The following is a 49,081-nucleotide window of genomic DNA, read 5'->3' on the forward strand; positions in this document are numbered from 1 at the left end:
CCGGGGCCGAAGGTCAAGGAAAACTTCGAAAAGGAATGCGACTGCGAAGTCGACTGGATTGCGTCCGCCGACGGCGTTGCCCTGCTCAACCGCCTCAAGCTCGAGGGCAGCAATACCAAAGCCGATATCGTCCTTGGTCTTGACACCAATCTGACGACCGAAGCGCGCGCCACCGGCTTTTTTGCTCCAAGCGGCATCGACCAGAGCAATGTGAACGTTCCGGGGGGCTTCAAGGACGATATCTTCGTGCCTTACGACTATGGCTACTTCGCCGTGGTCTATGATTCGGAAAAACTGCCCAACCCGCCCAAAAGCCTGAAGGAACTGGTGGAAGGCGACCCTTCCCAGAAGATCGTGCTGCAGGACCCGCGCACGTCAACGCCGGGGCTCGGCATGCTGCTCTGGATGAAATCGGTCTATGGCGATGAAGCGGAAGCCGCATGGCAGAAGCTGCAAAAGCGCATCCTTACCGTCACACCCGGCTGGTCGGAAGCCTATGGTCTTTTCACCAAGGGCGAGGCACCGATGGTGCTGTCCTACACGACCTCTCCCGCCTATCACATGATCGCGGAAAAGACGGAGCGCTATAAGGCTCTGGCCTATCCGGAAGGCAATTATCTCCAGATCGAGCTGGCGGCACAGACCACCACCGGCGCCAAAAATCCTCTGGCGCAAAAGTTTCTGGCTTTCATGACTGGTCCCGGCTTTCAGGATGCCATACCCGAAACCAACTGGATGTACCCGGCAGGTAAGACGTCCGGCCCGCTGCCAGCCGCTTTCGACGCGATGCCCAAACCCGAAAAGACGCTTCTCTTCCCCTCCGACGAAGTGGCGAAGAATCGTAAGACATGGGTCGATGAATGGCTGGCCGCTACCAGCAAATGACGGCTTTTCCGGCACAGCATCGCTCGAAAGGCATATCCACCGCCAGACCCGCCGCGGGCATGATGGCGCTTGTCTTTCTGGTGGTGCTCGCTGGCGGTGCGCTTGCCGCGCTCGCATTTGAAGCAGGCAGCGGCGGTTTCGATGCCGCTGCCAATTTCGACGCCTATCTGTGGCGCGTTGCACGCTTCACGATCCTGCAGGCAATCGCTTCGAGCCTGCTTTCCGTGCTGTTTGCAGTTCCGGTCGCCCGCGCGCTCTATGCCGAGGCCGATTTTCCGGGGCGCGGGCTGATCCTGCGCCTGTTTGCCCTGCCGCTTGCTCTGCCAGCCCTCGTTGCGGTGCTGGGCGTTACCAGTATCTATGGCCGCAACGGCCTCATTGCCTATCTGTCAGAAGCCGCGGGCCATCCGTTCCAGCCGGATATCTATGGCATTACGGGCATATTGATCGCCCATGTCTTTTTCAACATGCCGCTGGCGGTCCGTCTCATTCTGGCCGGTTACGAGTCGATACCGACCGATTACTGGAAGCTTGCAGCCCAGCTCGGCATGGGCAACGGGGCGCGGTTCCGCCTCATCGAATGGCCCGTGATCCGCCGCAATCTGCCAGGGATGATCAGCCTCATCTTCATGCTCTGCGTGACGAGTTTCACGACCGTGCTGACGCTTGGCGGCGGGCCGCGTGCTACCACGCTGGAAGTCGCAATTTATCAAAGCCTGCATTTCGATTTCGATCCGGGCCGCGCCGTCGCCCTCACCTTTACGCAGCTTGCCTTGACATTACTCGTCCTTCTGACCCTTCGTCTCACCGGAAGCCCCTCCGAAGAGGGCGCTACCCATTCCGCAACGCTGCGCCGCTATCGCAAAATAGCTCCGGCAGAACGCAGCATAAACATCATCCTCATCGGGATAGGCTTTCTCTATGTCGCACTGCCGATTGCAGGCGTCGTCATCTCCGGTCTCGCCGCCGATCTCGTGCGGCTACTGACCGAAAGAACAGTTTGGCGCGCCATCGGCACCAGCCTCGCACTCGGTTTCTCCGCGGCCCTGCTCGCAGTCATTCTGTCGCTTGCGCTCATATCTGCGCGTGAAGCAGTGAAAAGGCACAAACTGGCCAACATCTTTGATACGGGCGCCAGCCTGATCCTCGTCATGCCGCCCATCGTGATCGGCGCTGGCTGGTTCATCCTGCTTCGCCATTTCACCGATCCGTTTGCCATGGCGCCTTTCATGGTCGTCACTGTCAATGCGGCCATGGCCATGCCCTTCGCCGTGCGTCTTCTGCGACCTGCATGGGACACCGCGGCCAGTCGCCACAACCGGCTGTGCGCACAGTTGGGCATTCGCGGCCTTAACCGCCTCCGCCTCATTGACTGGCCGTCGATCCGCAAGCCCTCCGGCATGGCCTTTGCCTTTGCCATGGCGCTTTCCCTTGGCGATCTCGGCACGATTGCCCTTTTCGGCAGCGACGCGCTTTTGACCTTGCCCTATCTCCTCTTGCAGCGCATGGGCAGCTATCGCACATTCGATGCCGCCGGACTGGCGCTCATTCTCGGGCTGCTATGCCTCGCACTGATGATGATCGCGGATCGCGCATCCCGAAAGGAAACGCCTTCTCCATGAATGCCCCGATGAGCACTCTGGCCGAAATCCGCCTCGATGACGTCCGTTTCAGTTATGGTGAAACTGCCATGCACTTCGATGCGACGATAACAGGCGGTGTCATTGCCGCGATTGTCGGGCCAAGCGGTTCCGGCAAGTCGACGCTTCTCAACCTGATCGCCGGTTTTGAATTTCCCGGATCCGGCCGCATCCTGATCGGCGGCAACGACGTCAGCGCGTTTTCACCGGCGGACCGGCCTGTTTCGATGGTGTTTCAGGAAAACAATCTTTTTGCCCACCTGACTGTCGAGCAGAATGTCGGTCTCGGGCGTTCAACGAACCTCAAACTCTCCGCACAGGATCGCGCCGACATCGCGGAAGCCTTGTCGCGCGTCGGGCTTGCAGGCAAGGAACAGCGCAAGCCCGAAGCTCTGTCAGGAGGCGAACGCCAGCGTGTGGCGATTGCCCGAGCCCTCATACGCCAGCGCCCCGTTCTGCTTCTTGACGAAGCCTTTGCTTCGCTTGGGCCAGCGCTGCGGCATCAGATGCTGGATCTGGTCAGGGAGCTTCAGATCGAAACTGGCATGACGGTGCTGATGGTGACCCACACGCCCGAAGATGCGATCTACCTTGATGCAGTGTTGCTTTTTCTCGACAGTGGCCGGATTTCCGCCATGGGGCCCGCTGGTGAACTGCTCTCACCGGCTGGACCGGAAGCACTGCGGCACTATATCGGCGAAAAGCGCAATTCGGGGCTGGGCCTCAAATAGAGTTACGGTTGCGGACATATTTTGTTCGCAATCTGCCGGAAGAACCGGCTACAGATTCTTGTAGGCTTTCAGCTCTGTGGCTAGATTTGTCCCGGATCATACAATCTGATTCAGAAGCGAGGATAAAATACTGTTCCGTCAATCGACCCGTCTCCGGGCCTTCCTGTGTCTGCCGATCTCCCTGCCAGATTGGACGCAGCAAAATTGGCGGAAACCAGCCATCGGTTTTGGCTTGTTCGCGGTTGCCCTGATTTCAGGCTGCCAGTCGATCAATTCCAGCAAGGATCTGGGGTTACAGCCATCCGACAACCCCGTGACGGTCGACAACGTGACGCGTAATGACCGGCTGGCACAGCTTGGCGCCCAGCAACACCCGCGCATCCTCGCCACTTATGGCGGCGAATACAAGGACCAGAAGCTTGAGCGCATGGTGGCGAAGATCGTCGGCAAGCTGACGACTGTCACCGACAAGCCGGACCAGACCTACCGCATTACTATTCTCGACAGTCCGAATATCAATGCCTTCGCATTGCCGGGCGGCTATCTCTATGTGACGCGCGGCCTGCTTGCGCTCGCCAATGACTCCTCCGAAGTCGCAGCCGTGATCGCCCATGAAATGGGTCACGTTATCGCCAATCACGGCATTCTGCGGCAGGAAAAGGAAGCCGAGACCGCGATTGCCGGGCGCGTCGCCAGCGAAGTTCTGCATAACGAATCCGCCAGCCGAGAGGAAGCGCTGCGCGGCAAGCTGCGGCTTGCCCAGTTCTCGCGTAATCAGGAATTGCAGGCGGATGCCATCGGCATCAAGATGATCGGCGAAGCCGGATACGATCCGTTCGCTTCGGCGCGTTTTCTGCAATCGATGGAAGCCTATCAGAGCTTTCGTTCGGTTTCGGGTGCGACCGATGCCAGCCTCGACTTTCTTGCAAGCCACCCGGCAACGCCGCAGCGCATCCAGCTTGCGCTTGGCCATGCGCGCCGCATCGGCGCGCCAGGCGTCGGCACGACCGACCGCGGTTCCTTCCTCGACGGTATAGACGGCATCCTTTACGGCGATTCGCCCAGCGAAGGTTATGTCCGCGAGCAGACCTTCATTCATCCGAAGCTCGGCGTGACTTTCCGCGCACCAGATGGATTCAGCATCGATAATTCGGCCAATGCGGTGATGGCCAGCGGCCCCGGCGAAGTGGCCATCCGTTTCGATGGCGCGTCTCTTCCGGCAGGGTCGAACCTTGCCGATTATATTCGTTCCGGTTGGGTCACCGGCCTCGATGACAGTTCGATCCAGACCACCACCATCAACGGTCTGCCCGCCGCGACCGCCCGCGCCAGTGCCGACCGGTGGCAGTTCGACATCGTGGTCATCGGCGCCAACAACAAGGTCTATCGCTTCCTAACGGCAGCTCCGAAAGGCAGCAACGCTCTTCTGCCCGCCTCACAAACTGTCACGCAGTCGTTCCGCCTGCTATCCCCGGCCGAGCAAAACGCCATCAAGCCGCTTCGCATCCGCGTTGTAACAGTGAAGCCGGGCGACACGCTGGCCAGCCTGTCGGCACGCATGCAGGGCACGACACGCAAGCTGGAATTGTTCCGCCTTCTCAACGCCATGTCTGCGGGGGCAACAGTTTCGGTTGGCGACCGCGTGAAGCTGATCAGCGAGTAAGACAGAATGACGGAAACGATCATCCACTCGGTCCTGGCCGGAAAAGTCGCACCTCTTGGAGACCGCCGCGTCCCAAGCGGCATCGACAAGCAGCCCGTGTCGGGCAAGGTCCGTGTGACCTTCGAGGGGCTGGATTGCGATGCACAGGGTGACCGAAAGGTGCATGGCGGACCGGAAAAGGCGCTCCATCATTACCCGCATGACCATTACGCGCTCTGGCGCGAAGAAATCGGCGACAACCCGCGTCTGAGCGCGCGTGGTGCGTTCGGCGAAAACATTTCCACCTCTGGTCTCGACGAACGCAATGTCGCCGTGGGTGACCGGTTCCGCCTTGGCAGTGCGCTTGTGGAAGTATCGCAGGGACGCCAGCCCTGCTGGAAACTGAACGAGCGTTTTGCAACAGCCGACATGGCTGTGCGCGTCCAGAAGACAGGACGGACGGGCTGGTACTATCGCGTTCTGGAAGAAGGCCATGTGGAAGCCGGAGATGCGATGACGCTCATCGATCGGCTTTCACCGGAATGGACGCTGCATCGCGTCTGGCATCTGCTTTATGTCGATACGCTGAATTACGACGAACTGGCATCAATGGCCGAGCTTTCGCACCTCGCCGACAGTTGGAGGCGCTATGCCGTGCGCCGTCTAGAAAATCGCAAGGTCGAGGACTGGTCCTCCCGGCTTGAAGGCAAGGCGGTGGAACCACAAAAGTAAGGAGCCACCTGGCCCCTCTACTTGTGTTGCCCTGATTGTTGCGGCTTATGCCTGATAAGCCGCCAGTTCGTGCTGGCTCAACAGGGCTATCTTCAGTTTCTCCATTGCACGGCTTTCGATCTGCCGCACCCGTTCCTTGGAGATGCCGAGCTTTTCACCCAGCGCTTCCAGCGTCACGCCATCATCATCGAGACGGCGCTCGCGGATAATATGCAATTCACGCTCGTTCAGCGTGTCGAGCGCCACGTTGAGCCACTGGTTACGGCGTTCCATATCGATGGAGCTTTCCGCGATTTCATCCTGCAAGGGATGATCGTCGACCAGAAAATCCATGCGGCGCGACGCACCCGACTCCTCGTTGTTTACGGGGGCGGAAAGCGAACTGTCCGGCCCCGACAACCGACTGTCCATGATCTCGACATCGCTCGCTGACACGCCAAGCTGATCGGAAATTTCCCGATAAATCTCCGCCTTGCTCATGGTGTCGTCCGATTGGGCGAGTTTTGAACGAAGACGCCGCAGGTTGAAGAACAGTGCCTTCTGCGCCGAACTTGTGCCGCCCCGCACAATCGACCAGTTGCGCAGGATATAATCCTGCATGGATGCGCGAATCCACCAGGATGCATAGGTGGAGAAACGCACTTCCCGTTCGGGGTCGAAACGCGCTGCAGCCTCCAGAAGGCCGACATAGCCCTCCTGAATGAGATCGCTCATCGGCAGTTTGAACTTGCGGAAGCGTCCCGCCATCGAGATAACCAGCCGCATATGCGCGGAAGTGATGCGATGGAGGGCTTCCTGATCCTTCAGCTCCCTCCAGCGAATGGCGAGATCGCGTTCCTCTTCGCGCTCCAGATAAGGAGCTGACATCGCGCTGCGGATCATGGATTGGGAAGAGGCTGCTGTCGCCGGGAGGCTGCGCGCAACCATAGGCATACGATTGGCTGGAACTGCGGAAGAACTGCTCATGGATGACTGCTTCATCTGGTTCTCCTGTTCTGAACTCACGCCCCGTCGGGCGTTCAGTGGAAGGATATGCCAGTCCCTCAAAGACTCCTTGGACGGCTAGCAAAACCGCCCAAAACTCCCCGCCAGGCCCATTCTTTGGCCAACATGATTACGCCGCAAAACAAACCCGTTTACGAACTGGTGTCTGGGAGAACGCACCAGCTGCGTTCAGGTTCCCTCCCGATCAGGATAAATCTTTGAGAATGCAGGACGATGACTGAAAGGGTTAACGACCGATTGCAAAACTCAATAAAACTTTAACCAAAGAATACCGCCGTTTCCTGCACGAAGGACGGCGCAGATCCGGCCTTTGCCGATGAACGGCAAATAAAAAGCCCGGCTGGAGCCGGGCCTTTTAGAAAGAAAAAGAAAGCGAAGCTTACGCGGCTTCAACTTCATCGTCGTCGAGATCGGCCTCAGCATCGGCCTTGCCGCGCTTCGGACCCTTGGCGAGATTGGCTTCGATCAAACGAACCGCTTCGGTTTCCGAGAGCTTGTTCACGGCTGCGATTTCGCGCGCCATGCGATCAAGCGCGGCTTCGTAAAGCTGGCGTTCCGAATAGGACTGTTCCGGCTGGTTTTCAGCGCGGAAAAGATCGCGAACGACTTCCGAGATCGAGATCAGATCGCCGGAATTGATCTTTGCATCATATTCCTGCGCGCGGCGCGACCACATTGTGCGCTTCACACGTGCGCGGCCCTGAACAACCTTCAATGCACGTTCAACATAATCGGTCTCCGACAGCTTGCGCATACCGATGGAAGCGGCTTTGGCAACCGGCACCTTCAGGCGCATCTTGTCTTTTTCGAAATCGATCACGAAGAGCTCGAGCTTGTGACCTGCCACTTCCTGCTCTTCGATCGTCACGATCTGGCCAACGCCATGAGCCGGATATACGATGGCCTCACCGGCCTTGAAACCGCCACGCGCTACTGGAGACTTTTTCTGCTGGGATGACATACGCTTCATTACTCCCTGTTGTGCCCGGCGCGCCCCGCCGGTTGACACATGATGTTCGACCGCGCTCCGGAGAAATGAAGCACGGACGTTGCTTGTCGGTTTGCAACTGAAAACGTGTCTGACGACAAATCTAACCGACCGGGTGTACGGTGAGGAGGACGACGCCATCGCAATCATCTTCCCCGGTGCCATTCAGCCCGGTACTAAAGATCAGCCCTTTCAGAGATTAACGCATAGCGCCACGACTTGACGTCCAGTCACCGAAATTATCGTGACAAGCTAACACAATTTCGCGCAAGAATCAACAAATTGCCAGATATGCTGTATCCGGCAACGCAACACACCTAAAAGATGGGCGTTTTCCCGTGATTTCATTCGTCTTTTGCCGGTGCGTCACAGAAAATGCAAGTGATAAATCCTGCTTTTCCGTAATGCCGTTCATCCTGTCAGTGTTGACAGGATGAACCGTGGTGTTCCGCAGGTGCGAAACCTTCTAAAACAACGAGATACTTATAAAGTACCATACTGCTCGCAGGAGCCTGAAAGCACGGACCTGCTATACCGTGCCGGTATTAGTCGCCGCTACCCGGCTCGGCAGAGAAATACTTCTCCAGCTTGCCGGCCACGCCATCCATTTCCTTGGCTTCGGGAAGGGCATCCTTCTTCGCGGTAATATTGGGCCATTTTGCCGCATATTCCGTATTCAGTTCCAACCACTTGTCGAGGCCCGGCTCGGTGTCGGGGCTGATCGCCTCGGCAGGGCATTCCGGTTCACATACGCCGCAGTCGATGCACTCGTCGGGATTGATGACGAGCATGTTTTCGCCTTCGTAGAAACAATCGACCGGGCAGACCTCGACGCAGTCCGTATATTTGCAGCGAATGCAATTATCGGTCACGACATACGTCATCGTCGAACTCCTGTTGCCGCCCGAATTTTTGAACAGGCAGCTTATCTATCCTACAGCTTTGCGCCGATATTCCGACAAGCCGACAATCAGCCCGGGGCCCTGGAATATCTCGCCACGAAGTCACCGTGCACGGAAATGGTTGCGGGTATCAGCCCATGCCCTTTTATGACAATGCGTGAGGTAACGATTTTATCCCGCCGTGACAAGGGTACAAACGCCGCAATATCACGAAGTCACCCATGCCTGAAACGGCATTTCGTTTAGCGGCTTCGGCTTGGAAAACGCTTTCGCCGGAACGGCCCGGCGAGCAATTTCCATCACTACCGCAAGGCGCCTGCGGCAACGCGTCCATCTCAGTTTCCGCGCAAACGATCCGTTTCGCGGCGGTCTTTCTTGGTTGGCCTTCCCGCGCCGCTCTCGCGCTGCGGCGTTGCGGACTCGACAGCCGCCGCAGAAACTGGCGGCGGGGAAAGATCTTCATAAAGAAGTTGGGCCTCGGGTGCCGGACCCCGCCGCTCTCCCGGAGCCAGTATCTTGTAGACGAGGATGCGCCGGTCCAGCGTAATGGTCAGTACGTCGCCGACCTTTACCTGATACGCAGCCTGTTCGATCTTGTCGCGATTGACCCGGACCTTGCCGCCGACGGCGAGTTTCGCCGCCAGCGATCTTGATTTGACCACGCGCGCAAAAAACAGCCACTTGTCAATGCGCTGTCTTCCGCCTTGTTCGCCGGTCATCTTACTTCTTCATCTGCTCCTTAAGGGCCAGAAGCTTGGCGAAAGGTGAGTCGGGATCGATGCGTGCAGGACGCTCCTGCTCGACACGCTTGCCGCCCTGATGACTATGATCGCGCTTCTGCTGACGCGGATTGCCGCCGCGGAAGTCGCCTTTGCCACCTTCGCGCTTATCCTCGCCGTCATGCCGCTTTTGCTTGTCAAAGCGCTTGCCGCCGCGATCATTGCGGGCCTGCTGCTCCGCACCGTCGGACTTGCGGGCCTCGCCACCCTGATCGCGGTTCTGATGACCGCGATTCTGGTTTCCGCGATTTTGGCGCTGACGGTTCTGGTCCTGATTGCGGTTGCGGCCCTCGAAGCGGCCCTGACGCCAGAGAAGAACAGGCTTTGGCTCTTCGGCCGCGGCTTCTGCTGTTTCAACGGCCGGTGCCGCTTCCGCTGCCGCTGGAGCCGCTTCGTCCACCTTGGCTTCGGCCTCCGCCTCGGCAACGACCACCGGTGCGGGCACGGGTTCAGCCGCTGGAACGGCGGGCTTTTCGGCTTCTGCAACCGGAGAAACGCCAGCTTCCTTGGCGGCGGCTTCAGCCGCGAAAGCGTCGAGCTCGGCGAGCTTCGCCGTCACCGCAGCAGCTTCCATCGCCTCGTGGCGATAACCGAGGCTGCGCAGGATTTCCTCCATGTCCTCGGTCGTCGCACCGAGAATGGACATCATGGCAGGCGTAACGATAAAGCGTCCACCGTCATAAGCGCCATCCGGGCGCGCACCGGAACCCGGACGCCAGGCGAGCGCCGGGCGAATGAGATCGGCAAGACGTTCCAGAATGTCGATGCGCACGGCGCGGCGGCCCAGCACGCGATAGCCTGCCAGACGATAGAACATCGGATCGAAAGCCGGATCGACCACGACCGAAGTGCGGCCAGCGGCCAGCACATTCACGACATCGCCGTAGCCGGCGCGTTCGCGGCCATCGTTCTTGAGCGCCCACAGCAGCGTAATGAGGCCAGCCGGAGCGGGCTTCAGCAGCATGGGCATGAAGACATGATAGGCACCGAAACGCACACCCAGACGGCGAAGCGCCGCGCGCGAATCCTGATCGAGGCCGCGCACTTCCTCCGCCACGTCGCGACGCGGAAGAATGCCCAGATTCTCGACGATCTGGAATGCGAGACCGCGCGTCATGCCGGTCAGGGCATCGGCAGCAGCCAGATCGGTCAGCGGCTTCAAAACGGTTTCGATATGATGCGCGACAAAACGGTCGATGCGTGCGGCAACCTTGTCGCGCGCGGCTCCCGTAAGCTGTTCGTCGGCCAGGATCACCGCGCGCGGCTTCAGCAGGTCATCGCCCGCAACCAGCGTTGCGACCGTTGCACCAACCCAGCGCATGACGCCATCCGAGCCCAGCGCGAAATCGCCGTTCGGCGCAGCAGCAAAGCGCTCCGCGCGGCGTTCGAACTCGGCGGCCAGCGCCTTTTGTGCAGCCGACTTCACCGCCTTGGCGTCCGGCCCTTCGGCCTGAACGTCAGCGGTAAAACGGAATCCTTCCAGTTGCCCGACATTGTGGCCTTCGACAATCACGTCTCCGGCCGGGCTGATTTCTGCTTCAAGCATGGCATTCTCTCTCAGGCGCCTCATAAGCACGCTTGTCCTGCGGTCTACAAAGCGTTTCGTCAACCTTTCATGCAGCGCGTCGGACAATCTGTCCTCAATTTCGCGCGTCTTTTCCTGCCAGTGTGTCGGATCGGCAAGCCATCCCGGCCTGTGCGACACGAAAGTCCAGGTGCGGATTTGCGCCACGCGATGCGACAGGGTGTCGATTTCCCCCTCTGTGCTGTCGGCGCGGCGCACCTGTTCGCTCATATAATCTTCATCGACGCTCCCTCGGCGGACAAGATCCTGATAGATGGTTGCAATGATATCGGCATGCTGCGCCGGCGCGATCTTGCGATAATCGGGCAGCGCGCAGGCGTCCCACAAAAGCTCGATCCGCGCCGGCGTCGTCGCAAGCCGCACAATCTCTTCGTCTTTCGACAAATTTTCAAGCGCTTGTTGATCGACAGCCGGCAAAGCCTTGGCCAGCCCCTCGACCGGCGCAGGTGTTTCCAGAGAATACCGCAGGGAATCGAGCGACGAAAAGTCGAAACGCGCCGTGCGCCATTGCAAAACTTTCACCGGATCGAAATTATGCGCTTCTACCCGTTCGACCAGTTCTTCATCGAATGGATGCACCTGCCCGGTTACGCCGAATGTGCCATCGCGCAGATGCCGGCCTGCGCGTCCGGCAATCTGCCCCACTTCGGCTGGCGTCAGATCGCGGAACTGATAGCCATCGAACTTGCGGTTCTGCGCAAAAGCGACATGGTCGACATCAAGATTGAGCCCCATCCCAACAGCATCGGTCGCCACCAGAAAATCGACATCGCCCGACTGGTAAAGCTCGACCTGCGCATTACGCGTGCGCGGGCTGAGCGCGCCCATGACTACTGCCGCCCCACCGCGCTGACGGCGGATCAGTTCGGCAATCGCATAAACCTCATCGGCGGAAAAGGCGACGATGGCGGAACGGTTCGGTAGCCGGGTGATCTTCTTGGAGCCGGCATAGGCCAGATGCGACAGGCGCGGCCGCGTCACCACATTGATGCCGCGCAGCAGCTTCTCCAGAATGCCGCGCATGGTTGCGGCACCGAGCAGCAGCGTCTCCTGCCGCCCGCGCAGGTGCAGGATGCGGTCGGTGAAAATATGGCCGCGCTCAAGATCGCCAGCCAGTTGCACTTCATCGATGGCCACGAAAGCTACGTCCGTGCGGCGCGGCATGGCCTCGACCGTGCAGACGGAATAGCGCGCGCCTGGCGGCACGATCTTTTCCTCGCCCGTCACCAGCGCAACATTGGCCGCGCCGACCCGTTCCACGACGCGGTTATAGACCTCGCGCGCCAAAAGGCGCAGCGGCAGGCCGATCATGCCGCTTCCATGAGACAGCATGCGTTCGATGGCCAGATGCGTTTTGCCGGTATTGGTCGGTCCAAGCACGGCAGTCACATCGCGGCCACTCAGGGTCAGCGGCAAATCATGGGCAGGGAGTTGGTTCATGCCAATAATCGGATTCCCGGTACAAGCGCCCTTTACGGGCTGGATGCTGGTTCTGCGATAGCACTATACGACCTGCACCGAAAGCGCTCCTGTTAAGTTTAAGTATGGGCCAATTGCCGATATGTCGACGACCGATGTGAAGCCGATCAATAACTTGTCGATTAACAATTGGAACGACTCTGGAACGAATCGGCGACGAATCGCTGACTCCGCGAGCTTCGCCATTTGTTCACGGCAACATATAGTAAGCCTAACACAAACGCCCACAACATGATGAATCAAATGTTCCGCTTGTCCGTGTTCTCCTGACGCGAAACACCATGGTTGTTAACCTTTGGCAAAACCTGTCAACAGACGTTGCGAAAGGCTAAGCGATGTTTCAGAAAATCTTAATGATTACTGATACTTCCTTAATGCCAAAAGGGGCGGAAACAGGATTTCCGTTAACCTTCAGGCCAAAGCCGGAACGAATCGGCGACGAATCGCTGATCCGAAAAGTTTCTCCATTTGTTCTCACCACATCTTGTGGGCAGCAATCAAGGCACACCATAGAAAATCGATGTTGAATGGACTTCGACGCCTGTTTCAACGGTTTTGCGTTAACTTTTCCGGCAACGCCACCCCATCCAGCGCATCCGATTTCAATCCCCTCATTGCGGAAACAAAAAGGCGGACGGAGCTATTTCTCCGCCCGCCCCCTTTCAATGAAGAAAAAGTCAGTCGCGTTCGACGCACAGGGCAACGCCCATACCGCCGCCGATGCAAAGTGTTGCCAAACCGCGCTTCGCATCACGGCGCTGCATTTCGTAAAGCAGCGTCGTCAGCACGCGCGCTCCAGAGGCGCCGATCGGATGCCCGATGGCGATTGCTCCGCCATTGACGTTGACGATCTCCGGATTGAGCCCGAGATCGCGCACGACGGCGCATGACTGCGCCGCAAAGGCCTCGTTGGCTTCGACCAGGTCGAGATCGCCAACGCTCCAGCCTGCCTTTTCGAGCGCCTTTTTGGTAGCCGGGATGGGACCTGTTCCCATGATCGCCGGATCGACACCGGCTGTAGCCCAGGAAACAATGCGGCCGAGCGGCTTCACGCCGCGTTTTGCGGCTTCATCCGCATCCATTAGCACAACCGCGGCCGCGCCGTCATTGATGCCGGATGCATTGCCGGCAGTAACGGTTCCTTCCTTGTCGAAGGCCGGTTTCAGCTTGGCCAGAGCCTCCATCGTAGTGCCCGGACGAATATATTCATCCGCCGAGACAATCACGTCGCCCTTGCGGCCTTTCACGGTCACCGGAACGATTTCATCCTCGAACCTTCCGGCGCTCTGTGCGGCTTCCGCCTTCTGCTGCGAGGCCAGCGCGAATTCATCCTGATCGGCGCGGGTCAATTGCCACTGACGGGCGATATTCTCGGCGGTGATCCCCATGTGATAGCCATTAAAGGCGTCTGTCAGGCCGTCTTTCAGCATGGTGTCGATCATCTTGAAGTCGCCCATCTTCACGCCCGAGCGCAAATGCGCGCAATGTGGGGCCATGGACATGGATTCCTGACCGCCAGCCACCACGATTTTTGCATCGCCGGAAAGGATTTGCTGCATGCCGAGCGCAACCGCGCGCAAGCCGGAGCCGCACAGCTGGTTGATGGAAAACGCCGTCGTCTCCTTCGGGCAACCGGCATCCATCGCCGCCTGCCGCGCAGGATTCTGTCCTTCTCCTGCCGTCAGCACCTGTCCAAGAATAACCTCGTCCACATCCGTCGCGTTCACACCGGCGCGTTCCAGCGCGCCCTTGATGGCCGTGGCGCCCAACTCATGCGCCGGGACATTCGCGAACGCACCGTTGAAAGCGCCCACCGCGGTGCGGGCTGCGCTGGCGATGACGATGGCTTTCGGTTCGGACATTCTTTCCTCCTTAAAATGTTCCGCACCACAAAGACCAAATTTCGGGCCTTGGCAAGCTTTGCCGTGCGGCGACAGCCGTCTTCATGAAATTTGATAAAGTGTTTTTCCTGTGACGAGAGTCATTGGAGTGTGCATCGCGGGTCGCGACAGCCTAAATTACGTTGAGCCACATATAGGAGATATCCATGCCTTCGCTGACCCTCGAACGAGCCAATACGATCATCGCCGGTGCCTTTGCCAAGGCAGACGAACTGAAACTGAAGCCGCTTGCTGTTTGCGTTCTCGATGCCGGCGGCCACGTGAAGGCCTTCCAGCGTCAGGACGGAGCGTCCATGCTCCGCTTTGAAATCGGCTCGGGCAAGGCCTATGGCGCGCTCGCCGTCGGCACCGGCTCGCGCTGGCTGAACAATCAGGCGAAGGAACGTCCCCATTTTCTGGAAGGTCTTTCCGGCGTCTCGGGCGGCAAGATCGTGCCGGTGCCAGGCGGCGTTCTGATCAAGGACGCAGGCGGCGAAATCCTCGGTGCGGTGGGTATTTCGGGCGACACATCGGACAATGACGAAATCGCAGCCATCGCCGGTATTGAAGGCGCTGGCTTCAATACCGACGCGGGCTGAACATTCCAGAGAAATGTGAAACGGTTTTGCGTTTGGAAATGCCGAAAAAGCAAATAGTTAGAGCGGTTCCGTTAAAATCGTAGCCGCTCTAACGTAGATTTTTTCTGGCAAAATACGCCACAGCCCCGGGAAGGGCACGTTCCGTGCTGCCCACCTGGTATGGCGTGTCGGACATTTTCCCAAATTGATCTTCGTTATAGGTTGTATTGCCAGCCACGTTGACGAACGTAATTCCAGATCTTACAGACAAGCCGCCATTCGAGATAATAATCTTGATAATATCGTTCATAACAAAATCCATTTCTAAAATTAATTAAGGAACATTTTCGCACTTTGTGTCGATAGTATGCCTTTCAAATTTTTTTGAATTTTAGGAAATCTACTTGATTATTTTGAAGTAAGCTAAATTAGAAAGATATTTAAAACGCAAATATACTTTCGAGCGGATTGAAACCGCTTTTTTGCTTGTTCTTTCGCGCATCTTGAGGCCGAAAACCGATGCTCACTTTACGGGATGCACTCCAAATAAAAACGCCGCTCCCGAACAAACGGGAACGGCGTTTTGAAAACCATCTTTCGGCTGCTATGCAGCGTCAGACTTATTCCTTGGCTTCGAGGACCTGACGGCCGCGATACATACCGCTCTTCAGATCGATATGATGCGGACGACGAAGTTCGCCCGAGTTCTTGTCCTCGACATAGGTCGGGGCCTTGAGAGCGTCAGCCGAACGGCGCATGCCGCGCTTCGACGGAGACGTTTTTCGTTTTGGTACTGCCATGGATTCAGCTCCACTGATCGGTCAATAAACGTCCGGCACGGCCCCGAAGAGCCTGTCACATCGGACAAAATTCCGGAAAGTCACGTGCCTATACACGCTCTCACCGCGTTTGACCAGCGGGAGTCTTATCTTTTTTTCGTATCATCGATTTATTGTACGCAAATCACATAGGGCCCCGACCGCGCCGCGCGTCCGGCCACGATCCGGGCAATGCGCTGCATGTTGCGTGTCGGCTTGGCGGGATTGCGCAATGCCGGGTTCGGCAGGGTAACAGCGAGCAATGCCGATTGCTGGGCGTTGAGTTTTGCCGCCGGGCGCTTGAAATAATGCTGGGCAGCGGCCTCGATCCCGTAAATGCCCGGCCCCCACTCGGCAATATTGAGATAAATCTCCATTATGCGCTTTTTGGACAGAAGCCCGTCGGCGGCCAGCGCCAGCGGAAATTCAAGCCCCTTGCGGACATAGGAGCGTCCGTTCCAGAGGAAGAGGTTCTTCATCGTCTGCATGGTTATGGTGGAGGCCCCGCGGCTCGGGCCGCCGTCGCCCGCATCGTCCAGAACCAGCCCAAGCTGATGCCAGTCTACCCCGCCATGGCTGCAGAACTGGCCGTCCTCGGCCATCATCACCGAATTGACCAGAACCGGCGCGACATCATCGATACTGACCCATTGGCGATCGACATCCTGCAGCAGAACATAATCCTTCACCATCAGGGTCGAGATCGGGCGGACGAAAGGCAAGGAATAGACCAGAAGCAGAAAAATCGGCAGCACGGCCAGAACCACCAGAATCTTGAGCGCAAGAGCAATCCGGGCACCCCAAACAGGATCTGCCAGATAATTGCGACCATCTTTGCTCTTGATGATGATTTTTGCCACTGTCACTGCCTGCTGCCTTCCCCCAAGCGACATAAACCATTCCTTAATAAGTTTGAACCGGATTCCATAATCCGGGCAGGGAAACAAGTCGGAACGCGCCGTTTCGTGACGTTCAAATGAAAAAGCCTGTGCTGATCGCTGTGGCCGGTTGACCAAACCGGCGCTTTCGTCCATCCCCTTTGCCATGGAAAAGCTGCCGACCGATTTCACCGCCGTTCTCAACCTTCGCGCCATGGAAGTGGAAATGGCACTGACGGGCCTTCTGGACCAGCGCCTCAGGACGGGAGAAATTGCCCGCCCGGAAAGGCTGCTCGCCGCCATGCGCCACGGTGTCCTGAACGGCGGCAAGCGTCTCCGGCCTTTTCTGGTTGTCGAAAGTGCCGCCCTCTTTGGCAAGGCTGGCGATGCCGTTCTGCGGGTTGCCGCTGCACTTGAATGCATTCACTGCTATTCGCTTGTCCATGACGACCTGCCCGCGATGGACGACGACGATTTGCGGCGCGGCCAGCCGACCGTACACAAGGCATTCGACGAAGCAGCCGCCATCCTGGCTGGCGACAGCCTGCTGACCTACGCTTTCGACATAATCTCGTCGGATGAAACCGACCTCGATGCAACAACCCGCGTGCAGCTTGTATCCGCGCTGGCGCGCGCCTCTGGTCTCGGCGGCATGGCAGGCGGACAGGCTCTCGATCTGATGGCCGAAACCAGCAAGCCCGACGAGGCCGGTATTATCACGCTTCAGGCCATGAAGACCGGCGCGCTGATCCGTTTTGCCTGCGAGGCGGGAGCCATCATCGCCAGCGCATCCACCGAAGATCGCGAGCGCATGGCCGAATTCGGTTCGGCCATCGGCCTTGCCTTCCAGCTGGCGGATGATCTTCTGGACGTGACCGCCGACACTGAGGCGATGGGCAAGGCCACCGGCAAGGATGCCGCCGCCGGAAAAGCCACGCTGGTTTCACTTCACGGCATCGACTGGACCCGCAAGCGGCTTTCGGGACTGGTTGCCCAGGCGGAAAGCCTGCTGGCGCCATTCGGCAAGGACGCCGATATTCTCAAGCAGGCCGCCCGCTTTATCGCCGAACGGCAGAACTGAAATTCACAGATCGTCCTCACGCACCTTAATGAGGACCACATCATCCGCAGAAAGCACGCGCCCGTCTTGAGCGCGGACATCAAGCGCGGCCACATCCTCGCCTGAAACGCTGTCGACGAGGCGTGAATGCGTTTCGCCGGGCGCAAAGAGATGCTTTTCACCCCATTGGCGAAGTGACACGATGACAGGCAGGAGATCGCGCCCTTTTGCCGTCAACCGATATTCCTGATGCGCGCCGCCCTTGGGATCCGGTACAGCTTCCATGATGCCCTCCCCCGTCAGCTTGCGCAGGCGGTCGGAAAGAATATTGCGAGCGATTCCCAGATTTTTCTGAAAGGCGCTGAAACGCGTCACACCGTCAAAGGCTTCACGGACAATCAGCAGCGACCACCAGTCGCCGATCACGTCAAGCGCGCGCGCACTGGGGCAATAATCGCCTTTCATGCTTTTTTTCCGAACCATATTCGCTCCATCGATTGCAACATGGTTGCAATATAAAACCTTTTCCACTACAAACAAAATGGTTTCATTTTGAAACCATTTTAGGAGCTCATCATGCAAACCTCAACCGACGCGGCAGCAAGGCTGTCCGCGAACCCTGATGCACGCCCTGCGCTTTCTTCAGCTACTCTTCTTTTGTTTGCAGCGGCAAGCGGGCTGGCGGTAGCCAATGTCTATTTCGCTCACCCGCTTCTCGATGTGATGGCCGACGACCTCGGCCTCAAGCGATCAACCGCGGGCCTTATCGTCGCCGCCAGCCAGATCGGTTATGCACTCGGCCTGATTTTCCTCGTTCCGCTCGGCGACCTGTTCAATCGGCGCAAGCTCATCATCACGCATTTCCTTCTGTCGGTCCTGTCACTGATCGCAATCGGCCTTGCGGCCAATGCCACCGTACTTCTGGTCGCCATGGCTTTCATGGGGCTGCTCGCCGTCGTCACGCAGGCGCTCGTCGCCTATGCGGCCAGCCTTGCCGAACCTGGGCGGCGCGGCCATGTGGTCGGCATCGTCACCAGCGGCATCGTGCTCGGCATATTGCTGGCGCGCGCCATAGCTGGCGCCCTCACCGACATTGGCGGCTGGCGTATCGTCTATTTCGTTTCCGCCATTCTAACGCTTTCAATCGCGCTGCTGCTCTGGCGCTCCCTCCCCGACCAGAAGCGCCAACCCGCCAGCGTCCGCTATCCGGCACTTATTCTGTCGCTCGTGTCATTGTTTCGTTCCGAGCCGGTGCTGCGCATTCGCGCCATCATCGCCATGCTGATCTTTGCCAATATAACCACCTTGCTCGCACCACTGGTCATGCCGCTCAGCGCACCGCCTTTTGAGCTGAGCCACGCCCAGATCGGCCTTTTCGGGCTGGCAGGTGCAGCAGGAGCACTGGCCGCATCGCGGGCAGGCAGCGTTGCCGACCGTGGCCATGCGCAGCGCATGACAGGCTTTGCCCTGCTCCTGATGTTTATCTCGTGGGGATTGATAGCCCTGCTTGGGCACTCGCTGCTCTGGTTAATCGCAGGTGTGCTGGTAATCGACTTCGGCCTTCAGGCCGTCCACGTCACCAACCAGGCGATGATCTACCGCGTCCGACCAGACGCGCAGAACAGGCTTACCGCCGCCTATATGGTTTTCTATTCCATCGGCAGCGCAAGCGGTTCAGCAGTTTCAACATGGGTCTACGCTCATGCAGGCTGGAACGGCGTCTGCCTGCTCGGCGCAGGCATCAGCCTTGTCACGCTCGTCTTCTGGGCAGCGACACTGAAAGCAACGCCAGAAGCTGCCACGCGTGCAGTAAGCTGCTCGGCTTGGAGCATTCCGGTTAAAACGGAGTCGCCGGAACCGGTCTAACATTTTGTTTTTATCGTATTATCCAACGCAGCGAAGCGGGATCAGAAATCAGTCCAGTAGACTGATTTCCCCGCGTAGGCGCTTCGCACTTTTGCTGGAAATGCTCTAGTTCTGACCGGAGGCAACCTTCTGCTCAAGCCCGAAGCGGTTCTCGATGTAATCGGCAACCATTTTCTGGAATTCTTCGGCAATGGCGGGACCACGCAACGTCGTGACCTTCTTGCCATCGACAAAGACCGGCGCGGACGGGGTTTCGCCCGTGCCGGGAAGCGAAATGCCGATATCGGCATGTTTCGATTCGCCCGGTCCGTTGACGATGCAGCCCATGACCGCAACCGACAGCGCTTCTACGCCCGGATATTTCTCACGCCAGACAGGCATGTTGCGGCGGATATCGTCCTGAATGGTCTGCGCCAGTTCCTGAAACACCGTCGAGGTCGTTCGTCCGCAGCCGGGGCAGGCCGCAACGATCGGAATGAACTGGCGGAAGCCCATGGTTTGCAGCAATTCCTGCGCCACCTGCACTTCGCGGGTGCGGTCGCCGCCCGGCTCCGGCGTTAGCGAAATGCGGATCGTGTCGCCAATGCCCTGCTGCAGCAGAATGCCCATCGCCGCCGACGAGGCAACAATGCCCTTGGTGCCCATGCCGGCTTCGGTAAGGCCCAGATGCAGGGCATGGTCGGAACGCTGCGCCAGCATCGTATAGACGGCAATCAGGTCCTGCACCTGACTGACCTTGGCCGACAGGATGATCTTGTCGCGCCCAAGCCCGATCTCTTCAGCAAGATTGGCTGAGATCAGCGCTGACTGCACAATGGCTTCGCGCATGACTTCCTGCGCGGAAAGCGGTGCGCCCTCAGCCTGATTGCGATCCATCAGCGTGGTCAGGAGTTCCTGATCGAGCGAACCCCAGTTCACCCCGATACGTACCGGCTTGTCATAGCGGATCGCCATCTCGACAATATCGGCGAACTGCTTGTCCTTCTTGTCCTTGAAGCCGACATTGCCCGGATTGATGCGATATTTCGCAAGCGCTTCCGCACAGGCCGGATGATCGGCCAGCAGCTTGTGGCCGATATAATGGAAATCGCCCACCAGCGGCACATTATGTCCGAGACGTTCCAGACGCTCGCGGATTTTCGGCACGGCAGCAGCCGATTCATCGCGATCCACCGTGATGCGCACAATCTCCGACCCGGCCCGATGCAAGGCCGCCACCTGCGCCACCGTGGAATCCACATCTGCCGTGTCCGTATTGGTCATCGACTGCACGACAACCGGCGCGCTGCCGCCGACCGTGACGCCACCGACATTGACGCCAACCGACTGGCGGCGAGGAAATGGATGCGAAAAATAGCTGACGGTCTCGGAAGACATTTTGCTCTGTTCTTAACTGTACCTGTTTTCAGGTGGCGCAGCGCGACGCGAATGTCAACGCCTGCAATTCTGCGGGCCTGCATTTCTCCGGGCCTGCGTATATCCGGCTTTCGCTTTATATAATCGCTTGCCGAGGCAATGTCGCCCTCTCATTATGTCGTGACCATAAGGAGGAGCTCGCCAATGAACGACACATCTGCCGGCAAGACCGCAATCATCACCGGATCGAATTCCGGGATCGGCCTCGGTATAGCCCATGCACTGGCGGCGGCGGGACACAACGTCGTGATAAACTCCTTCACCGACCGCAACGAGGACCATGCGCTTGCCGCCAGGCTGGGTGAAGAACATGGCGCGAGCGTGGCCTATATCGCCGCCGACATGTCAAAGGCGGATCAATGCCGGGAGCTGATCACAGAAACTGCAAAGCGGTTCGGCAGCGTGGACATTCTCGTCAACAATGCCGGCATCCAGCATGTATCGCCCGTGGACGAGTTTCCGCCTGAGCAATGGGACCGCATCATCGCGATCAACCTGACATCGGCCTTCCACACCTCCGCCGCCGCCATCCCGCATATGCGCAAGGCGGGCTGGGGCCGCATCATCAACATCGCTTCTGCGCATGGCCTCGTGGCCTCGCCGTTCAAATCGGCTTATGTCGCTGCCAAGCACGGCATTGTCGGCTTTACCAAGACACTGGCGCTGGAGCTCGCCACCGCGAAAATCACCGCCAATTCCATCTGCCCCGGCTATGTTCTGACCCCGCTTGTCGAGGCGCAGATACCCGACCAGATGAAAGCCTATCATATGGACCGCGAAACCGTGGTTCGCGAGGTCATGCTCGACAAACAACCGACGAAGGAATTCGTCACCACCGCCCAGATCGGGGCAGTTGCCGCCTTCCTCGCAAGTGACGCGGCAGCGCAGATCAACGGCGCCGCTATCCCTGTCGACGGCGGCTGGACGGCCGAATAGCGCATCCCGAAAAGTGGGAACCGGTTTTCGGATAAGATGCGCGGCATAAGAAAGCTTAATGCTTTTGGTCGGCGTATCGGGCCAGACTTGAGAAGGCCAGCACCACCAGCAGCAATACCGGAAGCGCCAGAAACACCACGCCGAAGCCGCTGTGCTTGGCAACAAAGCCGATCAGCGACGGCGCCACCAACATGCCGGAATAGCCAAGCGTCGTCGCGATGGACAGGCCGACGCTCGGATTGACGCCCGGCATGTTGCCGGCCATCGAGAAGGCTATCGGCACCATGTTGGAAATGCCGATCCCGCAGATCGCGAAACCGATAATCGCCATTGTGGAGCTGTTTCCAAAACCGACGATCAACATGCCGATAATGGCGATGGTCGTGCAGGCGCGCAGGGTTTTAACCGCGCCGAACCGGTCGCGAACCAGATCGCCCGCAAAACGCATGATGGCCATCGCGCCTGAAAACGCCGCGAAACCAAAGCCCGCCACTGTGACCGAAGCGCCCAGATCCTGGCGCATATGGTATGCGCCCCAGTCGAGAATTGCGCCTTCCGGCACCATGGAAAACAGCGCCATGACGCCGACAAGCCATGGCAGGGGATTGCGCGGCAGGGTCAGCTTTTGCTTTTCGCCGCCGGGATGATGGTGCTCCGTGTCCGGGATGATCGAAGGCCACGCAATGGCAATCAGGATGGCGGCGATGATGGTCGTCACCAGCGCATGAACGGTCGACCCGAATTGCGCGATGAGGAAGCCGCCGCTTGCAGCACCGATCAAGCCGCCAAGGCTCCAGAAAGCGTGGCAGGACGACATGATCGCCCGGCGCATCTTTTTCTCTACCGCCACCGCATTGGCGTTCATCGACACATCCATCGCGGCCATGGTCCCGCCGAAATAGAACATCACGATCACAGCCGTGACCACATTCGGAACCAATGCAATAACCAGCAGCGCCGGAATGAAGGCAAGCGCGAAGGCGCGTACCACAATGCCCGAACCGCGATGTGCGGATAGTGCGCCCGCGACAGGCATCATGGCCAGTGAGCCAAGGCCAAAGACAAGGATCATCAGGCCCATACCGGCGCTGTCGAGACCCAGACGGGCGGCGAATTCCGGGATTTTCGGGGCCCAGCCGCCAAAAATATAACCGTTCATCAGGAAGAGGAGCGCGACGGCGATCCGCTCTCTGGTTATGATCGGCGCACGCGTTGGCGCCGCATCTTCGCGTCCGGAAACCTGTTCCATCTATCCCTCAGTCGCGGTCTGCTGCCGCACGTAAAATCTTCATCCCCGATGCCGCATAGGGCACAAGCGCGGCTTCGTCCACATCGTATTCGACAGCCATGACGCCCACATCATTCAAGGGCACAACATCGTGAGCGGCTACCGTACCGAGCTTTTCGCTCGTAATGGCAAGCGCCACCGTCCGGCTGCGCCCGGCAACCACCCGTTTGAATTCCGCATCGTCCAGATGGAGCGCTGTCACGCCGATTTCCGCAGCAATCCCGCACGCGCCCAGAACACAAAGATCGGGCCGCAGCAATTCGGCATCGCGCAAGGCGCGCGCGCCGACGGCGGCGCTCACACGCCGGTCGATGGGCCCGCCGATCATGATCAGCTCGATCGCGGGCGAGCCCATGAGAATCACGGCGATGGACGGCGTATTGGTGACGACTGTAATGGCTTCGCCACGCTCGACCATAAGCCGCGCCAGCGCCGTATTGACCGAAGACGCATCGAGAAACACCGTCATGCCGGGTTCCACCAGCCGCGCCAATGCTGCAGCGAGCGCGGCCTTCGCCTGTGGCCGTTCGCAATCGCATTCGGCGAGCGGCGCAGGCTCCGGCACGGCCCGCAGGGCACCGCCATAGACGCGCCTGCAAAGCCCGGCCGCCGCCATCTCGCGCAGATCGCGCCGGATGGTATCCTCCGACACGCCGAAACTCTCCGCAAGTTCAGCCGCCAGCACGCGCCCCGACTGCTGCAGCAGTTCCTGAATGCGCGCCTGTCTTTCGTGAAGCAGAAGCTCTGTCGCCATCATTCCTCAACATGCATAATCATGCACAAATCGGCATAAACATGCATATCAGATTTTGCTTCCTTCGCAAGCGCAAAGAAATGCCGCGACGTATGACAGCTGCGGCATTTGCGTTTCTAAACGCTTTTAAAGCGACAGTTACGGTCTGATGGGCCGCTACGCCTCTCCCTCATCCTGAGCCTGTCGAAGGACGAGGGCAGGCGCTGTGCATTTCCCTCGCCCTTCGAGACGCTGTTCAACGGCTCCTCAGGATGAGGGAAAGGGAGACCTGTAGCGCGATCCGAAGATCGATCAGCTTCGGCTGAAGCCCATAACTATTCTGAATAAACGATCAGCAAATCCTTGGCGTCGATCTGCTCGCCCGGGCGCACCAGCACTTCCGCGATAGTGCCATCGCGTTCGGCATGAATGGCCGTTTCCATCTTCATCGCCTCGATGGAGAGCAGCACATCGCCTTGCGAAACCTTCTGGCCGCTGGCCACGGCAACCGTGGAGACGACGCCTGGCATCGGCGCACCGACCTGTTTGTCATTCCCCGTTTCCATCTTGCGGCGGACGCCGCCGGAAGCGCCCTTGGCGCGGTTCGGCACCTTGATGCGGCGCGGCTGGCCGTTCAACTCGAAGAACACCGTCACCATGCCCTTCTCGTCCGTCTCGCTCATCGCCTGATTGACGATCACCAGCGTCTTGCCGCGCTCAAGATCGACAAAGACTTCTTCTTCGGGCTTGAGACCGTAGAAATAAACTGGCGTCGGCAGCACACTTGTCGGGCCATAGGTTTCCTGCGCGGCTGCATAATCGGTGAAAACCTTCGGATACATCAGCGCCGAGGCAAATTCTTGATCGGAAATCTTGCGACCGACAGCCTGCTCGAACCCTTCACGTTCGGCATTCAGGTCGGCAGGCTCGAGAAGCGCGCCGGGGCGAACGGTAAACGGTTCTTCACCTTTCAGGATTTTCTTCTGGAGCGCCTTTGGCCAGCCTGATGGCGGCTGGCCAAGATCGCCGCGCATCATCGACACAACCGAATCCGGGAAAGCAATGTCCTTGGCCGGGTTCTCCACATCGGCAACAGTCAGATCCTGGCTGACCATCATCAGCGCCATGTCGCCGACCACCTTCGAGGACGGCGTAACCTTGACGATATCGCCGAACATGCGGTTCACATCGGCATAGGCCTGCGCCACTTCGTGCCAGCGGGTTTCAAGCCCGAGCGAACGCGCCTGTTCCTTCAGGTTTGTGAACTGGCCGCCCGGCATTTCATGCAGGTAGACTTCCGAAGCCGGTCCCTTGAGATCGCTTTCAAAGGCCGCATATTGGTTACGCACCGCCTCCCAATAAAAGGAAATGCGGCGGATGGAATCCGGGTCGAGCCCCGGATCGCGTTCGGATCCATGCAAGGCTTCCACAATGGAACCGAGGCAAGGCTGCGACGTGTTGCCAGACAGCGCATCCATAGCCGCGTCAACCACATCGACGCCCGCATCGATTGCGGCAAGCACGGTTGCCGCCGAAATGCCAGACGTGTCATGCGTGTGGAAATGGATCGGCAGGTCAGTTTCCTCGCGCAGCGCCTTGAACAGAACGCGGGCGGCGGCAGGCTTCAAAAGCCCCGCCATATCCTTCACCGCAATGATATGCGCGCCGGCCTTCTCCACCTCCTTCGCCAGATCGACATAATATTTCAGATCGTATTTTGCACGTTCCGGATTGAGGATATCGCCGGTGTAGCAGATCGCCGCTTCACAGAGCTTGTTTTCCTCCAGCACCGCATCCATCGACACGCGCATGTTTTCGACCCAGTTGAGACTGTCGAAAACGCGGAACAGATCGATGCCGCCGCGCGCGGCCTCGCGCACGAAATATTTCACGACATTGTCGGGATAGGATTTGTAACCCACCCCGTTCGCACCGCGCAGAAGCATCTGCAGAAGAAGGTTCGGCGCGCCTTCACGCACCAGCGCCAGACGCTCCCAAGGGTCTTCTGTGAGGAAGCGCATCGAGACATCGAAGGTCGCGCCACCCCAGCACTCAAGCGAGAACAGGTTCGGCAGCGCCTGTGCGTAGGAATTGGCGATGCGGGCAATATCATAGGTGCGCACGCGGGTGGCAAGCAGTGACTGATGCCCATCGCGCATGGTCGTGTCGGTAATCAGCGCACGCTTTTCATTGCGCACCCATTCAGCGAATTTCTTCGGCCCAAGCTGATCCAGACGCTGCTTGGTGCCATCGACCACCGGCTTGTCGCCGAACCACGGCACGCGCGGCTTGGCGGCATCCTTGGCGGGTTTCGCCCGACCCTTGGTCTCGGGATGGCCATTGACCGTCACGTCGGCGATATAGGTCAAAAGCTTGGTCGCGCGATCCTGCCGCTTCACCTGCTCGAACAATTCCGGCGTCGTGTCAATGAAGCGGGTCGTGTAATCATTCGACTGGAATTTCGGATGATTGATGATCGCTTCGAGGAAGGTGAGGTTCGTCGCCACGCCGCGAATGCGGAACTCGCGCAAGGCACGGTCCATGCGGCGAATGGCTTCAAGAGGCGTAGAGCCCGAAGCCGTCACCTTGACCAGCAGCGGATCGTAATAGCGGGTGATGAACGCGCCCGAATAGGCCGTCCCGCCATCGAGGCGAATGCCGAAGCCAGATGCCGAGCGATAGGCCTGAATGCGCCCGTAATCTGGAATGAAATTCTGCTCCGGGTCTTCCGTGGTGATCCGGCACTGAAGCGCATGGCCGTTAAGACGAATGTCCTCCTGGCGCGGCACGCCCGATTCCGGCGTCCCTATGGCAAAGCCTTCGAGAATATGAATCTGCGCCTTGACGATATCGATGCCTGTCACTTCTTCCGTGACGGTATGCTCCACCTGGATGCGCGGATTGACCTCGATGAAATAGAACTTGCCGGTGTCGGCATCCATCAGGAACTCGACGGTGCCTGCGCCGATATAGTCGGTGGCATGGGCGATCTTCAGGCCATAGTCTGCCAGTTCCTGCCGCTGCGCATCGCTGAGATAGGGCGCAGGCGCGCGCTCCACGACCTTCTGGTTGCGGCGCTGGATCGAGCAGTCACGCTCGAAAAGATGAACCGCATTGCCATGCCTATCGCCGAGAATCTGCACCTCAACGTGACGGGCGCGCTCGACCAGCTTTTCGAGATAGACCTCATCCTTGCCGAAAGCCGCCTTGGCCTCGCGCTTGGCTTCCGTCACCTCGCGGGCGAGATCGGCCTCGGCGCGGATCGCGCGCATACCGCGACCGCCGCCGCCCCAGCTTGCCTTCAGCATCAGCGGATAGCCGATTTCGGCGGCAAGCTTTTTCACCTCCTCCATGTCGTCGGGAAGCGGGTCGGTGGCGGGCACCACCGGCACGCCGATCTCGATGGCGAGATTGCGTGCTGCAACCTTGTTGCCGAGGCGGCGCATGGTCTCCGGCTTCGGACCGATGAAGATGATGCCGTTTTCAGCACAAGCTTCGGCAAATTCCGGGCTTTCCGACAAAAGGCCGTAGCCCGGGTGGATCGCATCGGCCCCCGAAAGCCTGGCGACGCGAATGATTTCGTCGATCGAAAGATAGCTTTCGATCGGACCGAGATCGCGGTCCAGATGCGGGCCGCGACCGACCTGATAGCTTTCATCCGCCTTGAAGCGATGCAGGGAAAGTTTGTCTTCCTCGGCCCATATTGCCACCGTTTTGAGCCCCAGCTCATTGGCGGCGCGGAATACGCGGATTGCGATTTCAGATCGGTTGGCGACCAGAATTTTCCGGATAGGCTTTTGGGCGAAAGACAAGGCAGATCTCCCTAACTGCAATGACAAAGGCGCCATTGCTTAACCTGCAATAGACACAAGCGCAAACAAACTGTGCAACCGGGAGATAAAAACAAAATGCCCGACCAAAAGCCGGGCAGATTGATGAATTTTGTAGCAATTTATGCTAATATATCAGGCACAAAACGGCTCCCATCATGAAGCAATCATCAGAACCGCTCTAAGCATCTGTGTTCTCGCATTATCCAACGCAAAAGCGCTTCGCACTTTTGCTGGAAATGCTCGATTACTTCTGGAAGTAATTATACTTGCCGTCTTCACCCTTGCGCCATTCAAACATCACGTAAGGCGAAAGGCTCGGATCGCCCTTTGCATCGAAGGTGATGTCGCCAAGCACGGTCTTGAACGGACCCTTTTCCTTCATCGCGGTCGCGACTTCCTGCGGGTCGTTGCTGCCGGCAGCGTTGGCTGCGTTCACCAGCGACTGCACGCCGGCATAGGCATAGAACGTATAGGCTTCCGGCTCAAAACCCTTGTCGCGGAATGCCTTGATGAGTTCGGCATTGGCATTATCGTCACGCGGATCGGGACCGAAGGTGTTCATCACGCCTGCCACTGCATCACCGGCAATCGAGGCAAGTTCGTTGGACACGATGCCATCGCCCGAAATGAACTGGGCCTTGAGGCCCTGATCGGCCGTCTGGCGGATCAGAAGTCCGGCTTCCGGGTGCATGCCGCCCCAGTAAACCGCGGTGATTCCGGCAGCCTTCATCTTGGAGATGAGTGCGGAGAAATCCTTGTCGCCCTGGTTCACGCCTTCGTAGAGCGTTTCCTTCATGCCGCTTTCGTTGAGCGACTTCTTGGTCTCGTCGGCAAGGCCCTGACCATAAGGGGTCTTGTCGTGCAGGATCGCGACTTTGCCGTCCTTGTAATTGTCGGCCATGTATTTGCCGGCGACGATACCCTGCTTGTCGTCGCGACGGCAGGTGCGGAACGTGTTCCACAGGTCGCGCTCGGTGAAGGTCGGGTTGGTGGTGCCGGGCGCAATCATCAGCACGCCGTTTTCGGCATAGATGTCGGAAGTCGGAATGCTGACGCCGGAATTGAAGTGACCGATGACGAACTGGACGCCATCGCCCACGAACTTGTTTGCAACCGAAATGCCCTGCTTCGGATCGGCGGCGTCGTCGCCATAGACGATCGTGATCTGCTCGCCGTTCATGCCGCCCTTGGCATTGGCTTCCGCGACAGCCGCTTCGACACCGCGCTTGATCTGCTCGCCAAAAGCCGCCTGGCTGCCGGTCAGCGGTGCGCCGACGCCGAGCTGGACGTCGGCAAACGATACGCCGCCCATTGCAACAAGTGCGGAGAGGCAGACGCCGCAGAATAAGGATTTTTTCATTTCAGTTGCTCCCACTAAAACGCATCCCGGAGGCTTGAACCGTTCCCGGACACGCATAAAAACAGTCATTCAGAGCGGCGACCGGATGACCGCCGTTTTGCAGGCACGCGCAGCGACAACGAAGCACCACGCACAACCCGATATTCAAATAGGAGACCGGCATCAGCCTTGGAACGCGATCCGGGCCTGAAATCGCCCAAGCCGCAACTGGTCCTCCCACCAGAATTGCAAGGCCAGACATAGAGATTCGCCCTATATCTGGAAGCGATTATAGATAGATTCTCTTTCTGAAAGAAAGTAAAGTAATGATTTCATCTATATCCTGCATTTCCTGCATGACTTTATGCGGAGCCGAGCCATAAAATAAAAATGCCCGGCATAAAGCCGGGCATCTCCATTTGGTTGGGAAAGAATATAAGCGAAACTTACTGTTGAACGTAAGTAAATTTTCCGTCTGCGCCCTTTTCCCACTTGTACATGACATAGCCAGGAAGCTTCGGATCGCCCTTTTCGTCATAGGACAAGTCGCCGAGCACGGTCTTGAACGGACCCTTTTCCTTGAGCGCCTTGGCGACTTCCTGCGGGTCGTTGCTGCCAGCAGCCTTTGCGGCCTGCGCCAGCGACTGAACAGCCGCATAGGAATAGAGCGTGTAGGCTTCAGGCTCGAAACCGGCATCGCGGAACTTCTTCACCAGTTCGGCATTGTCCGGGTTGTTGCGCGGATCGGGACCGAAGGTGTTGAGCGTGCCTTCGACAGCCGGACCGGCAATCGAAGCCAGTTCGTTGGAAACGATGCCATCGCCCGAGATGAACTGGGCCTTCACACCCTGATCGGCCAACTGGCGGATGATGAGACCGGCTTCCGGATGCAGGCCACCCCAGTAAACCACCGTCACGCCAGCCTGCTTGAGCTTGGCGATCAGGGCGGAGAAGTCCTTTTCACCGACGTTCACGCCTTCATAAAGCGCTTCCTTGGTGCCAAGTTCGTTGAGCTTCTTCTTGGTCTCGTCGGCAAGGCCCTGGCCATAAGGCGTCTTGTCGTGAATGACGGCGATCTTCGCATCCTTGAAATGGTCGAAGATATACTGGCCAGCAACGATGCCCTGCTGGTCGTCACGGCCGCAGGTGCGGAACGTATTCCAGAGCTGGCGCTCGGTATAGACCGGGTTGGTTGCAGCAGGCGAGATTTCGAGAATGCCGTTTTCAGCATAGACTTCTGAAGCCGGGATCGAAACGCCCGAGTTGAAGTGGCCGATAACATATTTCACGCCATCGGCTGCGAACTTGTTGGCAACCGAAATGCCCTGCTTCGGATCCGAAACGTCATCCCCGAGCGTGATCGAGATTTTCTCGCCATTGATGCCGCCCGCATCGTTGACTTCCTTGATAGCGGCTTCCGCGCCCTTCTGGATCTGCGCGCCATAAACGGCGTTCGGACCGGTCAAAGGCGCACCGATACCCAGAATTACATCAGCCCAAGCCGAGCCCCCGAAAGACATGACTGCCGCAAGAGCAACGCCTGCCAAAAGTGATTTCTTCATTGTTGGAACTCCCATCCTTGTATTTACCCCGAAACGATGTTTTGCATCGCCTTATTTTCTTGCTGATTACTCAGCAATATCTACGCTGAATCTAATTACTGTCAACGTGATCTTGTAAAAAAGCTTCGCCGCATGACGGCGAAGCTTTGAAATTATTTTGCCTTCCAGCTAAGCGGCGAAGCTTTTTCATAAAGCCAGCCATACTGCCGCACCATTTGCTTGGTGCGGGTGTAGCGAAAACCGACCGTGCCAATGATCATCAGGACGATCGTATCCACCAGATAGTAGTGCAAAGAAAGAAGCGTTCCCTCAAACAGCGCGAAGTGGATGAAGCGCACTGCGGCACCGAGCGGGATCAGGTAGATCAGCAGCTGCGGATAGGTGCGCCAGGTCGAGGCACAGGCACGTCCCGTCATCCAGGCAGCCCAGCCGCCAAGCAGACAGGTGATGAGGAAAAACAACCAGAACGACGGTTCTTCGTAGAGAATACCCTGCATTTTATCCTCCTAGTGCCTTCCGCCTTCGAGATAGGCCGCGCGGACTTCCGGATCGGCCAGCAGTTCACGGCCTGCGCCGCTCATGGTGATCGAGCCGTTGACCATCACATAGCCGCGGTCTGCGAGCTTCAGCGCACCGAATGCGTTCTGCTCGACGAGGAAAACCGTCAGCCCTTGCGTGCGGTTCAGTTCCTTGATCGCCTCGAAGATCTGCTTAACGATCAGCGGCGCCAGACCGAGCGACGGTTCATCCAGAAGCAGAAGCTTCGGACGCGCCATCAGCGCGCGGGCGATGGCCAGCATCTGCTGTTCGCCGCCCGAAAGCGTGCCGCCGCGCTGGTTGATACGCTCCTTCAGGCGCGGGAACAGGTCGAACATCAGCTTCACGTCTTCATCGAAATATTGCTGATTATCGAGGCTTGCGCCCATCTGGAGATTTTCCAGAACAGTCATGCGCGGAAAGATGCGGCGGCCTTCCGGAGACTGCGCGATACGCAGCTTGGCAATCTCGTGCGGCGGCATGGATGTGATATCCTTGCCGTTGAAGAGAATGCGGCCGGTGCGCGCCTTCGGCGAGCCGAAAATCGTCATCATCAGCGTCGACTTGCCGGCGCCGTTGGCGCCGATCAGCGCCACGATCTCGCCCTCGTCCACGGTCAGGTCGATGCCCTTCAGGGCGCAAATATTGCCGTAATAGGTTTCGACCTTCTCGACGGCCAGAAGCGGTTGCTTTTTCTGCATGGTTTCAGCCTGCATCACTCGCCTCCCTTCTTGGGCTTGCCCGAAGCTTTTGCCGGGGATTTGGCGCGTTTCGCCTCGCCCTTGGGAGCAGTCTTGTCGTCCGTCGGAACATCGGTTGCCTCAACAGCAGAAGGCGTTTCGCCCTTCTCTTCGGCAATTTCCTCCTCGATGGCTTCTTCGGCAAGCTGGGCGGCGACCAGATGCGCCGGATCGGCGACACCGGGCTTGTCCGCCTCTTCGATGAGTTCGGCTATTTCCTCGTCATCGACACCGAGATAAGCGGCGATAACGCGCGGATCGTTCTTGACCTCCTCCGGCGCGCCATCGGAAATCTTGGTGCCGTATTCCAGAACGATCACGTGATCGGAGATTTCCATGACGACCGACATGTCATGTTCGATCAGCAGGATCGACGTGCCGGTTTCCTTGCGAATATCGAGCAGCAGCTTGTTGAGCTCCGCCGATTCGCGCGGATTGAGACCGGCTGCGGGCTCGTCGAGGCAGAGGATTTCCGGCTCGGTGCACATCGCACGGGCGATTTCCAGACGGCGTTGATCGCCATAGGGCAGATCGCCTGCCGGATCGTCCGCACGGCCGATGAGGTTGATTTTCTCCAGCCAGTAACGCGCCTTTTCAATCGCTTCCTTCGCCGCTGACTTGTAGCCGGGCAGACCGAGAAGGCCCAGGATCGTATAGCCGGATGAGCGCATCAGCGTGTTGTGCTGCGCAACGAGCAGGTTTTCCAAAACCGTGAGACCCGAGAACAGGCGGATGTTTTGGAACGTGCGCGCCACCTTGGCATGTTTGGTGATCTGGAAGTCGGGCAGGCGCTCCAGCAGGAACTTCTCACCCGTTTTCCGGTTCATCGTCAGCATCCCGCCTGTCGGCTTGTAGAAGCCGGTGATGCAGTTGAAGACCGTGGTCTTGCCCGCACCGTTGGGGCCGATGATTGCCGTAATATCCCCGCGCTTCACGTTGAAGCTCAGATCGTTGATGGCGACAAGGCCGCCAAAGCGCATCGAGAGATGCTCGACCTGAAGGATGGTGTCTTTTTGAGTGTTGCCGGACACAGTGCCAGACATTGTGCTTATCTCCGCCATCAGCCGTGCCCTTCCTTGGTAAAGGCACCCGACACCATCTTCTTCTCATGCAGGAACGCGCTCGGTTCTCGACTTCCGACGAAGCCGCGCGGTTTCCAGACCATGACCACGACCATGGCAAGGCCGAAGATGAGCATACGATAGAGTTCCGGGGTGAAATCCGGTCCGAACACAGCTTTCAGGAAGCTCATTTCACGCAGGATTTCGGTGCCGCCGATCATGACGATCGCTGCAATGGCAATGCCCACCAGAGACCCCATGCCGCCGAGAACGACGATTGCGAGAATGACGGCGGATTCGAGGAACACGAAGGATTCCGGGCTGACGAAGCCCTGACGTGCCGCAAAGAAGGAACCGGCAAAGCCACCGAACATCGCGCCCGTGGCAAAGGCCGTGAGCTTGGTCGTGGTGGTGTTGATACCGAGCGAACGGCAGGCGATTTCGTCTTCGCGCAGCGCTTCCCATGCACGGCCTACCGGCATGCGGCGCAGGCGGATGGTCACCCAAGCCGTCAGGAGCGCCAGCAGAAGAATGACGTAATAGAGGAAGAACTTGTAGTGCGCCGCCGAGAAGGTCAGTCCCATATGGGCCGCAAAACCATCTGGCCCGGCTTTGAATGGCAGGCCGAAGAACGTTGCCTTGGCGATGCCGGAAATGCCGAACGTGCCTTTGGTCAGATCGGTCCAGTTGATGAGCACCAGACGGATGATTTCACCGAAGGCCAGCGTCACGATGGCGAGATAGTCACCGCGCAAGCGCAGGACCGGAAAGCCCAGAATAACGCCCCACGTCGCAGCGAGAATACCGGCAATCGGCAGCAGCATCCAGAAGGACAGGCCGAAATAGGATGACAGCAGCGCGTAGGAATAAGCACCAACCGCATAGAAGGCGACGTAGCCCAGATCGAGAAGGCCGGCGAGCCCGACCACGATGTTGAGGCCCCAGGCCAGCATCACATAGATGAGGATCTGGACCCCGAAATTGTCGACCCATTTGAGCGATCCCTGCCAGCCGAGCAGCGCGACGATCAGGACAGGATAGACAAAGAGGAAGGCGACGCCGAGCCGCGAGAAGTTGCGGCGCACGAAAGACGGGCTTTCGACGGCAACGGCGGGCTGCTTGCTCTTGGCAAGCTTGCGCGCCTCCAGCCAGGGCTGGGCAAAGGCAACGAACAGGAAGCGGCCAATGGCGGCCAGCACCACGATGACGGCGAGCGCCCCCCAGCGCTGTTGCAGCACCAGTTCGTTGTTGATGTTCTGATCGGTCTTGAAACCGATGATGAGGCAGAAGAGACCCAGCGCCAGAAGACCGGCGAAGAACCCTTCACGGATGGCCCGGCCAAAAAGGGAATCCGGGCGTGAACTCGACTGTGCAGCCATGATTAAACCTTTTCGACTTCAGGACGGCCAAGAATGCCGGACGGCATGAAGATCAGCACGATGGCAAGGATCGAGAACGCGGCAACGTCCTTGTAATCGATCGAGAAATAGGCCGACCATAACGCCTCGATGAGACCGATGAGCAAGCCACCGACCACAGCGCCGGGAAGCGAGCCGATGCCGCCCAGAACCGCTGCCGTGAACGCCTTGACGCCGGGGATGAAGCCGTCCGCAAAGGAAATCACGCCATAGAAGGAGAGGTAGAGCGTACCGGCCACCGCCGCGAGCATCGCGCCCATCACGAAGGTCAGCGAAATAACGCGATCGACATTGATGCCGAGAAGCGCCGCCATCTTGCGGTCCTGCTCGCAGGCGCGCTGCGCACGGCCAAGCGAGGTGCGGTTGACGATATACCAGAAGATCGTCAGCAGCACCGCCGTCACCACGATGACAACGATCTGCTTCAGCGAAATCGTCACATTCGTACCGAAGAGATTGAAGGAGCCGTTCAGAAGCTGCGGCACCGGCTTGTTACGCGGGCCTTGCGTAACCTGAACGAAATTCGACAAGGCAATCGACATGCCAATAGCCGTGATCAACGGCGCGAGGCGGAACGAACCGCGCAACGGCCGGTAGGCCACGCGTTCGATTGTCCAGCTCCACAAGCCTGTCAGCAGCATGGCGACGATCATCATCAGCAGAAGCATCAGCGCAATCGGCAAGGCACCGATGAATGTTGTGATGATGAGAAAAACAATCAGCGCCATGAAGGCGCCGAGCATGAAGACATCGCCATGAGCAAAGTTGATCATGCCGATAATGCCATAGACCATCGTGTAGCCGATGGCGATCAGGCCATAGATCGAGCCGAGCGCGAGCCCGTTGATCACCTGCTGGAAGAAATATTCCATCGAGAAGCCACCCATTTTACCGTCCGGGGTTTTTTTGACGCATCTTTATTTCGTGCGCCTTCATTTTATTCCCGGCTATTTACACCTAACGGCTGTATAGAGGAATGCAAGCCCCTTTTGTCTCCAACAAAAGACTAAGGGCATCATCCTTCCACAAACTAGTTATGTCCCCTATCAAACGTCCTGTATATGTTTTTTCTCCTACCCGGCGCGCCTTATTCCACATTTTTTGCACGACCGGAAAGACAAAAAATAGGGAGGCCGTTAAGAAAATTAACGACCGTACCCAGTTTACGGTCTGTGGGGAACGGGGTTGCGGGCCCGCCGTCAGCCGGATTTGGTTCCTGAACTGGGGAAATTTCATCCCGACCCTGTCCCAGCCTTGTCCCTTCAGTGACCCTACGCGACTGTAAACCCATGTGCAAAGGGGTCCCGGTCGTCGATGAAGATCGTATTGTAACCTGTCATGCGGGCCCAGCCAGCGATTGAAGGCACGATGGCGGGACGACCGGCGACTTCCGCAGCGCGCTCCACGCGCCCATGGAAAAGCGATCCGATGATGGATTCATGCACGAACTCATCACCCGGCTTTAGCTTGCCCTTGGCAGCCAGTTGCGCCATGCGCGCAGACGTACCCGTTCCGCATGGCGAACGGTCGATGGCCTTGTCGCCATAGAAGACCGCGTTTCGGGCATGCGCTTCCGGATGTTTGGCCTTGCCGGTCCATAGAATATGGCTCAGGCGGTTGATGTCGGGCAGCAACGGATGCTGGAACTTGTACTTCTCGTTCAGCCGCTGGCGCAGGACGGGACTCCATGCAATCAGCTGCAGCGCGGAATAATCTTCCATGTCCGTGTAATTTTCTTGTGGCTCGACAATGGCGTAAAAATTCCCGCCATAGGCCACATCGACCTTGAGGCTTCCCAGATCGGGACATTCCACTTCAAGCCCTTCGGCATAAAGGAAGGCCGGGACGTTGGTGAGGCGCACGCGCTCGACATATTGGCCGTTCTGCTCATACTCAATGGCAACCAGACCGGCGGGCGTGTCGAGATTGAGTTTGCCCGGCGTCTTCGGCGTCACCAGCCCCTGCTCTATCGCCATCGTCACGGTTCCAATCGTGCCGTGACCGCACATCGGCAGGCAGCCGGACGTTTCGATGAACAGCACCGCCACATCGCAATCCGGGCGCGTGGGCGGATAGAGGATCGAGCCGGACATCATGTCGTGGCCGCGCGGCTCGAACATGAGGCCAGTGCGAATCCAGTCATATTCCGCCAGAAAATGCGCCCGCTTTTCCATCATGGTCGAACCTTCGAGGTTCGGCCCGCCGCCAGCCACCAGACGCACCGGATTGCCGCATGTATGTCCGTCGACGCAGAAGAAGGAATGTCTTGCCATGATGGTCAGTTCCGAAAACGTTGTGGCTTGAAAGGTTCGATGTCGATTGCAGGCGCAGCCCCCGTGATGAGATCGCGGATAAGCCGTCCAGTCGCAGCCGACTGCGTGAGGCCGAGATGGCCATGGCCGAAGCCGTAATAGATGTTGCCGCCCGCCGACGCCCGGCCGATGACCGGCACCGAATCCGGCATGGATGGCCGATAGCCCATCCACTGCTGCCCGCCTTCGGTGCGGAGGCCCGGCAGAAACATGGAGGCTTTCTTTAGCATGGCTTCCGATCGCGCGAAATTGGGCGGCAGGTCAAGCCCGCCGAACTCCACCGCGCCGCCGACGCGCAGGCCCGTCTCCATCGGCGTAATGACGAAACCGTGGCCGGGGAATGTCAACTGGCGCTTCACGTCGAAGCTCCCCACCGGCAAGGTCGTATTATAGCCGCGTTCGGTATCGAGCGGTACGGCATCGCCAAAGCCTTTGGCAAGTTCACGTGACCACGCACCGGCCATCAGGACGAGGTGCGCCGCCCCGATCTCGGTTCCGTCCTCAAGACGAACGCTCGCCCCGCCATTGCCCGGTCTGGCACTCGCGACCTTGGCCTGAAGGAAGCGCGCGCCCCTGCTCTCGGCATAGGCCCAGATCGCCTTGCCGAACAGTTTCGGATCGCTGACATTCTTCCAGCCGGGAACGAAAGTTCCGGCAACGAAACGCGGACTCAGCCCCGGCTGCAATTCGGCAAGTCGCTCGCCGCGTACGTGCTCGTAGGCTATTCCGGCATTTTCGCGAATATCCCAGCCCGGCTGCGAGGCCGCAAGCTCGGCTTCGCTCTCGTAGAGTTCCAGATTGCCGTTTTCGCGCAGGCGATCGCGTAATCCGGCCCGGTCGATCAGCGCCATCATCTCGCTGCCTGCAAGCCGCATGATGTCGGCCTGCGCAATCGCGGTCCTCGCCAGCGCATCCGCTCTGCTGGCGCGCCAGAAGCGATAAAGCCAGGGCACCATCTTCGGAAAATAGGAAGGACGGATCGTAAACGGCCCGAGCGGGTCCATCAGCCAGCCCGGTACCTTGCGCATGACGCCCTTGGAGGCCAGCGGAAGAATGTCGGAGAAGGCAAGCGCCGCCGCATTGCCGGAACTGGTTTCCTCGCAAATGCCTGTTCGGTCGACAACCAGAACCTGGCGTCCCGCCTCGGCAAGCAAGGCCGCTGTGGCAACGCCGACGATACCGCCGCCGATAATGAGAATATCCTGCTGACCCTGCGGATCAGATTTCATCGTGTACGGCTCCCCACCGGATTCAATTTTGCCTGCAGCCTTGCCGGAGGACTAGTCCACACCCGCGCTCCGCGCCAATCGGCAATCGCCATGTTCAACGCCAGCACGCGATTTCTGTCCATCGATTTTTTGGAATGACACCGTGCTGAAAGTTTGCCATCGCTTGAAAAAGCCATAAAGGCCGGGTTAGGGCCGATCGACAATGCAAATCGCCTCTTATTGATATATCAGAGATATATCTGTAGGAGTGAACTATGTCAATCGTCGTAAACCACAAGGCATGGACGGTATGGAAGAAACGAACGTTCGAGACAGGCTGACGCGGAGCCCGGCAAGCATGCCGCTGGCCACCATGGACAGCTGGGGTAGCGAAAGCCTCGCCGAGCAGGCCTATCGCATTCTGGAACGCTCCATCGTCACACTGGAACTGGAACCGGGATCTGTCGTCAACGAACGCACGCTGATCGAACTGACCGGCATGGGCCGCACGCCGATGCGCGAAGCCATTCAACGGCTCGCCTGGGAGGGTCTCGTGGAAGTGCGCCCGCGCTCAGGCATTGCCATCGCCGCCATCGACCCGAAAGATTTCATCAAGGTGCTGGATGCTCGTGAAGGCGTAGAGCGCGTTCTGGCGCGCGACGCCGCGCGCTTCGGCAGCCCGCGCGACTATGAACGGCTCGAAGCAGCAGCAGCGGCCATGCGGCAGGCTATTCCCGGTGAGGATGTGGCACTGTTTCTGGATGCCGACAAGGCATTCGACATTGTGCTGGGCGCGGCTGCAAGCAATCCTTACGCCGCCCGTATTGCGGCGCCGTTACAGAGCCATAGCCGCCGCTTCTGGTTCCGCCTCCGCCCATCCAGCGGCATAGCCGGTTCAGCCAATGCGCACGCGACGCTGATCGAGGCGATTATTTCCCGCCAGCCGGATCGAGCCAGCGATACGGCCAGCGAACTCATGGCCTATCTGCGGACCCTTGCCCCCTGATTTCCAGGGTCCGCCAGCCTCAGCGCACCCCGGAAGAACGACGAGACCGCTCATTGCTCCGCATATCCGCGGCCGCAGCGGAACCCGTGTCGAAGATCAGTCCGTCATCTGTATTCACGTCATTCACGGCTTGCGCATAGGCATCCCGGGTCCCGCGCCCCATATCCTTCGCCTGTACCACCGTGACCGCAAGCACGGCGCACAAGCCCACGATAGCCTGAGATGAATGACGCAACACAAACGCGCTCCCATCGCACTTTCCACGATTGATCCCACAATTGACCATCGCGCCAGTGGACCGTCCCGCTGCGCCGGAAGAATGGCGTGGCAGGTTCAATTTCAAGACACGAGCTCACGAAACCGTTATCGGCCAAGAAAAAAGCCGAAGCGCTGGCTTCGGCTTCAGGTCATTGTCGACTGGCGCCCTCTCAATGGGATTTGTTCATCGAGTCCGACATCTTGCGCAGCACCTTGAGTGCGACGTTCAGCTCCTCATCGCTTACGCCTTCAAGAAGGTCTTCGCGCACGTCTCCGGCAAGCTTTACGACCTGTTCAGCCAGAATCTTGCCTTCTGCCGTCATGACGACCCGCTTGGCGCGGCGGTCACCCTGCACTGTCTGCCGTTCGATGAAAGATTGCCGCTCCAGGCCATCAAGCAGGCGGACCATGGTTGCGTTCTCGATCTCCAGCGCCTCGGCCAGTTCCTTCTGGTGAAGGCCCTCCTGCTCCATCAGCGCAAGCAGGGTGCGCGCGCGGGCCAGTGTCAGGCCCCGCTCCTTCACCCGGGCGTCGAAGACGGTGCGAAGCCGGCGATTAACCTTCGCCATGGCATCAATCATTTCAGCTCTGAGGTCGGCCGTATCCATGCCAATCGCCTTATATATTAGTAAACTAATGATTTCGAACTTGGATAAATGGCTGCCGAACCATTTTCAAGCGAACTTGCCGAACTCACGCAAGCGTGATGGGATTTTGCGCCATTATGACAGTTTTGCGAACAAATTCGCTGCCGAACCGATGATCGGAAAAGGAAAAAGCGGGCCGGGCCCGCTTTTCTGAAACGCGATAAATTGCCTGCCTATCAGGCTGGCATGATCGTTCCCTGCAGCGTCATCAGCTGGTGCAGGAAGATTTCCGCCTTGGTGCGATGCTCGTTGGTCGAGGCATCTTCCAGATGCTTGCGGGCTTCCTCGATGCGGCGCTGAATGTCTGCCGGGTTGATATCGTCCACATGGGTCGCCGATTCGGCCAGAACGGTGCAGCTCTGCGGGGTGATATCGGCAAAGCCGCCGAAGACCACGTAGGAGTCGGACTTGCCGTCGGCAAGCTTCACCGAAACGACACCCGGCATGATCGTCGTCATCAGCGGCGAATGACCGGCGAGAGCCGTCAGATAGCCTTCGCTACCCGGAATGACGACTTCCGTCACCTGCGCTGAAAGCAGGAGCCGTTCAGGCGACACGAGTTCGAATTGGAAAGCTTGAGCCATGGTTCTCACTTGAATTCAAAAGCACGATCCGGAAAGCTGAAGCAGTTTTCAGACCACGCTTAAACAAAATGATTGGCTTTCGCGGCGGGCCTTGCGGCCCACCGGGAAATTCAATTCATCAGGCAGCTTCTGCCGCCAGCTTCTTGGCCTTCTCGAGCGCTTCCTCGATGCTGCCGACCATGTAGAAGGCAGCTTCCGGAAGATGATCGTAATCGCCAGCGCAAAGGCCCTTGAAGCCCTTGATGGTGTCGGCGAGATCGACCAGCTTGCCCGGCGAGCCGGTGAAGACTTCAGCCACGAAGAACGGCTGCGACAGGAAGCGTTCGATCTTGCGGGCGCGGGCCACGGTGAGCTTGTCTTCTTCAGACAGTTCGTCCATGCCCAGGATCGCGATGATGTCCTGAAGGGCCTTGTAGCGCTGCAGGATCGACTGAACCTGACGGGCGACGGCGTAGTGTTCTTCACCGACGACCTTCGGGTCGAGCATGCGCGACGTGGAGTCGAGCGGGTCAACAGCCGGGTAGATACCCTTTTCCGCGATCGAGCGCGACAGAACGGTCGTGGCGTCCAGGTGGGCGAACGAGGTGGCCGGCGCCGGGTCGGTCAAGTCGTCGGCAGGGACGTAAATCGCCTGAACCGAGGTAATCGAGCCCTTGGTCGTCGTGGTGATGCGTTCCTGCATGGCACCCATGTCGGTTGCCAGCGTCGGCTGATAACCCACGGCGGAAGGAATACGGCCGAGAAGAGCCGACACTTCCGAACCTGCCTGCGTGAAGCGGAAGATGTTGTCCACGAAGAACAGAACGTCCTGGCCCTGGTCACGGAAGTTTTCAGCAACCGTCAGACCGGAAAGGGCAACGCGAGCGCGGGCACCCGGGGGTTCGTTCATCTGGCCGTAAACGAGAGCTGCCTTGGAGCCTTCGCCGCCGCCGAGCTTGTTAACGCCCGACTCGATCATTTCGTGGTAAAGGTCGTTGCCTTCACGGGTACGCTCACCGACGCCCGCGAACACGGAGTAACCGCCGTGCGCCTTGGCGACGTTGTTGATGAGTTCCATGATGAGAACGGTCTTGCCGACGCCTGCGCCGCCGAAGAGGCCGATCTTGCCGCCCTTGGCGTAAGGAGCGAGAAGGTCGACGACCTTGATGCCCGTCACGAGGATTTCGGCTTCGGTCGACTGCTCGATATATTCCGGAGCGTTCTGGTGGATGGCGCGGGTTGCCGTGGTTTTGATCGGACCGGCTTCGTCAACCGGCTCGCCGATGACGTTCATGATGCGGCCCAGCGTTTCAACGCCGACCGGAACCATGATCGGCTGGCCGGTGTCGCGGGCTTCCTGGCCGCGAACCAGACCTTCGGTCGCATCCATGGCGATGGTGCGCACGGTGTCTTCGCCGAGGTGCTGGGCGACTTCGAGAACCAGACGGTTGCCCTGGTTGTCGACTTCAAGCGCGTTCAGGATCAGCGGCAGCTGGCCTTCCGGGAACTTGACGTCGACAACAGCGCCGATGACCTGCGTAATCTGGCCGATTGCACCGGTTGCTGCCGTCTTGGGAGCGGCAGACTTGGCTGCTGCGGTGGTCTTGGGCGCCGCTTTCTTGGCAGGCGCCTTCGCCGCTGGCTTTGCGTCGGCCGCGGCGGTAGTTTTCGGGGTCGCTGCTTTTGCCATCGATCCTTACCTTCCGTTAGCATGATCCCGAAAAGTTGCAGACTTTTCGGAAAATCCTGCGGTAAACCAAATTCTATTTCGCCGCATTTATGCGACGCCGGATGTTTCCATCCGGCTGCAAAATGCTCTAGAGCGCTTCCGCACCCGAAATAATTTCGATCAGTTCCTTGGTGATCTGCGCCTGACGCTGACGGTTATACGTGATCGACAGCTTGTTGATCATGTCGCCCGCATTGCGCGTCGCATTGTCCATCGCGCTCATCTTGGCGCCCATCTCGCCCGCGACATTTTCCAGCAAAGCGCGGAAAATCTGGACCGAAATGTTGCGCGGGATCAGCGTGGAGAGGATCGCCGCAGGATCAGGTTCGTATTCATAGATCGCATCGCCTGCGGTCTCCGCACCCGCGCTGTCGCCAGCCGAAGCCGGGATAAGCTGCTGTGCGGTCGGAACCTGTGAGATCACCGACTTGAATTCGGAATAGAACAGCGTGCAGACGTCGAAAGCGCCTTCTTCGAACAGCTTGATGACCTTGTGGCCGATCTGGTCGGCATGCACAAAAGCGAGCTGCTTGACTTCGCGCAGATCGACATGATCGATCAGCAGGCTGGCAAATTCGCGACGCAGGATATCCGCGCCCTTCTTGCCGACCGTGATGATCTTGACCGTCTTGCCTTCAGCGAGGAGCTTGCGGGCATGATCGCGCGCCAGACGCGCGATCTGGCTGTTGAAACCGCCGCAAAGGCCACGCTCTGCGGTGCAGACGACGAGCAGATGCACGTCGTCCTTGCCCGTACCGGCCATCAGGGCCGGCGCATCTTCGCCGGTGACGTTCTGCGCGATATTTGCGAGAACGGCGCCCATGCGCTGCGAATAAGGCCTTGCGGCTTCCGCAGCTTCCTGGGCACGGCGCAGCTTCGCCGCGGCGACCATCTGCATCGCCTTGGTGATTTTCTGCGTCGCCTTGACCGAGGCGATACGGTTTCTCAGATCCTTTAGTGAAGGCATCCGTTCATCCCGTCACAAAATTCAAGCGAAAGACTTGGCGAACGCGTCGATCGCTGCCTTGAGCTTGCCCTTGAGGTCATCGGTGATGGCCTTCTCGTTGCGGATGCCCTCGAGCACGTCCTTGTGCTCGGTGCGCAGCGAAGCGAGAAGACCTTCTTCGAACTTGCCAACCTGGTTGACAGCCAGCTTGTCGAGATAGCCGTTAACACCGGCGAAAATCACGGCAACCTGCTCTTCCGTCTTCAGCGGCGAGAACTGCGGCTGCTTCAGAAGTTCAGTCAGGCGCGCACCGCGGTTCAGAAGGCGCTGCGTTGCAGCGTCAAGATCGGAACCGAACTGTGCGAAGGCGGCCATTTCACGATACTGGGCAAGCTCGCCCTTGATCGAACCGGCAACCTGCTTCATGGCCTTGATCTGGGCCGAAGAACCAACGCGCGAAACCGACAGGCCGACGTTAACAGCCGGACGGATACCCTGATAGAACAGGTTGGTTTCGAGGAAGATCTGGCCGTCGGTGATCGAGATCACGTTGGTCGGAATGAAGGCCGAAACGTCGTTGCCCTGCGTTTCGATGACCGGCAGAGCCGTCAGCGAGCCAGCGCCGTTTTCGTCGTTGAGCTTTGCAGCGCGTTCGAGAAGACGGGAGTGCAGGTAGAAAACGTCGCCCGGATAAGCTTCGCGGCCCGGAGGACGACGCAGCAGGAGCGACATCTGACGGTAGGCAACAGCCTGCTTGGACAGGTCGTCATAGCCGATGAGGGCGTGCTGGCCGTTGTCACGGAAGTATTCGCCCATCGCGCAGCCCGCAAACGGTGCGAGATACTGCATCGGAGCCGGATCGGAAGCGGTAGCCGCGATAACGATCGAATATTCCAGGGCGCCGCGTTCTTCAAGAACCTTGACGAACTGGGCAACGGTCGAACGCTTCTGGCCGACGGCGACGTAGACGCAGTACAGCTTGTCCTTGTCCGGGCCGTTGTCGTGGATCGGCTTCTGGTTCAGGAAGGTGTCGAGGATGATGGCGGTCTTGCCGGTCTGACGGTCGCCGATGACCAGCTCGCGCTGGCCGCGGCCAACCGGGATCAGGGCGTCGATGGCCTTGAGGCCCGTCGACATCGGCTCATGGACCGACTTGCGCGGGATGATGCCAGGCGCCTTGACGTCGACGCGGCGGCGTTCCTTGGCCTTGATCGGACCCTTGCCGTCGATCGGATTGCCGAGAGCGTCAACCACGCGGCCGAGCAGTTCCGGACCGACCGGAACGTCAACGATTGCGCCGGTACGCTTGACGACGTCGCCTTCCTTGATGTCGCGGTCGGCACCGAAGATAACGACGCCGACATTGTCGCTTTCAAGGTTCAGCGCCATGCCGCGAATACCACCGGGGAATTCGACCATTTCACCGGCCTGAACATTGTCCAGACCATAGACGCGGGCGATACCGTCGCCAACGGACAGAACCTGACCGACCTCGGAGACCTCAGCCTCCTTGCCGAAGTTCTTGATTTGCTCTTTCAGGATAGCGGAAATTTCCGCGGCGCGGATGTCCATCAGCCGACCTCTTTCAGTGCAAGCTTGAGAGAAGAAAGTTTAGTGCGAAGGGACGTGTCGATCTGACGCGAACCCATCTTGACGATAAGACCGCCGAGGATCGACGGATCGACGGTGACATTGATCGTCACGTCCTTGCCGGCCACGCCCTTCAGCGTTGCCTTCAATTCGTTCTGCTGCGCGGCACTCAGTTCATGCGCGGAGACGACATCGGCGGAAACTTCACCGCGATGTTCGGCAGCAATCTTGCGGAAAGCGGCGATGATGCCCGGCAGGGCGAAGAGGCGGCGGTTCCGCGCGACGACGCGCAGGAAATTTCCAACCAGACCCTTGATGCCCGCCTTGTCGGCGAGGGCGCCAATGGCGTGAAGCTGATCTTCCGAGGAAAATACCGGACTGGAGATCAGTCGCTTGAGGTCTTCGCTTCCGCTCAGAAGCGCCTCGAAACGGTCAAGATCTTTTTCCACAGCTGCAACGGATTTTGCGTCGAGCGCGAGCTCGAAAAGAGATCCGGCGTAACGCTGTGCGACACCTGAAATGAGCGAAGACGTTTCAGCCACGAACAACCTGCTCTCTACGTTGAAACCATCCTTTTGGGGCCCAATCTTGCGCAGGACGCCAAACCGATGATTTTATTGAATGTTTCCGGAAAACTACTGACGCGCGAGCACATCAACACCGAAATGTGATTGCCGTCTAGCATAGACGAACAGGACTCGCAACACGCGAATCCGGCACTTTTGTGTAAGATTTGCCGCCTTTCGCGGTCAAAAAAGTCGCATCTGCTCGGGCGATGCCGCCTTCCGTTACATGAGCTGCACGCCTGGCGTGCAAAACCTGTCCGGTTCCGGTCAGGAAATGAAGCCGAATGCGTAAAGCAGCGGACCGGCTGCCAGCACGAATTCGACCAGCGCCGCCAGACTGCCGTAGAAGCGCCCGCCGGTCGGTCCGCCCTTGCGTCCGCCCGCATCCGACATCATCGAAATGAAGCGCCCGAACAGCGCAAACGCCCACACGGTGCCCAGCACCACCCAGAGAAAAGGCTGGGCAAAGATGAGGCATCCAAGCCCCACGCCGAGATAGGGGCCTGCAAGCGTCGCGCGGATGGAACCGTAGCCTTCGGGTCGGCCATTGATCGGCTGGAGGCGCAAGAGCTTCATCGTTATGCCGGGTGCGAAAAGCATGACAAGACCGGCCAGTGCCGTTATGGCCGCAGAGCTCCATGCAAGCCATTCTCCGGTCGTGGCGGGAAGATAGAATTCCATCGCAATTACCCTCGTCGTTTCTTGCCCTATAGCGGAATTTCCGTCGATCTTCCACGCCTTTACGTGTCAGAGAAAGCTTTGCGGATCTATATCCACCTGCACCCTGATCGAGCCTTTTTCCCTTGGCGCAGCCGCCAGCAGCGCACGGATAAACCCTTGAATATCGGCGCGTTTTGTCCCGTGCACCAGAATGCGGAAACGGTGGCGTCCGCGCACAAGTGCCAGCGGCGCTTCGGCGGGACCGAGCACGGAAATCTCCGGGGAGAAAGGTGCCGCGCGCCGCAGCGCCCGTGCATGGTTTTCAGCGTCCGGGCGATTGTCGGCGGAGATGATTAGCGCTGCAAGCCGTCCGTAAGGCGGCAGGTTGCTGCGCTCGCGCTCCTCGATCTCGCGGGCATAGAATGCGTCTGCATCGCCGCTGACGATGGCCCGCATCACCGGATGATCGGGCTGGTAGGTCTGGAGAAGCCCGAGGCTCTTGCGCCCGGTTCGCCCCGCGCGCCCCGTTACCTGATTGAGCAACTGGAAGGTGCGTTCCGCCGCGCGCGGATCGCCATTGGCAAGCCCCAGATCGGCATCCACCACGCCCACCAGCGTCATGTTGGGAAAATTGTGGCCCTTGGCGACAAGCTGTGTGCCGATGACGATATCCGCCTCGCCTTTTGCGATAGCATCGAGTTCCAGCCGCAGCCGCTTCACGCCGCCCGCCATATCAGACGAAAGCACTATGATTCGCGCCGCATCGAATGTCGCCGCCACTTCCTCGGCAATGCGTTCCACGCCGGGACCGCAGGCCACCAGATGATCGAGCGTGCCGCATTCGGGACAGGCTTGCGGAACCGGCTCGTGATAGCCGCACTGATGACACATGAGCTGCCCGCGAAAGCGGTGTTCCACCAGCCAGCTCGAACATTGCGGACACTGGAAGCGATGGCCGCAGACCCGGCACAGCGTCAGGGGCGCATAACCGCGCCGGTTGAGGAACAAAAGCGCCTGCTCGCCGCGCTCCACCGTCTTGCCGACCGCTTCGGTCAATGCGGGCGACAGAAACCGGCCCGGTGGCGGCGGCGAACGCCGCATGTCGATGGTCTTCAGGTCGGGTAGCGCGGCTTCCGCATAGCGTCCGTAGAGCTTGATTCGCTTGTAGCGCCCCTGCTCCGCATTGACCTGACTTTCGATGGAGGGCGTGGCCGATGCCAGCACCACCGGAAAGCCGCTTATATGGCCGCGCACCACCGCCATGTCGCGGGCATTATAAAAAACCCGGTCTTCCTGCTTGTAAGCCGGGTCATGTTCTTCGTCGACAACGATCAGCCCCAGTTCCTTGAAGGGCAGGAACAGCGCCGACCGCGCGCCCGCCACCACCCGCACCGTGCCTTCCGCTATCTGCCGCCAGACGCGTTCGCGGGTGCGCGGTGCAAGATCGGAATGCCATTCGGCAGGCTTTGCGCCGAAACGGTCATGGAACCGGTCGAGAAACTGCTGCGTCAGCGCGATTTCCGGCAGCAGAATCAGCACCTGCCTGCCCTGCTCGATCGCCTTGGCGACCGCTTCGAAATAGACCTCGGTCTTGCCCGAACCGGTCACGCCGTAGAGAAGCGAAACCGAAAACCCGCCTGCTTCCACCGCTTCCGACAGCATTTCAGCCGCAGCCTGCTGGTCTTCCGAAAGGGTGGCGCGCGCATAATCGATGTCGGGCTTTGCCACCACGGCTGGCGGCGGCAGCATCACTTCCTCGAAAACGCCTTGCGCCTTCAGCCCGTCCACGACCGTCATCGAAACCCCCGCCGCATGGGCAAGGCCTGATCTGGTCCAGGCCAGCCCGTCGCGGGCAAGCTCCATCACCCGCGCCCGGGCGTCCGTCATGCGCTCAGGCTCATGGCCGCAATAGCGAAGCCCCGGCACCGACGGTTCGGGGTCGAAGGCGGCAGGCACGCGCAGGACCATGCGCGCCACCATGCCGGGCGGCGACAGCGTATAGTCGGCTGCCCAACGCATGAAGCGCAGCATGTCGCCGCCGACGGGCGGACAATCGAAAACTTCCGAAATTTCCCGCAATTTTCTGGCATCGACGGCATCGGTTTCGCCTTCGCAGACGATCCCGGCCACCTCGCGCGGTCCAAGCGGCACGCGCACGATCGATCCGGGCTGGACGTTCATGCCGGGCGGAACCATATAAGAGTAAGGCCGCTCCGCGGGCATGGGCACGAGCACGGGAACCACCCGGGGGCCGAGCTCTGGAAACAGACCAGAAATGGGGTTTGCAATATCGTGCGAATCTTTCGACATGATCGCGTGACCTTGGCGCGGCTTTGCGCTAAAGAAAAGCCACCTTCCGGGAATTAAATGGTTTTAAATTCCTCAAACCCACCCGCGCTCATTATGGAGGAACGCTGTTATGAAGTTTTTCGTGGACACTGCGGACGTCAAGGAAATCCGCGAGCTCAATGACCTTGGGCTGGTCGATGGCGTGACCACCAACCCGTCGCTGATTGCAAAGTCGGGCCGCGACATTCTTGAAGTCACCAAGGAAATCTGCAGCATCGTCAAGGGTCCGGTCTCGGCGGAAGTCACCGCGACGGATTTCGACGGCATGATGAAGGAAGCCGCCGTTCTTTCCAAGCTCGCCGACAATATCTGCATCAAGGTTCCGCTGACGCTGGACGGTCTGCGCGCCTGCAAGAAGCTGTCGTCGGAAGGCCACAAGACCAATGTGACGCTTTGCTTCTCGGCCAATCAGGCCCTGCTGGCCGCCAAGGCTGGCGCGACCTATATCTCGCCCTTCATTGGCCGTCTGGACGATACGGGCATCAACGGCATGGAACTGATTGCCGAAATCCGCACGATTTATGACAATTACGATTTCCGCACCGAGATTCTTGCCGCCTCGGTTCGCACCGTCAATCACGTCAAGGAAGCAGCTCTCATCGGCGCCGATGTCGTGACCGCGCCGCCTGCCACGCTGAAGGCGCTCGTCAAGCATCCGCTGACCGACAAGGGTCTCGAAGCTTTCCTCGCCGATTGGGCGAAAACCGGCCAGAAGATCGCCTGATCGGCGACCTGGAGCAGTTCCAGCAAAAGCGCGAAGCGGTTTTGCGCAGGATAATGCTTAAATGAAAGGCGGGCCATCGGCTCGCCTTATACATTTGAGGCCGGAACGGTAAACTTCGTTCCGGCCTCGTTTGTCATTGGGGTGAATGCAACACCGCACTGACGGCTGCAAAGAGGTTGGGTCATGCCCGGCAGGAACTTTCGTTCGTAAAA

Annotated in this window: 43 protein-coding genes (1 of these 43 cut by a window edge); 11 read left to right on the top strand and 32 right to left on the bottom strand. The window is 58.9% G+C overall.

What is annotated here, in order from left to right; genetic code table 11:
• The 5 genes from thiB to F9K78_RS18230 form a co-directional block, all read left to right on the top strand.
• Positions 1–885, top strand: the 3' portion of a protein-coding gene (thiB, locus tag F9K78_RS18210) for a thiamine ABC transporter substrate binding subunit (protein WP_121986151.1). It extends 120 nt beyond the left edge of the window; 885 of the gene's 1,005 nt are visible here — the last part of the coding sequence; the start codon falls outside the window, past its left edge; the stop codon is at positions 883–885.
• Positions 882–2,507 (top strand): thiamine/thiamine pyrophosphate ABC transporter permease ThiP, encoded by a 1,626-nt coding sequence (gene thiP, locus F9K78_RS18215; protein WP_121986188.1) that lies wholly within the window; start codon positions 882–884, stop codon positions 2,505–2,507. Before thiB ends, thiP begins: the two co-directional genes overlap by 4 nt.
• Positions 2,508–2,515: 8 nt before the next feature.
• Positions 2,516–3,256 (top strand): thiamine ABC transporter ATP-binding protein, encoded by a 741-nt coding sequence (thiQ, locus tag F9K78_RS18220; protein ID WP_121986189.1) that lies wholly within the window; start codon positions 2,516–2,518, stop codon positions 3,254–3,256.
• Positions 3,257–3,437: 181 nt separating this feature from the next.
• Positions 3,438–4,919 carry a cell division protease CdlP gene (gene cdlP / locus F9K78_RS18225; protein ID WP_121986152.1) on the top strand — a complete coding sequence of 494 codons (1,482 nt, stop codon included), beginning with the start codon at positions 3,438–3,440 and terminating at the stop codon, positions 4,917–4,919.
• Between the two features lie 6 nt (positions 4,920–4,925).
• Entirely contained in the window at positions 4,926–5,630 is a 705-nt protein-coding gene (locus tag F9K78_RS18230) for an MOSC domain-containing protein (protein ID WP_121986153.1), read from the top strand.
• A 45-nt stretch (positions 5,631–5,675) separates the two neighbouring features.
• On the opposite strand, the gene F9K78_RS18235 is transcribed toward F9K78_RS18230, so the two are convergent.
• The 6 genes from F9K78_RS18235 to F9K78_RS18270 form a co-directional block, all read right to left on the bottom strand.
• Positions 5,676–6,611, bottom strand: coding sequence for an RNA polymerase factor sigma-32 (locus tag F9K78_RS18235; protein ID WP_121986154.1), 936 nt, complete (start codon positions 6,609–6,611; stop codon positions 5,676–5,678).
• Between the two features lie 403 nt (positions 6,612–7,014).
• Positions 7,015–7,596 carry a CarD family transcriptional regulator gene (locus tag F9K78_RS18240; protein ID WP_006471273.1) on the bottom strand — a complete coding sequence of 194 codons (582 nt, stop codon included), beginning with the start codon at positions 7,594–7,596 and terminating at the stop codon, positions 7,015–7,017.
• A 572-nt stretch (positions 7,597–8,168) separates the two neighbouring features.
• Entirely contained in the window at positions 8,169–8,507 is a 339-nt protein-coding gene (fdxA, locus tag F9K78_RS18245) for a ferredoxin FdxA (RefSeq protein ID WP_006467781.1), read from the bottom strand.
• Positions 8,508–8,860: 353 nt separating this feature from the next.
• A complete protein-coding gene (locus F9K78_RS18255; RefSeq protein ID WP_121986156.1) occupies positions 8,861–9,244 on the bottom strand; it encodes an RNA-binding S4 domain-containing protein in 384 nt (127 codons plus the stop codon).
• Position 9,245: 1 nt separating this feature from the next.
• Positions 9,246–12,329: a helicase-related protein gene (locus F9K78_RS18260; protein WP_121986157.1), complete on the bottom strand. Its 3,084-nt coding sequence runs from the start codon at positions 12,327–12,329 to the stop codon at positions 9,246–9,248.
• Between the two features lie 716 nt (positions 12,330–13,045).
• Positions 13,046–14,230, bottom strand: coding sequence for an acetyl-CoA C-acetyltransferase (locus F9K78_RS18270; RefSeq protein WP_121983370.1), 1,185 nt, complete (start codon positions 14,228–14,230; stop codon positions 13,046–13,048).
• A gap of 185 nt (positions 14,231–14,415) precedes the next feature.
• Between F9K78_RS18270 and F9K78_RS18275 the strand changes: the two genes are divergently transcribed.
• Positions 14,416–14,847 (top strand): GlcG/HbpS family heme-binding protein, encoded by a 432-nt coding sequence (locus tag F9K78_RS18275; protein WP_121983371.1) that lies wholly within the window; start codon positions 14,416–14,418, stop codon positions 14,845–14,847.
• A gap of 88 nt (positions 14,848–14,935) precedes the next feature.
• Here F9K78_RS18275 and F9K78_RS18280 read toward each other — a convergent pair whose 3' ends face one another.
• The 3 genes from F9K78_RS18280 to mtgA form a co-directional block, all read right to left on the bottom strand.
• The gene (locus tag F9K78_RS18280) at positions 14,936–15,136 is read right to left on the bottom strand and encodes a hypothetical protein (RefSeq protein ID WP_144897741.1); all 201 of its coding nucleotides are present in this window, start codon (positions 15,134–15,136) and stop codon (positions 14,936–14,938) included.
• 310 nt (positions 15,137–15,446) lie between these two features.
• The gene (gene rpmF / locus F9K78_RS18285) at positions 15,447–15,626 is read right to left on the bottom strand and encodes a 50S ribosomal protein L32 (protein ID WP_006467787.1); all 180 of its coding nucleotides are present in this window, start codon (positions 15,624–15,626) and stop codon (positions 15,447–15,449) included.
• 149 nt (positions 15,627–15,775) lie between these two features.
• Entirely contained in the window at positions 15,776–16,504 is a 729-nt protein-coding gene (gene mtgA / locus F9K78_RS18290; RefSeq protein WP_186443337.1) for a monofunctional biosynthetic peptidoglycan transglycosylase, read from the bottom strand.
• Between the two features lie 184 nt (positions 16,505–16,688).
• Here mtgA and F9K78_RS18295 point away from each other — a divergent pair, with 184 nt between their 5' ends.
• Entirely contained in the window at positions 16,689–17,603 is a 915-nt protein-coding gene (locus F9K78_RS18295) for a polyprenyl synthetase family protein (RefSeq protein ID WP_151682534.1), read from the top strand.
• 3 nt (positions 17,604–17,606) lie between these two features.
• Here F9K78_RS18295 and F9K78_RS18300 read toward each other — a convergent pair whose 3' ends face one another.
• Positions 17,607–18,065, bottom strand: a complete 459-nt coding sequence (locus F9K78_RS18300) for a winged helix-turn-helix transcriptional regulator (protein WP_122066797.1) — start codon at positions 18,063–18,065, stop codon at positions 17,607–17,609.
• Between the two features lie 93 nt (positions 18,066–18,158).
• On the opposite strand from F9K78_RS18300, the gene F9K78_RS18305 reads away from it, so the two are divergent.
• A complete protein-coding gene (locus F9K78_RS18305; RefSeq protein WP_121986159.1) occupies positions 18,159–19,448 on the top strand; it encodes an MFS transporter in 1,290 nt (429 codons plus the stop codon).
• A gap of 105 nt (positions 19,449–19,553) precedes the next feature.
• Here the strand turns inward: F9K78_RS18305 and ispG are convergent, their stop codons facing one another.
• The gene (ispG, locus tag F9K78_RS18310) at positions 19,554–20,825 is read right to left on the bottom strand and encodes a flavodoxin-dependent (E)-4-hydroxy-3-methylbut-2-enyl-diphosphate synthase (protein ID WP_121986160.1); all 1,272 of its coding nucleotides are present in this window, start codon (positions 20,823–20,825) and stop codon (positions 19,554–19,556) included.
• A 183-nt stretch (positions 20,826–21,008) separates the two neighbouring features.
• Between ispG and F9K78_RS18315 the strand changes: the two genes are divergently transcribed.
• On the top strand, positions 21,009–21,800 hold the full coding sequence (locus F9K78_RS18315; protein WP_121986161.1) for a 3-hydroxybutyrate dehydrogenase: 792 nt from the start codon (positions 21,009–21,011) through the stop codon (positions 21,798–21,800).
• A gap of 55 nt (positions 21,801–21,855) precedes the next feature.
• On the opposite strand, the gene F9K78_RS18320 is transcribed toward F9K78_RS18315, so the two are convergent.
• From F9K78_RS18320 to F9K78_RS18375, 12 genes are all read right to left on the bottom strand, one after another.
• Positions 21,856–23,049 (bottom strand): MFS transporter, encoded by a 1,194-nt coding sequence (locus tag F9K78_RS18320; protein WP_121986162.1) that lies wholly within the window; start codon positions 23,047–23,049, stop codon positions 21,856–21,858.
• Between the two features lie 7 nt (positions 23,050–23,056).
• Positions 23,057–23,842 (bottom strand): DeoR/GlpR family DNA-binding transcription regulator, encoded by a 786-nt coding sequence (locus F9K78_RS18325; RefSeq protein WP_121986163.1) that lies wholly within the window; start codon positions 23,840–23,842, stop codon positions 23,057–23,059.
• Positions 23,843–24,156: 314 nt separating this feature from the next.
• On the bottom strand, positions 24,157–27,633 hold the full coding sequence (pyc, locus tag F9K78_RS18330; RefSeq protein ID WP_121986164.1) for a pyruvate carboxylase: 3,477 nt from the start codon (positions 27,631–27,633) through the stop codon (positions 24,157–24,159).
• Positions 27,634–27,898: 265 nt separating this feature from the next.
• Entirely contained in the window at positions 27,899–29,014 is a 1,116-nt protein-coding gene (locus F9K78_RS18335) for a branched-chain amino acid ABC transporter substrate-binding protein (protein ID WP_121986165.1), read from the bottom strand.
• 425 nt (positions 29,015–29,439) lie between these two features.
• A complete protein-coding gene (locus tag F9K78_RS18340; protein ID WP_121983381.1) occupies positions 29,440–30,555 on the bottom strand; it encodes a branched-chain amino acid ABC transporter substrate-binding protein in 1,116 nt (371 codons plus the stop codon).
• A 152-nt stretch (positions 30,556–30,707) separates the two neighbouring features.
• Positions 30,708–31,052 carry a DUF6867 family protein gene (locus tag F9K78_RS18345; protein WP_121983382.1) on the bottom strand — a complete coding sequence of 115 codons (345 nt, stop codon included), beginning with the start codon at positions 31,050–31,052 and terminating at the stop codon, positions 30,708–30,710.
• A 9-nt stretch (positions 31,053–31,061) separates the two neighbouring features.
• Positions 31,062–31,808: an ABC transporter ATP-binding protein gene (locus F9K78_RS18350; RefSeq protein ID WP_031347285.1), complete on the bottom strand. Its 747-nt coding sequence runs from the start codon at positions 31,806–31,808 to the stop codon at positions 31,062–31,064.
• The gene (locus F9K78_RS18355; protein WP_235925476.1) at positions 31,808–32,863 is read right to left on the bottom strand and encodes an ABC transporter ATP-binding protein; all 1,056 of its coding nucleotides are present in this window, start codon (positions 32,861–32,863) and stop codon (positions 31,808–31,810) included. Before F9K78_RS18355 ends, F9K78_RS18350 begins: the two co-directional genes overlap by 1 nt.
• Positions 32,864–32,892: 29 nt before the next feature.
• Positions 32,893–34,272 carry a high-affinity branched-chain amino acid ABC transporter permease LivM gene (gene livM / locus F9K78_RS18360; protein WP_121983384.1) on the bottom strand — a complete coding sequence of 460 codons (1,380 nt, stop codon included), beginning with the start codon at positions 34,270–34,272 and terminating at the stop codon, positions 32,893–32,895.
• Positions 34,273–34,274: 2 nt separating this feature from the next.
• Positions 34,275–35,183, bottom strand: a complete 909-nt coding sequence (locus F9K78_RS18365) for a branched-chain amino acid ABC transporter permease (RefSeq protein ID WP_006471258.1) — start codon at positions 35,181–35,183, stop codon at positions 34,275–34,277.
• A gap of 399 nt (positions 35,184–35,582) precedes the next feature.
• Positions 35,583–36,584: a 4-hydroxyproline epimerase gene (locus F9K78_RS18370; protein ID WP_063620170.1), complete on the bottom strand. Its 1,002-nt coding sequence runs from the start codon at positions 36,582–36,584 to the stop codon at positions 35,583–35,585.
• A gap of 5 nt (positions 36,585–36,589) precedes the next feature.
• Positions 36,590–37,852 carry an NAD(P)/FAD-dependent oxidoreductase gene (locus F9K78_RS18375; protein WP_121986167.1) on the bottom strand — a complete coding sequence of 421 codons (1,263 nt, stop codon included), beginning with the start codon at positions 37,850–37,852 and terminating at the stop codon, positions 36,590–36,592.
• Between the two features lie 289 nt (positions 37,853–38,141).
• Between F9K78_RS18375 and F9K78_RS18380 the strand changes: the two genes are divergently transcribed.
• On the top strand, positions 38,142–38,837 hold the full coding sequence (locus F9K78_RS18380) for a GntR family transcriptional regulator (RefSeq protein WP_121983420.1): 696 nt from the start codon (positions 38,142–38,144) through the stop codon (positions 38,835–38,837).
• A 19-nt stretch (positions 38,838–38,856) separates the two neighbouring features.
• Here F9K78_RS18380 and F9K78_RS18385 read toward each other — a convergent pair whose 3' ends face one another.
• The 9 genes from F9K78_RS18385 to F9K78_RS18425 all read right to left on the bottom strand — a co-directional run bounded on the left by F9K78_RS18385 (position 38,857) and on the right by F9K78_RS18425 (position 48,106).
• Positions 38,857–39,075: a hypothetical protein gene (locus F9K78_RS18385; RefSeq protein WP_235925474.1), complete on the bottom strand. Its 219-nt coding sequence runs from the start codon at positions 39,073–39,075 to the stop codon at positions 38,857–38,859.
• A gap of 190 nt (positions 39,076–39,265) precedes the next feature.
• Positions 39,266–39,703 (bottom strand): MarR family winged helix-turn-helix transcriptional regulator, encoded by a 438-nt coding sequence (locus F9K78_RS18390; RefSeq protein ID WP_121986169.1) that lies wholly within the window; start codon positions 39,701–39,703, stop codon positions 39,266–39,268.
• 215 nt (positions 39,704–39,918) lie between these two features.
• Positions 39,919–40,326 (bottom strand): F0F1 ATP synthase subunit epsilon, encoded by a 408-nt coding sequence (locus F9K78_RS18395; protein WP_006471254.1) that lies wholly within the window; start codon positions 40,324–40,326, stop codon positions 39,919–39,921.
• A gap of 118 nt (positions 40,327–40,444) precedes the next feature.
• Positions 40,445–41,995, bottom strand: a complete 1,551-nt coding sequence (gene atpD, locus F9K78_RS18400; RefSeq protein ID WP_121983389.1) for a F0F1 ATP synthase subunit beta — start codon at positions 41,993–41,995, stop codon at positions 40,445–40,447.
• Positions 41,996–42,122: 127 nt separating this feature from the next.
• The gene (locus tag F9K78_RS18405; RefSeq protein WP_121983390.1) at positions 42,123–43,001 is read right to left on the bottom strand and encodes a F0F1 ATP synthase subunit gamma; all 879 of its coding nucleotides are present in this window, start codon (positions 42,999–43,001) and stop codon (positions 42,123–42,125) included.
• 21 nt (positions 43,002–43,022) lie between these two features.
• A complete protein-coding gene (gene atpA / locus F9K78_RS18410) occupies positions 43,023–44,552 on the bottom strand; it encodes a F0F1 ATP synthase subunit alpha (protein WP_121983391.1) in 1,530 nt (509 codons plus the stop codon).
• On the bottom strand, positions 44,552–45,112 hold the full coding sequence (locus F9K78_RS18415) for a F0F1 ATP synthase subunit delta (RefSeq protein ID WP_121983421.1): 561 nt from the start codon (positions 45,110–45,112) through the stop codon (positions 44,552–44,554). Before F9K78_RS18415 ends, atpA begins: the two co-directional genes overlap by 1 nt.
• 291 nt (positions 45,113–45,403) lie before the next feature.
• Positions 45,404–45,817 (bottom strand): AGROH133_08824 family phage infection protein, encoded by a 414-nt coding sequence (locus F9K78_RS18420; protein ID WP_121986170.1) that lies wholly within the window; start codon positions 45,815–45,817, stop codon positions 45,404–45,406.
• Positions 45,818–45,883: 66 nt separating this feature from the next.
• Positions 45,884–48,106 carry a primosomal protein N' gene (locus tag F9K78_RS18425; RefSeq protein ID WP_151682532.1) on the bottom strand — a complete coding sequence of 741 codons (2,223 nt, stop codon included), beginning with the start codon at positions 48,104–48,106 and terminating at the stop codon, positions 45,884–45,886.
• Positions 48,107–48,215: 109 nt separating this feature from the next.
• On the opposite strand from F9K78_RS18425, the gene fsa reads away from it, so the two are divergent.
• On the top strand, positions 48,216–48,869 hold the full coding sequence (gene fsa, locus F9K78_RS18430) for a fructose-6-phosphate aldolase (protein ID WP_121983394.1): 654 nt from the start codon (positions 48,216–48,218) through the stop codon (positions 48,867–48,869).
• The last annotated feature ends 212 nt before the right edge of the window (positions 48,870–49,081 follow it).

It is taken from the genome of Brucella pseudintermedia (assembly GCF_008932435.1).
GTDB lineage: Bacteria > Pseudomonadota > Alphaproteobacteria > Rhizobiales > Rhizobiaceae > Brucella > Brucella pseudintermedia.

Coding starts and splice junctions, on each gene's coding strand:
- F9K78_RS18340 (WP_121983381.1), bottom strand. CDS start 30,555: ATGAAGAAATCACTTTTGGCAGGCGTTGCTCTTGCGGCAGTCATGTCT.
- F9K78_RS18300 (WP_122066797.1), bottom strand. CDS start 18,065: ATGGTTCGGAAAAAAAGCATGAAAGGCGATTATTGCCCCAGTGCGCGC.
- F9K78_RS18280 (WP_144897741.1), bottom strand. CDS start 15,136: ATGAACGATATTATCAAGATTATTATCTCGAATGGCGGCTTGTCTGTA.
- F9K78_RS18350 (WP_031347285.1), bottom strand. CDS start 31,808: ATGCAGGCTGAAACCATGCAGAAAAAGCAACCGCTTCTGGCCGTCGAG.
- ispG (WP_121986160.1), bottom strand. CDS start 20,825: ATGTCTTCCGAGACCGTCAGCTATTTTTCGCATCCATTTCCTCGCCGC.
- F9K78_RS18370 (WP_063620170.1), bottom strand. CDS start 36,584: ATGGCAAGACATTCCTTCTTCTGCGTCGACGGACATACATGCGGCAAT.
- rpmF (WP_006467787.1), bottom strand. CDS start 15,626: ATGGCAGTACCAAAACGAAAAACGTCTCCGTCGAAGCGCGGCATGCGC.
- F9K78_RS18420 (WP_121986170.1), bottom strand. CDS start 45,817: ATGGAATTCTATCTTCCCGCCACGACCGGAGAATGGCTTGCATGGAGC.
- F9K78_RS18375 (WP_121986167.1), bottom strand. CDS start 37,852: ATGAAATCTGATCCGCAGGGTCAGCAGGATATTCTCATTATCGGCGGC.
- F9K78_RS18295 (WP_151682534.1), top strand. CDS start 16,689: ATGGAAAAGCTGCCGACCGATTTCACCGCCGTTCTCAACCTTCGCGCC.
- atpD (WP_121983389.1), bottom strand. CDS start 41,995: ATGGCAAAAGCAGCGACCCCGAAAACTACCGCCGCGGCCGACGCAAAG.
- F9K78_RS18390 (WP_121986169.1), bottom strand. CDS start 39,703: ATGGATACGGCCGACCTCAGAGCTGAAATGATTGATGCCATGGCGAAG.
- F9K78_RS18335 (WP_121986165.1), bottom strand. CDS start 29,014: ATGAAAAAATCCTTATTCTGCGGCGTCTGCCTCTCCGCACTTGTTGCA.
- fdxA (WP_006467781.1), bottom strand. CDS start 8,507: ATGACGTATGTCGTGACCGATAATTGCATTCGCTGCAAATATACGGAC.
- F9K78_RS18260 (WP_121986157.1), bottom strand. CDS start 12,329: ATGAACCAACTCCCTGCCCATGATTTGCCGCTGACCCTGAGTGGCCGC.
- F9K78_RS18230 (WP_121986153.1), top strand. CDS start 4,926: ATGACGGAAACGATCATCCACTCGGTCCTGGCCGGAAAAGTCGCACCT.
- F9K78_RS18270 (WP_121983370.1), bottom strand. CDS start 14,230: ATGTCCGAACCGAAAGCCATCGTCATCGCCAGCGCAGCCCGCACCGCG.
- F9K78_RS18235 (WP_121986154.1), bottom strand. CDS start 6,611: ATGAAGCAGTCATCCATGAGCAGTTCTTCCGCAGTTCCAGCCAATCGT.
- F9K78_RS18345 (WP_121983382.1), bottom strand. CDS start 31,052: ATGCAGGGTATTCTCTACGAAGAACCGTCGTTCTGGTTGTTTTTCCTC.
- F9K78_RS18405 (WP_121983390.1), bottom strand. CDS start 43,001: ATGCCTTCACTAAAGGATCTGAGAAACCGTATCGCCTCGGTCAAGGCG.
- thiQ (WP_121986189.1), top strand. CDS start 2,516: ATGAGCACTCTGGCCGAAATCCGCCTCGATGACGTCCGTTTCAGTTAT.
- livM (WP_121983384.1), bottom strand. CDS start 34,272: ATGGCTGCACAGTCGAGTTCACGCCCGGATTCCCTTTTTGGCCGGGCC.
- F9K78_RS18315 (WP_121986161.1), top strand. CDS start 21,009: ATGAACGACACATCTGCCGGCAAGACCGCAATCATCACCGGATCGAAT.
- F9K78_RS18365 (WP_006471258.1), bottom strand. CDS start 35,183: ATGGAATATTTCTTCCAGCAGGTGATCAACGGGCTCGCGCTCGGCTCG.
- F9K78_RS18320 (WP_121986162.1), bottom strand. CDS start 23,049: ATGGAACAGGTTTCCGGACGCGAAGATGCGGCGCCAACGCGTGCGCCG.
- F9K78_RS18325 (WP_121986163.1), bottom strand. CDS start 23,842: ATGGCGACAGAGCTTCTGCTTCACGAAAGACAGGCGCGCATTCAGGAA.
- atpA (WP_121983391.1), bottom strand. CDS start 44,552: ATGGACATCCGCGCCGCGGAAATTTCCGCTATCCTGAAAGAGCAAATC.
- F9K78_RS18305 (WP_121986159.1), top strand. CDS start 18,159: ATGCAAACCTCAACCGACGCGGCAGCAAGGCTGTCCGCGAACCCTGAT.
- F9K78_RS18425 (WP_151682532.1), bottom strand. CDS start 48,106: ATGTCGAAAGATTCGCACGATATTGCAAACCCCATTTCTGGTCTGTTT.
- thiP (WP_121986188.1), top strand. CDS start 882: ATGACGGCTTTTCCGGCACAGCATCGCTCGAAAGGCATATCCACCGCC.
- F9K78_RS18380 (WP_121983420.1), top strand. CDS start 38,142: ATGGAAGAAACGAACGTTCGAGACAGGCTGACGCGGAGCCCGGCAAGC.
- F9K78_RS18395 (WP_006471254.1), bottom strand. CDS start 40,326: ATGGCTCAAGCTTTCCAATTCGAACTCGTGTCGCCTGAACGGCTCCTG.
- F9K78_RS18275 (WP_121983371.1), top strand. CDS start 14,416: ATGCCTTCGCTGACCCTCGAACGAGCCAATACGATCATCGCCGGTGCC.
- fsa (WP_121983394.1), top strand. CDS start 48,216: ATGAAGTTTTTCGTGGACACTGCGGACGTCAAGGAAATCCGCGAGCTC.
- F9K78_RS18240 (WP_006471273.1), bottom strand. CDS start 7,596: ATGTCATCCCAGCAGAAAAAGTCTCCAGTAGCGCGTGGCGGTTTCAAG.
- F9K78_RS18255 (WP_121986156.1), bottom strand. CDS start 9,244: ATGACCGGCGAACAAGGCGGAAGACAGCGCATTGACAAGTGGCTGTTT.